Genomic DNA, 57,671 nt, shown 5'->3' with positions numbered 1-57,671 from the left:
CCGGAAGCCATCGAGGATGCGAAAATAAACTCAGCCCTCAACGGTATTGATAATACATCCTTCTATGCCGGCGACATGAAAGACGTGCTTAATGAAGAATTTATCGCCCGTCACGGTCGCCCGGATGTCATCATCACTGACCCTCCCCGTGCCGGAATGCACAAGGATGTCGTGGACACGATACTAAAAGCCGCACCGGAACGCATCGTGTACGTGAGTTGCAATTCCGCCACGCAAGCCCGTGACTTGAACCTCATGGATAGCGATTACAAAGTCATGGGAGTGCAAGCTGTTGATATGTTTCCTCACACGCATCACGTGGAAAATATCGTTCTCTTGCAACGCAGGTAAGATAAAAAGAGAGTGTGTCACTTCACACACAGACACACTCTCTTTTCATTACTTCATTTATTCTTTCGGATTCAAATACCAATCAGAATTTTCTTTACCGTTGGTTTTTACCCAATTCAAGAAACCGGGATACTTGATATTTATCAAGGCTGATTCTTCAGGAATCACAAAAGAATCCATATCCTCATCATTTTCAAAAACGAGATTTATAGCAAACGGCATTTGTTGCCCGTTCTTATCGTAAGTAATATAATAAAGATTTGCATCCGGTTCCGATCTGTCATGCCCATATCCTAAATTTTCTGTATTCAATTTTTCAGTAGGACGCATATTAGTCAGGTGCACCTCTATATCTTCCCTAGTCGTTGTGATAAAAGGATTATAAGGAGGCAAAATAAAATCTTCTTTAGATATTTTACGCCCCATGTACTTGGTCACAACAGTAAATGTTTCCTTCTCCAGATTATTTGCATATCCCGATACCTTATTAGCCAAACGAATCGTAGCCTTATCCAACTCGGGATCGACATAAGCACCTCCATTTCCACCCAAAGAAGATAAAATAGTCACCTCAACCTCACTACGCCTTACATCCAATTGATAAGCAAAACTATTATCATAAGCCGCACCCGACCACAATATGGTATAAACATCTTTCGTCTCAACCACTTCATTTTTTTGATTATAACCCACAGATGAAACATATTTCACCACGACATCATTCATGTCAAAATCACCTTGGTAAGGCCAAACATCCTCAAAAGATAATATTCCACGATAGGTCACACTAGCCGCAATGTCATTATCATCCGGCTCTTCTGGCTTCACCTCGGGAATATCCGGGGTGATCGCCTCTATTGGATCCGATTTCACGTAAAATACGACATCATTATAATCGTAATCATTCGTCCAATCTTCAAAACCAAACAATACATTATCACCACTTTTAAATAAGGCTACATGCTCTTTCTTATCGCTATTTAGTACTTTTGTGGAATAAAAATGTTTTTTTGACACATTGATTCCCCCCTTTTCATTTATTCCTGACTCGTAGCCATTATTGTATATAACCCAACCAATAGAAGTATTCTCGGGGAACTCATCTCCTAAATCTTTTCCGTCTTTCCAATAATGCAACCGAATTCCCTCACCTCTTTCCAATGCTCCATTATTTCCTTTGGGATAATGATCATGATTTTTCAGAACTTTTGAATTGGGAAATGCAATTACAATATCCTTTATATCCACAACTTTCTTGGGAGGATTTGCCGTCTCGTAACAATAATAAGCTAAAGTACTGTTTGCAGACGTATTTTCATCCACCAAACAAAGATCTATATGCGCCTTTTCAGTCACATGAATGTCCCCATTCTTGATTAAATCAGGCTTAACACCTCCACCTTCAGGCACGGCTCTATTAATCACTTTCAAAATATCGCTTGAAATCGTAACACCTTTTTCGCTATTCAAATAATCCGGACGCCCGTAAAGCTCATAGGTTTCACCATTCAACAGGTACGTCCCTTTCGTATTTTTCCAATACCCTAAACGTTCTAACCCACCGGTCTTATTGTAAACCGCATCTTTATAACCTTCATCTCCCGCACGGGCAATTAAAGATCTAGCACCAGACACTTCATCGGGATACCTTGCTTCAGATAACACTCCATTCGTAATCTCAGCAACCAATACACGGGGAACTCCCGCATAAGGACTGTAAATATACAAGTATTTTGCCGTAGCAGGAACCACAATTTTATGACTATATCTACCATTTTCATCCGTGAATCCAACGTCTACAGGTTCGATATCTCTCTTTACCACCTGTCCGTCAGCATCCAACTGCTCCGGGTCCCGCGTGTAAACCTCAAAATAAACGTTATAATTCTCCGGGACATCATACTTCACATTTAACGTGTAAGATACCCGCGTAGAGAAATCAAATACATTGTCATAATCAGGCTCGTCCGGATCATAAACTTCCTTTTTCTCACAACCTGTCATCGCCAGTAAAATTACCACCCCAGCGGCAATTACAAGCATTTTCGATTTTTCACATACACCTATATTCATTGTGTTTTTAATGTAGTATCCCCTAAAATTTTGCACAAAGGTATACAAAAAAAAACAACCAATCATCAACTATTTAGCTAAATTTTAATCAAATTCAAATATTCAAAACGAGGATAACAACCATTCACGAAAAACAAAAGAAAAAAAGAGGAAGAAATGGTGCTTACGGTCCCCCACTCGATTGCACCAGAACTTCTACCGCAATGGACGTGTCCGGTGTTAATCGGGTGTCATTCGGGAGTATTACTGGTGTTGTAGCCCGTTCTCTCCCTCTTCTCTTCCCATATTCTTCCTCTTCTCTACATCAAAGCTCTAAAATAATTAACACACAATCTAAGGAACACTGTTTCTGTAAAAATCAACCCATCAACAAAATTCTAAATTTATGCCTTTTACTCGGTATTGAAAACTGCCGACCCGTGGTTGCGTTTTATCTTTATCACGGGAGTGACGAAGTTCACGCAGATGGGGATATTCAGCAATCTCAACCAACTTGCAGATATCAGCCTCACGCGACCTTATGCCACGCTCTGCGGGTTGACACTTGCCGAGATAGAGGAGAACTTCGCACCGGAAATAGACCGACTGGTGGAGTACCACGGGGGTACCCGCAACAAAATGGTCGGGGAATTGGCACGCCGTTACGATGGATATCATTTCAGCGGTGGCAACGTGCCAGATGTCTTCAACCCGTTCAGCCTATTGAGCGTGATGGCCTTCATGGACTTCCAGAACTACTGGTTCGCCACCGGTACGCCAACATTTCTGGCACGCATGCTACAGCAGACGGATTTCGACTTACGGGAACTGGACGGCATCGAGATAACCGCCTCATCGCTCACAGACGACCGGGTATACCTCATCCCCTACTCCGCCGATAATCGAAAAACCGTAAAAGTGGGCGTGGAATTCAACGCCGAAGAACGCAATATCGGGAAATGGATTCATTAATTTCTCCCTTATCCTCGCTAGCTATTCTCTCTCTTTTCATCGGTGAAAATAGCACGAAGCGCATCGATGCCAAGCCACATTGCATTCAAATCACGGAAACAGACTATTGCATTCCAAAGAATCCATTGAAAAAAGATGAATTCGTCAATATTAAACGTGAAAACAACCAATATATAATATTAAACCTGCCCGGGAGGTTGCCTCTCGGGACGGGTTATACATGTTTATTTATTATTTTTCACGAGTTTAGATTTGTGCAAGCCTTTTACCTTTCCTAAAAAGCGGAAACGGGAGTGTAAATCCTCCCTGTAGGCAGGACTCACGGGAAAATCCTGTTTGCCGATATAGATCGTGTTCCCGACCAACCGATCCACGAGGTCAAGGCAAACGGCGTAACTCCGGTGAACCCGAACGAAATCTTCCGGGGGAAGCATCGCCAACACGTCCTTCAACGGGTGAACCACGAGCATTTTAGTACCATTCTTGAAATGAAGGTAACAATAATCACGATCCGCTTGCAACCAAGCGATATTGGAACACAAGACAATCCGGTACGCGTCATTGTACCACACGAAAAATCGATCGTTACGATAACGATCACTTACCACGACGGCAATATCTGCCGGGAGGTTGTTTTCTATCTCGACGTTAGTTTGTTTTTCTGTCATAATATTTAAATATTATGTCCCGAGAAATAAACCTCCCAACAGATTACTATTTGTATTAAAAAAGCGGCACCACAAGTAGTACCGCTTTATCTCGAACTACATCGAGGTGATTTATAGAAAAGCACGCATCGAGTTAATTTACTTGTCCCCGAATAATCTCCACGATTCGTTCGTTATTGACAACAATCATCCTGCGTTTATCACCAGTAACTCCCGACTCCAAACGATAAGTACACATCGGCACGTTGCCCCGCATCATTGTAGATAAGTACCACATATCCCTTCGTTTCGTCAATCTCTCCCAATGTTTTCCAACATTCCCCCTCCCTTCTTGGATATAATTCTATTGATTCAATGTATTTTTCAATCTCATTATTTCTCATTCCTTAACATCTCAACCACATAAATTATCTCATCCATCAAAGCGCTGGGACTTCCAGCATAGCCTTCCGAACGATAACGAATTCGCCCATTCTTGAGTATCGCTTTTTGAGGGATCCCCGAAGTCCCTGCAAACATTGATTTATATACAGCATTTCTACTATTCTTTTTGCCTGTTTGATCAACATCATAAAGAACTTCCATATTTTCAAAATTACTTCTCTTCCATAAAGCATTGATTTTATCTTTCTTGGGTAAATCTTGTGTCATAATGAAATAAAATTTCACATTACTATCCTCCTTATAATGATTAACAGCCATTTGCATTCCATCCAATGCTGCAATACAAGGTCCGCACCATAATGCCCAAAAATCAATAACTACAATATCATTCCCGAAATCTTTAGAATTCACAATACCTCCATTATGAGATTCCAAAACAAAAGGTTCGTAAGGTTCATTCACCATTTTTGCCCTAAGTTTCTCCTTTATCTTTTCCACTTCTTCTTCAGATTTTAATGACGTAAGCCACTCTTCAAAAGTAGTTGCGGGCTTCTTTCTCAAACTGCCATAATAAGCCTCTAGTTTTTTGTATATATGTGGTGTCATCTTGGATGCTTTTGCACATTCTATCATAGCCGAGGCTGCCCTCTTTTTTTGACCCAATTTTTCAAGACTTTCTATATACGCCTCATTCCCATGAGGATAAGAACGATACCTTTCTTTTTCATCGAGTAATTCCATTACATTTACAACATCTTTATATCGCCCTGCTTTTCCTGCAATTTGGGCGTACACGGCAATATTGTATCTTAAATTTAAGCGAGCAAAAATTCCCGCTTGCATAGGAGTATATTTATTATCCTGCATATATGAATACGAATTATCATTTACTTTGAGCAGCATTTGATCTATGAATTTTTTAGTGATATCAACGTAAGTTTTAGCAGGTGTAGGCAATTTCCGAATAGAATACTCTGCCGTTTTATGAAACAAATTACAAAGCATCACCATATTCATTTCCGGCAAGACTTCCGCTAATTTCTCGTACTCTCCATTTTTGTAATAATCCGCACCCATACACGAATAAAGGTTACGATAAACAAACCCTTGAGGGTAAGGATTTTTATACCATTCCGTAACTGGGAAATCTTTCCTAAATTTATCAAAGGCGTTAGCACGTTCTTCCCCTTGTAAAGAATTTATCGCTAGCCCTTGCACACGACAAGCTGTTTTACCGAATGGGAAACGATTTAAAATCAAACGATCTATACTATCCGCTTTTATTTTATCTTTCAAATCTTTCCGATACACATCACTTATCAAAATATATTCATCTTCGGATACTTGAGGCTGCCCTTGTACCGCCTCGATAAAACGTTTCACATTATCAAGATAATGCTCACCTTGAATTCGCTTCATAATCGCCCTAAGTACTCCTATATAATGTTTCCCGTACGCCCCATAATTAGAAGTTTCTTTCTGAAGCCTAAAATAAATTGCCTCATCCGAGATTTCCTTATAACTTCCATTAAAATAACTCGGTATACCAAAACCAAGCGACGGCATACGGGTTATTCCCCAAGCTAAATGCGTACCCGGCATGAAGTTTCCCGCATGCTTCCGAACAGAATAGAAAAAACCTTGATCATCATTATTATCTGTTGTATCCGGTTTTATCGTTAAAGTAGATTGAAACTTGAAAGCTACAAAACCACAATTTTCAGGAAGCGTGTACGTACCTTTCCAAATATCTCCCTCTCGTTTTAATACAACATCACCAATTGTCCACTTGTAACAATCATACGTATAAACGATTCCCACGATATCATGCTTCCCTTCCAAGGGACCACCTTTAGGATTATACGCCAAGTTTATCACACAACCTGCTACCGGTTTTTGCGGTTCGACTTCCAAACGGGAATCTTTTTGTTGCCCGAACGCAGTTGCGATTACCAGTAAATACACAATTGAAATACAAACAATTCTTTTCATTACATCCATATTTTAATTACATAATTTTTTCTTTCATTTCGCTATTACTCGTAAGTTGTATTACCTATCTTTCGGATATCTATATTGTATTTCTCCTTATAATAATTAATTAACACATTCCATTTGTTCTGAATTAATTTATACTCGGAGTTATTTAAATAGATTTCCATTTGTTCATCACTCCGGGAGAATAAATGATACAAAAAGGATTTTAGATCATTTGTTACTGCATACTTCCAAGAAGAAGGATACACGTACCATTCTTCCGCATAATTATCCCCATAATAACGACTAGGGAGAAAACCTCTTTTTCTATATGTATCCAGAGTCTTTTCTGTTAAAGGTAATTCTGGAGCTGTATTATAATCTGTTCCATCGTAAAATTCTTCAGGGATATCCAATATACCTTCTGCGATATAATAATCCCACATGGCAGTTATCAATTCCAGTTTTCTCGCCCTTTTAGTCTCGGCATTCATGGTAGTCAAATTCGCATTCATTCCTGATATCGCAACAGAATTACCATTTAACATGTAATTGTAGAGTATAAGACGTGTCATCTGAGGGGTGGAGCGATCCAAATAAATAGAATCTGCTAAAAACACGCGATAAGGTAATCCTCCTTTCTTCAAAAATTCAGGAGGAAAAAATTGCAACCAAATGGCGTCAATATAATTCAACATGGCGTCAACGTATTGTACGTCTCCCATGCTAATAACATATTTTTGAACAGCACCCGTTCCCGCTGCTTGTTTCCATAACGCATCTTTTTGTGTATAGTTATAAAGCACGTATGAATCATATGTCTCATATATCTCTTGAATACGGGCATTGGCTTCTACCGATGCATTACCCTGCGGTAACTTGTAATCCTCTATAATTTCAATAGGAATTCCTACTTCCTTGTCTTCATTACAAGAAAAAATATTCATCGAAATCAATCCTAAAATAAAATATATAGTTTTTTTCATGATTTTTACTTTTTATATTATAGTATTTCCTTGTCTATCTCCATTTTCTCTTGATGAATTTTGCAAAAGCCCAGAATTTTGCAGAAGTAAACTATTAGGCAAAGGAATCGTATAGAGAGGATCTTTTGCTTTCAACACGAAATTGTAAAGAGTACCTCCTTTTTCAAATTTATACGAATGTTTAATTTCCGGCATTCCTTGACGGCGTAAATCAAACCAACGATGTCCTTCAAAACAAAGTTCCTTTCTACGTTCCAATCGAATTTGTTCAAGAAGCTCTTTCTCGCCATAATTCTCGTCCGTGTATCCGATAATACGCTTTTTTCTGAAATTGTTTAATTCTGCCAAAGCAGATTCATTATCTCCCAGCAAAGCGTATGCTTCCATCCTATTCAAAACAGCTTCCGCAAAACGGATTGATTGTCCGAAATTATTTCCCCCGTATGGTTTAGTCATTAACACATTATTAGTAGGTATATCATTATAATCCTTTTGGGATTTGAAATTATTAGCTAAGAAACGTTGGTCATTTATTTCATCCCATAATTCCCTGAATTCGGGAGCTGTACCAGGCTGATAAGCGTAAGCACTGGAAACGGCAGATGGACCAAAAAGCCATTCTACTTCTGGATTATCATACGTGATGGGATAATACAGGTTACCACTGGCAATATAATCCAGCGCATTTACCATATCCAATAAAATAGCTCCTTGTTCAATCGCTTTATCCACTTCCGCAATACATTCCTCGTAACGTTCCATGTAAAGATACACCCGCGAAAGAAGAATGTGAATCGCTGGTTGATTTACGCGATAATTTTTACGAATAACCGGAAGGGGATCCATCAATCGAGCAGCCTCTTCTAAGCCTTTCGCTATAACTTCTTCATAAATATAAGCTACGGTTTCCCGTTTCAAATGCTCTTCTGTCAAGTCTGCGGTCAGGCGAACCGGGACTCCTAAAGCTTCCTTGTTATGATTGTACGGTTCCCCGTAAATATTCACCAGTTGAAAATAAAGCAATGAACGTACAGCTAAAGCTTCCGCCTTTACCCGCTCCTTTTCGTTATCTGGACCGACAGCATCATCAATATAATCAAGAACCGCATTACAACCTAATATTTTCGCATAAAATGCCCCGTATGTAGTAGAACTTGGAGAAACATTTATTTCATTTCCATAGCCATCATAATCCGAAGCATAAGGTTGCCACGAATAATACGGGAAGTTTAAAATTGCCGAATTACTACCCGCATATTGGTCACTCTCTCTTCCCACGTATGTTAGGAATAGTGCACAATCATCATCCATTAGCGAGGTAAAAGAAAAACTTGGTGAATTCACATCTGGATATCCCGTACCTAACAAGAGTTCCGAGAAGTCTGCCGTTGTTTTCGGAATTACCTCGCTTTGAGATTCTTCTTTCAGAAAATTACTGCAAGCTCCAGTCCCTAGCCATGCAACAATTAATAATAAAATAATTATTTTATTTCTCATAATTTCGTTATTACAAGTATTATTAAAAACTAAAACTCAAAGAACAAGATGCCGTCCGACGGGCAGGCCAATTCGCCGTTTCCGGATCTCGTCCATCCCATTTCTCATCAAAAGCAATAAAAAATGGATTAGAAAGACTTAAAGAAAAAGAAGATTGCCTAATGCCTATTTTCTTCAACCAACCAGAAGGAAGATAGTAATGTAGAGAAATCATTCGACACCGAATAAAGTCTGTTTTCGCCACTCGTAAATCCGATTGATTATACATATCATATGGATTCAATTTTTCTCCCGTGGGTAAAGTCGTACTCATCGAGTTCGGGTTTCCCGCTGGAATTGATGGGATATTGGTGATATTTTCGTCTCCCGGTTTACGCCAACGCTTGAATAGATAACGAGGAGCATTTCGCTCTGGAGCCGGAGCACCGGAGGCGGCAAAAAAAGTTGGAAGAAAAGTTTTTGCCCCGAATGACATAGCGAAATTAGCCCGCAAACACCACTTCCTGTAGCGCAAAGAAGTACTAATTCCACCTGTGATATCCGGCTCTCGGCATCCCACTTTAACTAGATAGTCCAAATCATTTTCCGTATCCTCTACATCCATATACTTAAACAAGGGACGTCCATTTTCAGCATCTAACCCTTCGAATGCGTAAGCATAAAATGTTTGATATTTTTCATTTTCCACGATAGCATTACCTTGAATATAATCAAGTCGCGTATTTACTCGTTCATTTTCTCTAATAGAATTTTTCACTTTACTAGTGTTGAAGGAAAGTGACCATGAAAAATCTTTTGTCTTAACCGGTGTCACGCTCACGTATAATTCATATCCTTTGTTTTTCATTTTCGTGCCATCTACATAAGCATTCTCCACCCCATTCTCTATAACCACATTGCGTGAAGCTAAAACGCGACTTATCTTATTATAAAAACTTAATCCCGCACTCACACGTCCTTGAAAAAATGAAAAATCAATACCCAAATTCCAGTCTTCCGTTTTCTCCCAACCCAAGTTAGGATAAGGTAAAGATTTCAATTTTAACGTGTACTGTTGAAAATAGGAATCCAAACCTCCGTCTGAGGCTATCATATAGGGAGATACAGCTTGAACTGCATTACCTCTCCAACCATAAGAAAACGAAACATCAAACATATCATACCACGAGGAAGCCCATGCCATAAAAGGTTCATTACCAATACGCCACTTCATTCCTAATGACCAACTTGGATTAAATTTCTTATTCTCATCCTGCCCAAATCGATTAGAGGCATCCAGCCGCGCATTAAAATTCAAAACGTAACGTTGCTGGTAACTATACACTAGTGTAAGATATTCACTTAAGGTGTTGGACGTTGTTGTTGTCACGGTACTTCCGGCACGCATATTCTCGTGCAAATCATTAGTATTCTCTCTCAACCCATCTACAGCTGTAACACTTTTGGGCACCGTCGCAAACTTTTCTCCCCGGTAATAGAGGTAACCATATCGCATATTCGCACTTCCCTCCATATTTGTTGAATTAACCTCAAACCCAATGTTCGCTATTAATTTATGTTGTACCCCGAATACTTTATCATACACAAGACTTGTCCTAAAAGAATAATTATTATTTTGCCCATGTTCTTGTCGCAACAATCCCCCAAACGGCAAGATACTGGCATGCTGCTCAACTGAATTGGGCAATACTTCTCCAACCTCATAACCGCGAATATTGGCAATATAATAAGAATATTCCGTCGCCCATGACTTTACTTTATTAGAAGCCAACGAGTAAGAACCTCCAACTTGCCATTCTAAATCTTTCAACAAATTCAATCGAATATTTAACGCAGCCTGCAAATTAATCCCATCTGTTTCAGTCCCAGTATTATCCATTTCATTGATGATATTGTAGTTGTATGCGTATTTATCAAGTATAGACCAACTTGTACTTCCTGATTTTTCATGATAATACAATCCACCATTTTCATCTCGTACAGGTATAGCACGTGTCGTATTCATCGCATAATCATAAGGACTAACCCCAAAAGCAAAATTTTCCGTCGTGCGATAACCACCATTCAATTGAAAATCTAGACTAAATCGATCCTCCTGTCTAAAAGTGGTATTAGAACTTACAGTGAAACCCGACATATTATTTCCCTTCGCTTCTCCTAAAGTACGATTCACCCCCATGGAAAAACGACTCGATAATTTTTTCCCGTTACTAGAAATACTCACGTTATGATTATGACTAAAATTGTTTTTAAACAAAATATCAAACCAATCCGTATTCATATTTTCCATCTTGCGAAATTCCTGTTCAAATTGTTCTCGAGAGATTTCTTTTCCTTGCAATTTTTGGATTAGACCAGCATAAGCAATTGGCAAAACATCCAATCTATAACTTTCCCTGTCTTCCCACAGCTCCTGGGAAAATTGCATATATTCCTGTGAATTCATCATATCGTACATACGATACGATGGTTTCTGCCCAACACTGATACTACCATTGTAAGAAATACTAAAACCTTCACCTTTTGCTTTTTTAGTCGTAATCACAATTACCCCATTAGCAGCTTGGGTACCGTAAATAGCCGTAGCAGAGGCATCTTTCAACACGGTAATTGTTTCAATATCATGAGGGTTCAACCAAGATATTGCATTACCCACGGTTTCTTGCAAACTCTCCATTTCTGATGAAAGAGGGCTTGCATCATCGGGAAGCGGAAGAGGATTCGCTTGTATCACGCCATCCACTACCCAAAGCGGTTCTTGATTACCCAATAAAGTCGAAGTCCCCCGGATACGAATTTTCGGGGTTCCTCCCACTTTACCAGTCTTGTTAATAACTGACATTCCCGGCACCCATCCTTGCAACATCTGGTCAATTGTGGACTCTCCGGCTACCTGTATTTCTTCCGCCCGCAATTGCGTTACTGCCCCCACGTAACGACTGCGATCAATCGTTGCGTATCCCGTCACCACAACCTCTTCAATAGTTTTTACATCCTCCCGCATGATCACCCGCAAAGTATCCTTTGCCGTTTCTTCTGAAAAACTTATAATTTGATTTTGAAACCCTACAAAAGAAAATTCCAGTTGCCCTTTTGTTACTAGTAATTCTAACGAGAATCGGCCGTTAACATCCGTTGCTGTCCCCACAGAAGTTCCTACCAACTTCACTGTCACGCCCGACAAAGGCTGCTTTTTTGTATCGTACACAAAACCTTTCACACGAACAGACTTTTTGGCACTCGTATTATCTTTCCGCGGAACAATTAAAATTATTTCCCCTTGTGCAATAGCAACCAAACGAGTTCCTTGCAACACGGCTTCCACGGCTTTAATAATCTGAACGTCCTTTAGCTCCAAGGATACTTGTCGAACTTCCTTTTCAAGTTCTTCCCGCTTGTAACTGACCGAATTTCCACTCAAACGATTGATTTCTTTAATCGCATCAAGAACAGTTACCTTGTCCAATTTCAACGAGATTAATTTACCATTCTGCTGCCCGAATACCAAGGGCGAGGTAAGCATCATCCAGACCAGAAGACAGATTCCTATCACAGATAATCGCCTACACGAAGCAGAAAACATCTTCGGATGTTTCATTTCACGATTTTTTTGCATAGATTTGTAAAACATTAAATTAATAATTTCTTGGTTTTCCAAGAGGTTGAATGACCGGGGCATCTTCCACATGCCACCGGTTATTTTTTAGTATATATACACTGTCGTTCCTTTAATCTCGAAACGGGGACCTCCCAACAATGTCAATGTACTTAACACGCTTCCCAAATCCTCGTTACGATTAATTTTCCCGGTAAAGGTATGTTTCACGTTCCGGTCGCCCCGCCACTCGTAAGTCACGTTGTACCAACGTGCCAACATACGCATCACACTCTCCAAATCATCATCATCCAACATGATAATGCCATCCCGCCAAAGCGATTGTATATCCATGCTTACCTTTTTCACCGAAATATCATCAGCCCCCACTTCCCAATTAGCTTGCATCCCCGGTGCCAATACTTCCTTCAATGAAGTTTGTTCCACGGACACCTCAACCCGCCCGGTAAACAAAGTAGTCTGTATTGTAGGCTCATCGGTATAAGCCATGATATTAAACGAAGTCCCAAGAACACGGGTCCGCATCTCTCCCGCCTGCACGACAAACGGGTGCAACGAGTCGGGAGTCACTTCAAAAAAAGCCTCTCCCTTCAAATCGACCATCCGATTTTTCCCTGTAAATTTCACAGGATAACGTAACTCCGAATCGGAGTTCAAAAATACTTCCGTCCCGTCACTCAACACCAACGAATAAATACCTCCGCGAGGCACCACTATCGTGTTGTACTCCATGACAGTATCCTGCATCTCTTTCTTCATCTCGTACGCCACTTGTCCCGTCCGGATATTAATACTCGTACCAGATGTGGCAACCGAAGTATCCCTATCTCGCAAGGCAATCTTCTGCCCATCGTTCAGAATCAACAATGCCTGTGTCTTTCCCGGCTCTATGACCGCCATCCGTACAACTGTTTCGTCCTTGCCCGCCCGTTGCAACCCGAACCACAAACCAAGCCCCAGTAACAAGACCATTCCCGCTGCATATGCCAACCAAGTCCTCCTCCCGATAGATTTTCTCTCCCTCGTAAGCCGCTCCAAACGCCGCCATTGTTCTTTCCGGTCGGACAAACGCACGATATTCTGAAATTCCTCGTTCTTCTTCCCGCCCGACACTTGTCTGAACAATTCCTCGTGTTCCTCGGATTCCTCCAACCACTCCCGCAACCGCCTTCCCTCTTCCTCGTCCAACATCCCGCCTCCCAACAGCTTCTTCACCACGACATTCGCAATACTTATTTCTTTTTCTATATCACTCATAGTATATCATTTTTCCGTAAACTACACCCTATAATTGCGTAACTCGGAAAAGCGGGTGAATAGAAATGTGATTTTTTTATTTTTTTTACAAAATCACCCCACGGACAAGAAAAGCAACAACGCCCTCAAATGTTTCAACCTCTCTCTCAACGTCTGGTATCCAACTTTTTTCAAAGTCTTCACCGTGTTAGGAGAAACACACATCTCTTCGGCTATTTTTTCGACAGTCATATCCTGCATACTTAACTCGATAACCCGTCGTGTTTGAGCGGGAAGTTCATGAACGGCTTGTTGCACCTGTCCACAGATTTCGGCAGTAATTAAAACATAATCCCCGGTAACGCTCTCCTCCCATTCGATACTTTCAAGAATACGTTTCCGATTGGTTGTATCACGCAGAAACGCCAATATTTTGTTTTTGATAACCGTGTATAAATAGGTCTTTACCGCTAACAAATTATCAAAATTATTCCGCTTACTCCAATACAAAACAAAAGCCTCCTGAATGATATCTTCGGACTGTTCTTTATCGTGCAACATCTTGTACACGTAATAAAACATCCGCTGATATAATCCCTCGTGAAGCTCTCCAAATGCCACACGATCGCCCTTGGAGATTCGTTTTATATGTGAGTCATCAAGCACAACTTTATAGACTTTCGTCCGATTATATCTTTATCTTTAATTTTTGTCCCGGTTTCAGGTTCTTCACCATCTTCTCGGAAAGCCCGTTCCATTTCATGATATCCCGGTTGGAAACACCCGGGTATTTTTTAGCTATACTCCACAAATTATCTCCCCGTCGAATCGTGTAATAAAAGAACTCTCCTTCAGCCAACGATTGGGTTTCCACTTCCGAGTTAGCGGCAACCCCCGCGTACCGGGTATTAACCTTTGACTGATAATGTGCCACTTTATCTTTAGGCACGTAAACCGTCAATTTCTGTCCTATATTAATACGGTCTTTTGTCATCCCGTTCCAATACTTCAAATCGGACAACCGTACGTTGAATCTCTCGGCAATCTTCCCGATAACATCCCCACTCTTCACAGTGTATATCAGTTTGGCTTTATTACTCGGGGCTGCATGAGCGTGAGCGTATTTCTTGAAACGGCTCTTCGGGTCGGCAGTACGGTCACTGTCATTAAAATAAGAATTACGGTTATAAGCAAAAATCGTATCCTGTTTGTCGATAAAATTCGCCACGTGATTATAAGGCATTCGCAAACTATAACTTTTCCCGAATCCGGCAGGTACAATATCCGAACGGTATTGTGGATTCAAATCCCGAATCTGCTCCACGGAAACATCCATCAACTTTGCCATTTGCTCAAAATGCAAGGCGTCGGAAATCATTATCGTGTCACACATGGTCGGCAACTCGTTCTCCAGAGGGAATATATTATGCTCCTTGTGATAATTAAACGTGTACATCGCCGCTATAAAAGCCGGCACGTATCCGCGAGTTTCCCTAGGCAAGTGGAAATAAATATCCCAATAATTCTTCTTGCTACCGGAACGGCGGATAGCCTTATTCACGTTGCCCGGTCCGCAATTGTAAGCGGCAATTACCAGAATCCAGTCCTCGTATATCTTGTACAAATCTTTCAAAAAACAAACAGCCGCCTCGGTCGACTTCACCGGGTCCCGACGCTCGTCAATAAAAGAATTGATTTCCAACTTGTACATCTTTCCAGTCCCGTACATGAATTGCCATAGTCCGCAAGCCCCTGCCCTTGAAAAAGCCCTCGGGTTCAAGGCACTCTCTATCACGGGCAAATATTTCAATTCTTGAGGTAACCCCTCCCGATCCAAAACTTCCTCGAAAATAGGAAAATAATAAGAACTCAAACCTAACATGGCACCCACTTGAGCCCTACGCCTCACGGTATAAAGTTCTATATAATTACGCACGATATCATTATATGACAACTTAATCGCGGAATTCAAAGCATCCAACCGGTTCAAGTAAACCGAATCGGGAACAGCCGGACCGCTCTCGTACCCCATAAGATAAACGGAATCCACGTAATTACCTTCCTCCAACCGTGTCACATACCATTTACCATACAAATCATCCAATCGCTCGATAAACGCTCCCGGGATAGAATCCACGAGTAAAACAGGAGCCGATAATTTCAATCGTGACGGCGGTTCAAGACGCACTTTCAATGAATCGCGATCACTTTCACCAAATACCGTGTTACAACATAAAATAGCACATACCCACAAAAATAAACAACGCATGTTTTTTCCTTTAAAAATTAAATGTTAGTGTTAATCCCACGGTACCCCCGCTGACAGGCGAGAATCCGGTAGAAGGTCGGACATTAAAAGATATATCATCATTTACCTCGAAATCATAGAAATGCGCGAATACCGTCGCATCAATAATCTGAATCAGATATATACCTCCCGAAACGATATATAGCAAATCCCGATTTCGTTTATAATTATCTTTCTTCGTTTTCAACTGTTCCTGCAAACGCTTCCGCTGACTGGAATTAAATGCCTCTGCCGTGCTACCGGGCCTCATTAATTTATCCCAACTGGCGTTCGCCGGATAGGGTGTTTCAGGATCTTTCTCCAGAGCATTCAAGTAATCCGTGTAATCCACGAAAGCATTCCGGTACTTTTTAAAATACTTCATGTTCCACGACAAACCGTAAACAGTAGCTCCAATACCCCCGTACAAGATTGGCACTTTCCACCACTGACCGTTATACACCTGAGCCGAACCCGGGAGTATCATTGCCATAATGGTTGCCTTCTTGGGAGAATGTGGCTTCTTATCTTCCTTCAACGAGGATTTTAAAATCTCCGTTCCCTCGAATGATAAAGAATCCGTCTGAACAATCGTATCTCGCGAAGTTGCAGGAAACTCCACGCGATAATACTCCGACGCTTTTATTCCCGTACCAATCAGCAAAACCGGGATGATCAAAACTATGTTCTTTAAAATCCTTCTCACTACAAATTCTATTTCTTATCCATCTTATCCAGTAACTCCACGATACGTTCCAGTTCGCTGTCGGACTTAAAAGATATAACTATTTTTCCCCGCCCTTTCTCGTTACGTTTCAAATCCACCTTCGTGTCAAAATAACGTGCCAAATGAGATTGCAACGCCATATAGTCGCCTATCGGTTCACGCTTCCGTTCAACCTTTTTCTCTTTCGCTTCCTCCGGTTGCATCAGTTCCCGAACAATCTCTTCCACCTTCCGGACGGAAAAATCATATTTCAGGATTTGCTCGAAAATCATATTTTGCGTTTCCGGGTCCTCGATATTAATAATGGCACGGGCATGTCCCATGCTGATCTTCCGGTCTTTAATAGCCAACTGTATCGGGGCAGGAAGTCTCAACAAACGCAAGTAATTGGAAATTGTAGTTCTCTTTTTACCCACGCGCTCGCTCAAGGCGTCTTGTGTCAAATTGCACTCGTCAATCAAACGCTGGTATGAAATAGCTATCTCGATAGCATTCAAATCCTCGCGTTGGATATTCTCTATCAACGCCAATTCCAACATCGACTCCTCTTCCACTTTCCGGATATACGCGGGGATAGTTTCCAACCCCGCTAATTTGGAAGCCCGGAAACGACGTTCTCCGGCAACAATTTCATATTTCCCTTCCTCGACCTCTCTCACGGTGATCGGTTGCACGATGCCGATAGCTTTTATAGAAGCGGCAAGCTCCTGTAAAGCCTCTTCATCAAAAATAGTTCTCGGCTGGTTCGGGTTCGGACGGATATCACTCAGTCTCAACTCTTCCTGTAAAGCAGAAGAACCGCCCCTCGGTTTAGCCTCCTCGGCAGCATCCTGCAACAACGCACCCAATCCCTTACCTAATGCACTCTTTTTCGCCATAACCTTTATAATTTTAGATTTATGATTTATGATTTTAGATTCATTCATTATCTCGCATTTTCAATCATAAATCGCAAATCATAAATCATCAATCTCTTAGTTTTTTTTATTCTTTTCCAGTAACTCGTTTGCCAAACTCAGGTAATTTACCGACCCGCGACATTCTGCATCGTACAGGATGACAGGCTGCCCGTAACTCGGGGCCTCGGCAAGCTTCACGTTCTGTTGAATCAAGGTCTCGAACACCATATCTTCAAAATGCTTTCTTACCTCTGCCACCACTTGATTGGACAAACGCACGCGACCGTCATACATGGTCAGCACGAATCCCTCGATTTCCAAAGCCGTGTTCAAACGTTTCTGGATAATCTTGATCGTGTTCAACAATTTACCCAACCCTTCCAACGCGAAATATTGACATTGCACCGGAATCATCACGGAATTAGCCGCCGCTAAAGAATTGACAGTCAACAATCCCAAAGAAGGAGAACAGTCTATTAATATATAATCATACTGATCTTTTATCCCGGCAAGCATCTTCGCCATAACGCTCTCTTTCTCGTCGAAATTCAGCATCTCCAATTCGGCACCGACCAAATCAATATTTGACGGTAATAAAAATAAATTCTCGATATCTGTTTTTAGAACGGCTTCCTTCGGGTCCAACCCGTCAACCAGACACTCGTAAATGGTCGCCTTCAGTTCTTTCAAATCATACCCAACACCCGTTGTCGCGTTTCCTTGAGGGTCTGCATCTACCAACAAAACTTTCTGTTCCAAGACAGCCAAACTAGCTGCCAGATTCACAGACGTCGTTGTCTTTCCCACCCCTCCTTTTTGATTCGCGATAGCTATTATTTTGGACATAAAATTCACTTTTTACGATTATGTGGTAAAAATACAATTAAAAAGAATACACACCCCTTTTTTCGTCAATTTTTTAATAACAACGGGCGCTTTTTTACTAACATTAATTACCTTTACACCGAGAATTAAAGACGAAGAGGGAAAATGAGAAATACCACGGAAGAAATTATAAATGAAATAAATAAATACCGGGATGAAGAGAAAGCAGCTTTCCTGCCTCGTTTCTTCAAAACGGGAAAAGGGCAATACGGGGAAGGCGATCAATTTATCGGGGTTGTCGTGCCCAACGTCCGCATCGTGGCGAAAAAGTACATGGACACAGATCACGATACACTCCGGGAACTACTGGCATCCCCCGTGCACGAGTATCGTTTGGCGGCTCTCCTGATATTGACTTATTATTACGCGAAACATAAAGACGATGCATCCAGAAAAGCGTGCGTCGACTTCTATTTAAGCCAAGTCGATGCCATCAACAACTGGGACCTCGTTGATTTGAGTTGTTACAAAATATTGGGACACTGGCTGCACAACAAAGACAAACAGCTCCTGTACGATTGGGCGCACACCGACCACCTCTGGAAACAACGCATTGCCATGATATCATGCATGCACTTCGTGAAACACGGTGAATTCAAAGACGCACTGGCTATCGCCGACATTCTCCAACACCATTCTCACGATCTCATTCACAAGGCGGTCGGGTGGATATTACGGGAAACAGGCAAGGAAAACGAACAACTATTGACGGATTACCTTATTCCCCGCTACAAGAGGATGCCCCGCACCATGTTGCGCTACGCCATCGAACGTTTTGAAGAACCCAAGCGCAAAGCCTTTCTCCTAGGGGAATACAAATGACAATCTCATTTTCAATCTTAAATCTAAAATCATTAAATCTAAAATTAATTCATGGTTAGTTTTTTACAAGTTGATAGTCTGAGTAAACGTTTCGGAGAACATCTATTATTTGAAAATATAACGTTTAGTATTGCCCAAAATCAAAAAGTTGCCCTAATCGCTAAAAACGGTATGGGTAAATCCACCTTGTTACGCATCATCTTCGGTCAGGAAACCCCGGACACGGGTACGGTTATTTTTAGGAATGATGTTTCACTCGGATTCTTGGAGCAAGATCCCGAATTAAATCCCGAGAATTATGTTTTCGAGGAAGTTTTCAACACGGAAAATACCACGCTAAAACTGATCAAAGCATACGAACAAGCTGTAAAAGATAACGACACATCAATACTGGAAGAATTAATTCCACAAATGGATGCTTTACAGGCATGGGATTATGACTCCCAGATCAAACAAATATTATCGGAATTAAAAGTTGACAAATACACCCAACGCATCAAGGAACTTTCCGGCGGACAAAAGAAAAGAGTCGGTCTGGCAAAAGTACTGATAAGCAACCCGGACTTCTTGATTCTGGACGAGCCCACCAACCATCTGGACGTGGAGATGACCGAATGGTTGGAAGACTATCTGGATAAGACCAAAGCCACCCTTCTCATGGTAACGCACGACCGTTATTTTCTGGATAGAGTGTGTGACAAAATTGTCGAGATTGATGATTTCGGTATCTTCTCGTATGACGGCAACTACTCGTACTACCTCGAAAAAAGAGAAGAACGCATTGAAGCCCGCAACGCGTCAATCGACAAAGCCAAGAACCTTCTGCGCACCGAACAGGAATGGATGCGCCGTATGCCGCAAGCAAGAAGCCACAAGGCAAAATACAGAATCGACAATTTCTATAAAATCAAAGAAGTCGCCTCGCAGAACATCTCCGAACAACAATTGGAACTGGACATCAAGGGGCAACGGCTAGGCAAGAAAATTCTGGAACTGGAACACGTCAATAAAAGCTACGGGAACCTAAGCGTACTGAAAGATTTCACGTACAAATTCGTGCGGGGTGAAAAAATCGGTATTATCGGTAGAAACGGCGTCGGGAAATCCACGTTCCTCGACATCATAACCCGCCAGATAGAACCGGACAGCGGAACCATCGAGATCGGGGAAACCGTGGTCTACGGGTATTACAAACAAGCGGGTATTACCTTTAAAGAAGACGATCGCCCTATTGACATCGTCAAAAACATATCCGAGAAAATTGACCTCGGCAACGGACGTATCATGTCAGCCTCCCAATTCCTCGAATATTTCCTGTTCCCGGACAAACTGCAATATTCACTCGTTGCCAAGCTCAGCGGGGGTGAACGCAGGCGGTTATACCTTTTGACCGTGCTTATGAGTAACCCGAACTTCTTGATTCTGGACGAGCCTACCAACGACCTCGACATCATGACCTTGAACGTGTTGGAAGAATATTTGCAATCATTCCAAGGCTGCCTGATCATCGTGTCGCACGACCGATTCTTTACCGACAAAGTGGTTGACCGGGTATTCGCTTTCGAGGGTGACGGTGTCGTGAAAGACTTCCCCGGGAATTATACCCAATATAAAAACAAAAAAGAAGAAGAAGAACTCCTTCGCAAACAAGCCGAAAAGAAAATCCCCGCCGCCCCCAAGCCCGTTCGGGAAAAAGAAAAAGTACGTAAACTGACCTTCAAGGAAAGGCAAGAAATGCAACAACTGGAAACCGATATGGAAAACTTGAACGCCGAGAAATCCAAACTGGAAGATGCTTTAAATTCCGGTACGCTAGGTGCGGATGAACTGGTCAAATCCTCCCAACGCATCGCCGAAATTATTGATATTCTTGACGAAAAAGAAATGCGCTGGCTGGAATTGAGCGAAATTGAATCGTAAATGTTTTCCCAATAGCTAAAAAAGGCTGTTCATTTTATTTTGAACAGCCTTTTTGTTTCCATGATTAAAACTATTTACTAACTTGCTTAACAGCCTCCGCCATAGATATCAAACTTTCATAGTGTACTCTATCATCGCGATTAGCAGCCCCCACTTTACTCTTCAATAAAGTAACTACCCGCTTCAACATCGCTTGATTGTAACCGAAAGTTTCATCAATCACACCTATTTCCACCTCTTCCTGGAAAGGACTGGCAGCCTGCCCGAACTGAACAGGTAACAATTGCCTAGCTACAGTTCCCAATCCACTCTCTTGTTCCATTTCCTGTAAATGACGATACATCTCATCCATGAAACTTTTGGAGAATAAATTGTATGCCATCATCTCCTCTAAAGAAGGATGTAAACTTTTAATTGCCCGCGTATTCTTAATATAGTCAGTGCAGGTAACACCCATTCTATTAAAAATATTCTTCTGCAACAATTTTTCCTCTTGATTCAATTTCTTTCCTTGTATAGTCGGAGCGAAAACACCGGCATACAAATCATCGTAATAATCGCCAATCGTGTAAAGATTCTTATCTTGTGAAACATGAGAAGAGAGAAGAACCATCGCCCTTTTGCTTTCAATCACCTTGCTCACGGCAGCAATAATCTTTGCAGACGGGTACACGGCTAACTTTGTTTTATTAATCAATTCCGGACGATCGATCCACGAGCTGTTTCTCAACTCTTTCAACACCCATGCCAACGCTTCTTTTTGTTTTGCGCGTGCTACCGATTTCACGGCTTCACCGGCTGTTCCGTCTTTCACTTGCGACAAGTAAATACCACCTACCTGATACAACGCGTTCAACAAGTAACGCATGTATTGCTCTTGAATTCCAGAATAAAGTTGCATCCGGTGAGAGAAATCCGGGTCATCTGAAATCCACTCGTTCAAGTGGTTCAAGATATACTTCAAGTTCTTTATCCCGTAGGTTCCTGCCTTTACGGGATCATCACCTAAATCTTCCTCCAACGCACTCGGGTCTATACGGAAAGCCAACTGTTGACGCCCGTAACGATAGCGAGGATCTCCGGCTTTCTCGTCAATCCATTTCTCGGCGATTTTAGATTCCTCCCACATATCCTTGGCTTCCGGAACAGGAGAATACAACCATTTAATCACGTAATAATCATACACGCCAAGATCAGGAGGAGTCAACTTCACCCCTTTATCTCCCGGTTGCGCTACATAATTGAAACGAGCGTAGTCCATGATAGAAGGAGTAGTCCCGTATTTTTGAGTGAAAGAAACGGAACGCAAAGAATCCACCGGAACGGAAGCCGAAGCAGACATGTTATGCAACATACCTAAGGTATGACCTATCTCGTGCGTGATAACATACGTGAGCGATTCATCAAAAACATCTTTCGGCATCTTAACGGCACGCACACGAGGATCTACTTGTGCCGTCTGAACGAAACGCCAGTTATTAATCAACTGAACAACATTATTATAAACAATCACCGAAGCGTTAATAATCTCCCCGGTAGTCGGGTCCACCCAAGACGGTCCCATGGCATTTGCCTCCGCGTTAGGACAATAACGGATACAAGAATATTTCAAGTTATCGGGATCAAAATTCGGGTCATCCTTCGGGAAATCCTTTGCCACCATCACGTTCTTGAAGCCGATTTTCTCGAAAGCTTTATTCCAATTCAAAACAGCCGCTTTAATCGGACCTCTCCACTCGTCCGGGAATGCGTCATCCACGTACCACACGATCGGTTTCACGGGTTCTACAAGCTCTCCGCGCTTCCACGCTTCCATGTCTTTCGGTTCTACCCTCCAGCGATTAGCCAAAACATAAGTATCGAAACCGTCTTTTTCTTGGGATATCTTCCGGATAGGGAACTGCATTCTTGCGCTCGCCGAATTCAACGAGTAAAAAATTCCAACACGGGAATCCTGCACACGAGGGCGCATTTTAGAATCCGGCAACAAAAGAAAAGTAATCACGGAACGAGTCGACACCTGTCCTAAAGGTATAGATCCGAACAACGTCATATATTGAGCCTCCACAGGCTGAGCCACTTCCAACGATGCGTTATCTTCAAACGCTTTCACGCCTTCAAAAGTAAATTTACTTGAAACAGGGGAAGAAGTGAGCAATCCGCCGCTAACTTTTGGGGCAAGAGCCTTGTTATCTTTTATAAATGACGTCACTTCAATCACCACGGCAGAACTATCCGCATTATACGAGTGAACGGTGAACGATTTTGCCGGAATATCGATATAACTTTTCTCCATGGCTTTCTTCACCCACTCTTTATTCTCTCCCATCGTGGCGGCCAAATTAGGTTTGTTGAACACGATAGACGAATCTTTCTTAACCACGCGATAAAGCACAGGAGCACTGTATTTATACCCCACGTTAAGCAACAAAGGTTCAGAAGTGGCAGATAAAGTTCCTCCCACTAATATATCACGCCCCATGTACTTCAACGGGTATTCCAAATAAACCTTCTGGCCTACTTTATGAATGGTCAAGAAATCCCCCTTCGCAGTAACGATCCCCGGAGTTTGAACCAACTTCTCGTATTTGCTTTTTTTCTTTTTAACAGGCTCTTTCACCTCTTCAGTTGTCACTTTTTTCTTCTTCTTTTTGAACAATCCCCCCGCATAACTCTCTCCTGCAACGGGAACAAGCAAGGTCAACAACAATAAAAATGAAGACAATCTTCTCATTTTTAATAATTTTAAATTAAACATTATGATTACATAAAATACAAACTTCCATACTTCAAGACGCTATAAACAATCATCGCTTCTATTCAGATTCAGCATTCAACAACTCTTGCACTTTCTTACGCAACACATTTCGATGCAATTCTTTAGCCGCGAACTTACCCTCTCTGTCCAGAACCACCAGATAAGGTATCCCCTCAATTCCCAAATCTGTACGGATACCATCTTTTTTATAACCGCACGGATTCCGGTAACTCTTCCACGGGAGCTGTTCTTCCCGACAGGCTTTCAACCATTTCTCTCTAGAATCATCCATGGAAATACTCACGACACGTAACCCCATATGAGCGAAATCTTTATACAATCGCCGCAAACTTTTCATCTCACTCCGGCAAGGTCCACACCACGATGCCCAACAATCAATAACCGTAATATATCCTTTCAAAGAATCCAGCCGAATAGTATCACCCGCTTCATTCTCCAAAAGATAATCCGGGAAATCTTGACCGATTGCACTCACGAAAACTCTTTCCAATTTATCTTTTAAAGCTTTCCCGATACTCGACTGCTGTATTTCCGGCGATAGCAAATTATACATCTCTTTTCCCCACTCGTAATGCGACTTCATTTCTTCGCAGGCTAAATAAGCGGCATACACGTTATCGGAATACTTTTTCACCAAATCACGAGCAATAGAAAAACGTAAATCATCAAACCACAACCTTTCAGACATCAAACTATCAAACAACACTTGATCATTTCTCGTTGAAGCCTGAAAAATACTTAACCCGGAAGCATTCTCATCCACCACTTTCGTATAAAGTTCATCAAATGTTTCTCCACACTTTTTCCTTATCTCGTTAGCGTACGACCCTTTTAAACTATCTGCGCATATCCCTCGTCGTGAGGAAACCGTAATACTCATTTCCTCCCCGTCTAAATACAAATCTGCTTGCCGTTCGTTAAACTTCAATCTATATAACCCGGGTTCTTCAAATATTCCCTTGAAAATATACTCCCCGTTTTTCAATTCCCCCGAACATAGCAACTTAAGATTCTCTCCGGTAGAATACAAAGCAATTTGTCCTGTATCCTGATCCTGCACATTTACTTTCAACCTGAAAGACATTCCGGATGGAGACGAACAACAAACGATACCCCACAAGAACACGAATAAAATCAGTACTCTCATTTTCATTCTAACTTCTCCTCCTAGTTATTCTTCTCAACCAGCTCATCCCGAACTGATTCCATCAACTTTTTCAGATATTCATACTTATCCAATATAATAGGACAATCACTATATTCCGCCTGAAAAACATCCCAATCATCCTTCAAAACTTCCATAACAAAATCAAGAAGATCCGCATTTTCCGTCGGACATCTATAGTATTTTACAAAACCTTGAAACATAACATATTTCTCACCCTCTTCATCAACACTCAAGAATCCATAATACTTCTTATCTTTCCATGGAAACAAAGAAGAAGAAGACTGTTGAACATCCTGCAAATGCATATCAGTAACCTTACCGTCTTCACCAACAACACTCGAGAGTCCATAAAAATACTCTAACTCTTTCGAATAATTATTCACTAAAGCATGCGCCCATTCAGAGCCCCTAATCCTCAAACCAAACGCTTCTTTATCTTCCCGTGTCATTTCTTTCAATTCTGCTACACGAGAAACAACCGCTCCCGACATTCCATAATAAAGATCGATTTGATCGCTACTAAATATCAAGTCTTCAACAAGCAAAAAACATCTAGGCTTCATACCCTTTTGCTGAAAAGGAATAACATACTCTTCCAAGAATTTTACCCCTTCCAGAATATCCTGACGCTGCTCCGAAAGCGTGTACTTCATACTTGTCACGTTCTGCTCTATAGAATATCCTAACATCAACGTTTTATAATAAATAATCGAATCCCCGTTTGCGTCTAATCCTCGATACTCCCTCCCGATCGTATCATTATAATAAACAGGCACTTTATATTTACTATAAATTTCATAAATCAAATGATCCAATTCATCATTGGGATTATCCTTTATCACGTACCAATCCACATCCACGTTTGACGGAGATAACGTACCGTTCTCATCATCATGACAACTTGCCAAAGCAAACAATGACAACAACAATATTCCAATTAAATTTTTCATCATCAATCACTTTTTCGATTACTATTCATATTCCACATACACGGGAGCGGGCCGCTCATTATTAACCATATTTCCATCCGTGAATTGCAATTCATAAGTAGGGATTGGCAAAACCCACCCGCCGTCAGGATAAGCCGGTAACTCGTAATACCCACACGCCACTCCCGTACTTTGAACACGTACCTCATGCCTTATTGACTTTACATCCGGGTATTTAGGACTCACGGAATACCGGCGCAAATCAAACCAACGATGTCCCTCGAAGCACAATTCCAAACGACGTTCATTCCGAATAAAATCCACTAAATCTTTCCCCGTTTTGGTTTCAATATCCGGCACGCCTTCCGCGCAATAACGAGTAGCAAGAAAAGAATTCATAACGTTTTTAGCGCCCTCCTCCTTGTCCTGCATCGCTAATGCCTCTGCCTTATTCAAATAAATCTCCGCATACCGAATCAAGTTACAATCAGACACTCCTCCATTTGACCATTTCTTAAATTTAGAAGGATAATTTCCATAAGAATAAATCGTAATCCCCAATTTATATCGTTGGTCATTTGCTTGATTATAAAAAGCAGCCTTCAGATCTTCAGATATCGCGTAAGTAGTCTTCGTTTTATACCCCACCATCGCGTTAAGACGATATTCTCCTTGAGAAAAAATCGTTTCCGTAGACTTCGAAGAAAGTATACTGGTACCCGACTTCAATGTATTCAAATCCTGCAAACGATAAGTAGCCTGCATAATCGTATCGCATTGACTATCGCACTTTTCCCATTCACCCATGTAAAGATACACCCGGCTCAACAAAGCCCTTGCCGCCGTTTCATTAGCTCGATAAACCGAAGCTTGAACAATGCCTTTCAAATCCGAAATAGCTTTCAATAAATCCTCCACGATCAAGTTATAAACATCTGCCACCGGATCCCGGACAAAATCCTTATCTTCCACTTCCGACCTCACTTTAATCGGAACTCCTAAATCCGTGGCAGCAGTTCCCGCAGCATAAGGTTTTGCATATAAATTAACCAGCCAAAAATAGTACGTGGCTCTCAGGAACAAAGCTTCACCTTTAACTCTATGGTAATCCGCCCCCGCATCCCGAAACGCTTCCACCTCATCCAATATCACGTTCAAAGAAGCTATATGCTCGTACAAACCACTCCACACGTAATCATGCTTGACGGTTCCGTTCTCATCCGTACTCGGCAACTTCAACCACTCGTAATACCCGATATAAACCGGGGACCCCAATTTGTCCCAGTAATTGGGTTTTGATGACAACTGCACATCATCATCCATCAAATGAATCCACGAAGCTATCGTCGTTTCCCCCTCGTCATCACTATCACTGGTTTCCCGAGAAATCATGTACCCGTCCCCCACCAGCAGTTCGCTTAAATCCGAGATCGAATTCACGTATAATAAATCTCTAGGATACTCTTCCAAAAAATCCCCACAAGACACCAACAACACGCTCCACAGAATACCGAATATATTTATTATCTTTTTCATACGCTATGATTTAGAATGTTACATTTAAATTCATTGAAAAAGTCGGACAAAGCGACATATTAATCGACGGAGCAGACCCCGATTGAACAGCAGGATCCTGTCCTTTCAACTTTTTATCACAAATCATAAACAAGTTCGTGCAAGAAAAACCGATATACGCCGACTTCATATACATTTTCCTCGCGAAAGCCTCCGGTACATTATAACGTAATGACAAAGATTGCATCTTGAGATAATCACCGCTGACCACCCGTATATTGGAATTATCCCACATATTCCAAAGATTCTTACCGAAATTATAAGGTTTTTCCACGCACCACATTCCCATCGTCTGTCCAAACCTTTCACCGGAAACAATACCCGGAATCGTTGTATTACGTTCATCACCGGGATATCTCCAACGATTCATAAACTCTTTCCTCGCATTCGCTGCCGGCTGGGGAGCTATCGTTCCGTAAGTACTTTCCAAATCCGGATACATCTTTAACAGGCGGACTTTAGAACCCAAACTATAAGCCAGATTAAACGATAAAGTAAATCGGCGATAGGTAAAACTATTGTTCAACCCTCCCTGAATAACAGGTACGCGTGTTCCGGAATGCTCTAATACCGTGGTAAACACCTCATCACGCTCCATCGAATCATACAAAGCCTCTCTATCCAATACAACGTTTCCCTCGTCATCATAATCATACCGATCTACATCGTAAAACATCGGACACCCGTCCGCGGGATCCAATCCTTTAAACTTATACGAATAGAAAGTATTCAAGGGACGTCCCACGATCTGGGCTGTACCGTTCAAATAATTCGCGTAAGTATACCGGTCATGCATAGATTTATCTTTCACCTTTCGCCCCTTCGTCAACTGATTCAACACCTGTCCCAATTGAGGATCGAAAATCCACCGGAAACCGTTAGGATTCTCCGCCGAGAACGTGTTCACGGGAATAACTCGCAACGAAAACTCGAATCCTTTATTTTCCAATGTACCCTTATTCAACACGTAATCTTCCCGCCCGTTTACACGTGAAATTGTTTTCGTCAAGAACGTGTCATTCGTCTTTTTATAATAATAACTAACGCTGGCGGAAAACCTTCCTTTGAACAAATCAAAATCCAACTGGACATTAGTTGAAGCCGTTTTCTCCCATTTCAACATGGGATTCGGAAAACGATAAACATAAGAAGCGTACTCACCCAAAGTAGAATTCATGTCCCCCTTGCGTATAACCAACTTCGAACTTTCGGACTCTAACATATTTCCTTGATAGCCAAAAGAAGCGCGTAAAGATAAGCTCCCCAGCCAATTTACCTCCTTGAACAAATCATCCTTAATATTCCAACGTCCGGATACCGACCATATAGGAGTAATTTTATCATTCGCCTTCGTTCCAAATTTATTAGAAGTATCAAAACGCATATTCGCGTTAAACATATACAAACTCTTGTAATCATATGACAATGAAGCGTAGCCGGAAATCAAATTCGTTTTGGAATCAGAAAATACCCCTCTTGCCTCGCTGGATTGAGTCCATTTACGAAACGCCTGATAATAAACCAAATCAATTTCCGCGACCAACAATCCTCGCTCCGGGATATACCCCCGGTACGTTTTACTAGAACCCGTGTAATGGCTTGAAGAAGCCTCCGCACCTAAAGTTGCCACAATCTGATGGTTACTCTCCGTATCCAAATACTTGTTGAAATCCAACTGGGCACGCAAAGTCCAAGCCTCGTTATCGGTATTCTCTTTTCTCAATTCACCTCCCACCGGACACTCGTTCACCCGGTCCTCATCCTTATCGGGATCTTTAAGTAAACTATCTGTACGTCTTAACTTCCTCACGTAAAAAGATTCTTGCCCATACCAAGTATCCACGTCCGTTGAAGAAGTTGAATACGCGAAAGTCAAACCCAATTTCAACGGTTCAATCATACGCCAATCAACCGTCGCATTCACGCTCATACTTTTGGTATTCGAATCATACGAACTATTATTCATTTCATTAATAATGCTATACGGGCACCAATCAATAGAACTTCCCGCGCTATTACCTCTCCGTTTATAATACCACAAACTTCCATCTTCATTAAAAGCGGGAAGAGCCCGGCTCGTGTTGTAAGCATACCCCAACACATTTACCTCGGAAGGAGTATAAGAGCGATCGGACACATTTCCATTCATACCAAAACGCAAAGTCACGTTATTCAAATTAGCCGTCAAATTCACGCTTGTCGTGTAATTTTTCATTCCTTCCCCTTTCGTCGTTCCTTGGCTATCATTATAACCCAAAGAAGCGTAATATTTTAATGAGGACGAGCCCCCGGAAATACCCAAGGTATGCCTGTGGGACCAAGAATTCTGCAACAGCAAATCCAACCAATCCGTGTTCATCGACTCGTATCTGCCGACCTCCTTTTGGAACTGATTGAAATCAATCCGGTCATTCCAGTAATCACGCAAAGCCCCCTCGTATCCTACCCACGAATCAATCGTATTATATGTAATTCCTTTCTCTACCAACTCCCTAGACAAAGCGATTCTCTCCCTCGAATTCATCATATTCACGCTTTTATCCCCGTAATGCGGACGACGCGTAAAAGTTCCCGCTACCGAATAATTAATCGCCGGGGGACCTTCCTTTCCCTTTTTAGTCGTGATCACGATAACACCGTTTGCCGCACGAGCACCGTAAATAGCGGTAGCCGAAGCATCCTTCAAAACATCTATCTGCTCGATATCTTCCGGGTTCAATCCGGAAATCGCGTTGCCCAACAGATTCACGAAATCCAAGTCATTAATCTGCGAGGGATCAATATCCACCGGATCCTGTTGAATAATTCCATCCACCACCCAAACAGGTTCCTGATTCCCTAAAATAGTAGAAGTTCCCCGGATTCTCAAACGTGGAACAGCACCCACTTGTCCCGAATTCTGCATAAAAATCATTCCCGGCACATGTCCTTCCAACATCTGGTCGATACTATTCAATCCCGGCACGATAATATCCTCCGCCTTGATCGAAGTCACGGCACTTGTCAGTTTTCGCTTGTCAATCGTCTGATACCCCGTACTCACGACAACCACCTCATCCAAGGCTACCTCCGATTCCTTCATCACCACGTTAATCGTGTCCTTACCCGTGTAAGCGACTTCACGATTCTCCATTCCCACGAAAGAAAACAACAAGGTAAACTTTTCCATCGCCGGCAAATTCAAGACATACCGTCCCTCCACGTTCGTCACCGTTCCAAGTGTCAAACCCTTCACCAACACTGTCACACCCGGAAGAGGAAGTTTCTTCTCGTCCGTTACCCTACCCACGATACGGATACTTTTCTTTTGTTCATCATCCGCACCTTTCACCTCACGCTTCACCACGATAATATTCCCCCTGAAATTGTAGACCAAATCCGTCCCTTCAAAAATTCGCTTCAACACGCTCTCCACTGTTTCACTCTCCACCTTGATTGATAACCTCCCCAATTGATTTGTCTGCTCCGTGTTAAACAGGAAATGTAAATCCGTCTGTCGTTGAATCTCATCAAACAACATTTTCACCGTTACATTTTTCATGTCCAAACTCACTCTCTCCTGCTGGGCAAAACTACTTGCCGAAAGAGAAAATGTAAATCCAATCATTAAAACGAGAAACACTCTCATCATTTTCCAAAATTTGTGTCCACATCCCCGTAAGAATGGCGGACAATTTCCATTTTTTTGCATACATTTGTAGTTGAATAATTAACAATTATCAATAAGCTTCACGCCAATAAAGCTCAATGATGATTAAAACACACGGGAGGTGCTTCCAACGCCTTCCGTTTTTTATTATCGTGAAATCACTATTGTACGCCCCTTCACCGAAAACAACACACCGGTAGACTCGGTTATAACATCAAAAATATTTTGTATCTCTTTATACCTTCCCAGATACCCGGAAAAATGCAATTGCTTCACGGATTCCGTCTGATAGAATACTTCCACGTCATACCACAAAGAAAGAGTAGTCATGATATTCTCCAAAGTCTCATCCTCGAAAGCGAAAACACCTTTCACCCAAGCCAAATACTGCCGGGGATCCACCTGTCGAATCGCCATCGAACCGTCTTTCGGGTCGAAACAAGCAAGCTCTCCCGGCTTCAAAACACATTCATTCCCGGAACGGATAGCCTTTATCCCGACTTTTCCACTTTCCAAAACCGTTTGAATCCCTTCCGGTCGCCGTGTATTCACGTTAAACGAAGTCCCGTACACTTGCACCTGCACCTCGTCCGTCATCACGTAAAACGGACGGGTAGAATCCGTTGCCACCTCAAAGTAAGCCTCCCCGGAAAGAAAAACCCGACGTTCATTCTCGTCAAATATCACCGGGTATCTCAAATCCGTGGCTGAATTCAACGTAACCTGAGTCCCGTCGGATAAAGTTAAATGAAACTCCCCGCCCTTGGGAATTTGCAAGGTATTATAGTTCAACTCAATTTTTTTCCCGTTCCCGCCGTCCTCGTACACCAAGCCACCCTCCGTCCTGCGTACCCTTCTCCCCTCTTCCAACCTTATCTCGCGTACTTCGCTCTTGCCCAAAGACACTTTCACACCATCGGAAAGAATCAACGTTGCCTTATTCATCCCGGGACAAATCACCCCGCCAATCTGTTGTGGAGCCAAAGTAACATCTTTACCCGCCAGCCAAACCGCCAACCCGATCGCAACCGGTATAACTACCGCCGCCACGTACTTCAATACACGTGTAAACAACTTTGGTTTTCTCACTTGAGTCCGATTCAAGAAACAACTCCACCCTTTTTCCATATCAATATCACGAAATTCCGGAAATTCCGAAGCAAAACGATTATCCCGCAACATCTCCTTGAAAAAACACCGATTTTCTTCCCGTTCCTCCACCCACGATTCCAGCACGGTCTTCTCCTCATCCGAAATCGAACCTGCCAAGTAAAGACGAATCAATCGAACAATATTTTCGTTATATACATTCATTGCGTATCTCTTTTTACACTATACGACAAGAGTACACAAAAGAGGTAAAAGAAAAATTATTTTTTTTACCGGAAAAACATCAAGCGCTTGATTTCAAGCAAGAAAAAAAAAAAAATTAAATCAACTTAAATAACAGAACCCAGAAAAACACATTCCCTAAACGCTCCTTCAAAAAACACACAGCGTTTCTTTTATGCGCTTTCACGGTTTGAACAGACAATGACAACAACTCGGCAATCTCGTCATTCTTTTTGCCTTTTAAATGCAACTCGAACACCTCCCGACAACGTTCAGGCAACTCACTAACAGCTATATACAACTCCCGGTAAATTTCCTCCCTCATCAAGCCGAACTCACCATCTTCCCCCTCTTGTTGATTCTCCATCATGTAAACGACATACCGCTCCTCCACTGCCTTGTGTTTCAAATAATCCAAACACTTGTTATTCACTAAATCATATAAATACGCCCGAAATCCACGATAGGAATTAAACACCTTACTCCCCTCCCATATAGCGATAAAAACCTCCTGCACGATATCTTCGGCAACCTCCCTCTGTTGTACCCGACGCATCGCGTACAACACCATGTAACTGTAGAATCGTTTAAACAACTCCCGGTAAGCCGAAACTTGCTTCACATTAATTTGCCGAATAAATTCACCGTCAACATTACACATACTAATTATCCTGAATCAGTCCGTACAAAAATAATACATAATTCTATCTTTTTGAAAGGAAACATAAAAAATAGTATCCTCTCAATCATTACCAAAAGTATAACACCCGTAATTCTTATTTCTTTTTCTTCTCCAAATCATCCTCCGGCTCCGTTCCCAACGCTTCGGATTCCTCCTTGATTTCGTCCATGTAATTTGCCAGATTATCCCGTGCATCGTCATCATCATTTTCCAAAATCTCACCCAAAGCGTCAACATACGCTTCCTGTAACTTCTCATCCTCCTCCGGGGTCAAATGTCTTTTTACATCTATCTCTTCTTTCCCGGAAGCACCTTTCTTATTTTCATTCTTTTCCATAATGCTTTATCTTTAATCTATATAGCATTGAAACGAAAGGAAAAGAAAAAAGTTCGGCACCCAAATCTCCCCCCCATACACGAGCTTTGAGTGAGTTTTAGGCGGGTTTTAGGCGGCATCGCCTGATATTCGCCTACTGTTCGCCCACACTTAGCCCACGTTTTAACAAGAATTAAGCACACCGAGTGCACACCGATTACTCTTTACCCGGGTGATTCAACGGGTAAAAGATAATGTATTTTCACCCCATAACATAGTTTAAAGTTAGCACGGGGGATGATATTCCCTTGCTCATCCCCGTGCAGCACGGTTAATCACGCGGGCATTGCTTCATTGACAAACCTATCCGTTTCCGGGCTTTATCCACTTGCGTGATTTTCACCGTCACGTGCTGATTCAACGAGAGCACATCCGCCGGGTTAGAAATATATTTATCCGCGATCTCCGAGATATGCACCAACCCGTCCTGCTTCACGCCTATATCCACGAATGCCCCGAAATTCGTCAGGTTCGTCACGATACCCGGAACCACCATTCCCAATTCCAAATCGTCAATCGTGTGAATATTCTCGGCAAAGCTGAATACTTTCGCCACGGAACGAGGGTCACGCCCCGGCTTTTTCAATTCATCTATGATATCCTTCAAGGTAGGCAACCCGATCCTGTCGTCCACGTAACGGGACAAGTCTATTTTATTGCAAGCCTCCTCGTTACCGATCAACGAGGTCAACGGCAACCCTAAATCTTTCGCCATACGTTCCACCACCGCGTAAGACTCCGGATGCACGGACGAGTTATCCAACGGGTTCGCCGCCCCCTCTATCCGCAAGAACCCGGCACATTGCTCGAAAGCCTTCTCACCCATTCGCTTCACCTTCTTCAACTCGTTACGACTCTTGAACGCACCGTTTTCCTTGATATAGGCTACCACGTTTTCGGCCAATGTCGGCCCCAAGCCCGAAACGTACGTCAACAGATATTTGCTTGCCGTGTTGACATTTACCCCAACACGGTTCACGCAGGACTCCACCACCCGGTCAAGACTCCCCTTCAATTTCGTCTGATCGACATCATGCTGGTATTGTCCCACCCCGATAGACTTGGGGTCGATCTTTACCAACTCGGCAAGCGGGTCCATTAACCGACGCCCGATAGACACGGCACCCCGTACCGTCACATCATATTGCGGAAATTCATCCCGGGCAATCTTCGAGGCGGAATAAATAGACGCCCCGCTCTCGCTGACCACGAAGACTTGTATCTCCCGATCATAACGCAGATTTTGTATGAAACGCTCCGTTTCCCGTCCCGCCGTTCCGTTCCCGATCGCGATAGCCTCTATCCGGTAAGAATTTACCAAATTCACGATCTTGTTGGCGGCTTGTCTCACCTCGTTCTGGGGCGGATGCGGGAATATCGTTTCGTTATGCACCAGATTACCTGTTTCATCCAGACAGACCACCTTGCACCCCGTGCGGAACCCGGGATCAATACCCAACACCCGTTTGTTGCCCAACGGCGGTGCCAAAAGCAATTGCCGCAGATTCTCGGCAAACACTTTTATAGCCTCCTCGTCCGCCTTTTGCTTACCCGACTGCAAATATTCCGTTTCTATCGACGACAGCAATAAACGCTTGTAACCGTCTTTCACTGCCATCGCCACCTGTTCGGCACTATCATTACGAGCTTTCACGAAAATCCGCTCCAACGACTCCAAGGCCTCGTCTTCCGGTATCCCGATGCTTACCTTTAACACGCCTTCCGCCTCACCCCGGCGTATAGCCAGCATACGATGCGAGGGTACACGCCGCAACGGTTCGGAATAATCGAAATAATCGGCAAACTTTTCGCCCTCCTCCTCTTTGCCCTTCACCACTTTCGCTTCCACGACCGCAACCCGGTCAAAAAAACGGCGAATAGTGTTGCGGGCTCGCTCGTTCTCGCTCACCCGTTCGGCAATAATATCTCTCGCTCCCTGCAAAGCATCCTCCTCGCTCGCCACGTCGCCTTTCACGAAACGGGCTGCTTTCGTCCACACGTCCCCGTGTTCCTGACGTGTCAAAATATCCGCCAACGGCTCCAAGCCCTTCGCTTTCGCCTTCGACGCACGGGTCTGCTTTTTCGGCTTATAAGGCAAATAAATATCTTCCAATACCCGAAGTTCAGTACAATTCTCGATTTGCCCTTTCAGTTCCGGGGTTAATTTATCTTGTTGTTCGACACTTTCCAATACCGTTTTCTTCCGTTTTTCCAGTTCTTTGAACTGCTCGTACATCTCCCGCACCTGTCCGACCTGTACCTCATCCATACTTCCGGTCATCTCTTTCCGGTACCGGGATATAAAAGGAATCGTGGCTCCTTCGTCCAATAATCCTAACAAATTTCTTACAAATCTACTCTCGAAACCACTCTTCCGGGTCACGAAAGCTATCGGATCCATGTAATACTCCATACGTCATTTATTTTAGACGGCTAATATACGCACACTTTATTTTAATCACTATCTTTATCCGCGAAATTTATAATTTACGATTCACGATTCACGATTAAAAAAGCGTTGATTGGCGGGAAGGAATCATGTAATCTGAAATCATAAATCAAAAATTAAAATGGAAAGATGATAGAGATCAAAAATATAGTCAAAAGTTACGGGGAACTAAAAGTACTGAAAGGTATCAATCTCTCGATAAAAGAAAAAGAGATTGTCACGATTGTCGGGGCAAGCGGTGCCGGTAAAAGTACATTGTTGCATATTCTAGGTACACTTGACAGCCCGGACGAGGGAGAAATCCTTTACGATTCCGTCAACGTGGCTCGCCTCGCCCCGAACAAACTATCCGTGTTCCGCAACAGTAACATCGGGTTCGTGTTCCAATTTCACCATTTATTACCGGAATTCACCGCTCTTGAAAATGTATGTATCCCGGCATGGATAAAGGGAACAGGCAAAAAGGAAGCCGAGAAACAAGCACTGGAATTACTGAAAATGCTTGGACTGGGTGACCGTACAACACACAAGCCCAATCAACTGTCCGGCGGGGAACAACAACGGGTGTCCGTGGCACGTGCCCTCGTCAACCATCCCCGCGTGATACTTGCCGACGAACCCTCGGGTAATCTCGATACCCGCACGAAAAGCGAGTTGCACCAACTCTTTTTTACCTTGCGTGAAGAACTCGGGCAAACCTTCGTCATCGTCACGCATGACACGGAACTCGCGACCATGTCGGACAGGCAAATAAAATTAAATGACGGTATGATTTGAGATTTCGCTCAATGTTCTTACATTTGCATCTTAATGAACAAAATATTTATTTATTAATTAAACCTTTCAATGAAATATACTGAAGAGTTAGACAAAGTGAGTTACTGTTTAGGACTAAGTTTCGCTAGCAACCTCCTTTCATCAGGTGTCAACACCATCAATCCGGAAGCCCTTCTCGACGCGCTGAAAACAGTTTATGCCGGTCAAATGCCGGAAATCAAACCGGAAGAAGCAAATAACATCTTACAAGAATTCTTTACCAAGTTACAAGACGACAGAGGTAAAGCCGCTAAAGAAGCCGGAGAAAAATTCTTGAACGACAATAAAGGACAAAGTGGTGTAATCACCCTGCCTAGCGGGTTACAATACAAGGTAATCTCCGAGGGTAAAGGAGCTACCCCGAAAGCAAGCGATACCGTGAAATGTCATTACGAGGGACGCCTGATTAACGGTGCCGTGTTCGACTCTTCATATCGCCGCGGAGAGCCTGCCGAATTTCCCGTGAACGGGGTGATTCCCGGTTGGGTAGAGGCATTGCAACTGATGCCCGTGGGTTCAAAATGGCAATTATTCATTCCCTCCGATTTGGCTTACGGTGCTCATGGAGCCGGACAGGCTATCGGACCGAACGAAACGTTGATTTTTGATATAGAATTATTAGATATAGTATAATTTAATTCACGAAAAACTATGAACGCAAAAAATTTATTTTTTACTTTGGCAATAGCCACTTTAGGCTTATCCAGCTGCTGCAATTCCAATACCCAAACCAGTGTTTCCATGAAAACCGAAAAAGACACGGCTAGTTTCTACATGGGATGTTTCTACGGGAGAAACATGGTACAAAGCGGAATGGAAGATTTGGACATGAAGGCCGTTATCGCCGGAATGAACGCAATTCTTCAAAAGAAAGATGCTCCCAATGACATGGAAATTCGCATGTACTTGAATAAATACGCTCAAAAAGCGATGATGGCTAAAGCGGAAAAAACATTGAAAGAGGGACAAAAATTCTTGGAAGAAAACGCTAAAAAAAGTGGTGTAAAAACTACCGAAAGCGGTTTGCAATACAAGATCGAGAAAGAAGGTACAGGACCCATGCCTGCTGATACCAGCGTGGTGAAAGTACATTATAAAGGAACCTTACTTGACGGAACCCAATTCGATTCCTCGTATGACAGAGGCGAACCCGCTGAATTCCCCTTGAACCGCGTGATCAAAGGTTGGACGGAAGCATTGCAATTGATGCCCGTGGGATCAAAATGGACACTTTACATCCCGTCAAACTTGGCTTACGGACCTCAAGGCACCAGAAGCGGTATTGGACCGAATGAAACGTTGATTTTCGAGGTTGAACTACTTGAGATCGTAGACCCGAACGCACAAAAATAATTTATCTATTTGATATATAAACAGCTAACAAGCCCAAGAAACCTTGGGCTTGTTCTTAATCAAAATAAAAATGAATTACGAAGTTACCGGTAAACTAATTTACAAAGAAGCCACCCAAAAGATCAGCGATCGTTTCCAGAAGAGAGAATTCGTGATAGAAGTTGAAAACGAGAAAAATCCGCAATGGAACGACTTCGTGAAAGTTCAACTAATCCAAGACAGATGCGATTTACTGGAAAACATCCAGTTGGAAGAAAATATTAAAGTGTATTTCAACTTGCGCGGAAGAAAATGGGAAAACAACGGACAAGTTTCCTATTTCACAAACCTCGAAGGTTGGAGAATAGAAAAAATACAGGAACAAGCAGCAGCAGGAGCTCCGGTTCCCGAATACCGGGTAGAGGACATCCCTCCCATGCCGGAAGCGGACGATCTGCCGTTCTAAGAAAAAAGCTAACCGAATTGGTTAGCTTTTTTCTTTATTATTTGCCAAGAATCTGTCCAAATCCCAATAACAAGGTAAGTAATAACGTGGTAATAGAAAGAAATTTCAACTGTGAATCCAACTCACGCCCCTCCCCCCTGTACACGTTTTTCAAATGAATGCCTAGCAAGGGTAAGACAATAACAAAAAGGTAAGCCGTCCACCCGGCAGGATGCAGGAAAGTGTAAATAAACAAACAGATCACAGCCGCGAGAATCAAGACGTAGTGATATATTTTAGCTCTTTTCACTCCAAGTATCACGGGTAAAGTACGTTTCCCACAAGCTGAATCATTCTCGATATCCCGGATATTATTCATATTCAACACTCCGGCAGATAGTAAACCGATAGCCGAAGCGGGAAACACGTATATCCACGGCAAGACTCCTGCCATGGCAAAATAACTTCCCATCACGCTGACCAACCCGAAAAAGATAAACACGAAAAGATCACCTAGTCCCCTGTAACCGTACGCGTTATCTCCAACGGTATATTTAATTGCCGCCACGATAGAAGCACCTCCGGCGACAAACAAACTGATACTCTTCCAATTCAGTAAATCCCGAAATGCCTCGTGAATCAATAAACTCCCGGTAATCACGGCTATTCCCCCGACAACGATCATTGCCCGAATCATCTCTCTCCCGCTTAAAGCTCCGCTTTGCGCACTTCGGATAGGTCCCAGACGATGCTCGTTATCAGTCCCCTTGCTCAAGTCCCCGACTTCATTTGCTAAATTTGACAGTATTTGCAAAGCGGTAGCAGTCAACATCACCCACGCGAAAGTACTTGTCTTAAAGTACCCGTCACTCGCCGCCAACAACGATCCTAACAGCACCCCGGACAAGGACAGCGGCAATGTTCTCAACCGAAAACTTGTAATATACGCCCGAACCTTAAACATGATTTTAGATTCCACAAAAAACACTTTTAATCGTAAATCATAAATCGTAATTCATAAATTATTTTAGTTTCAGTTCCTTCTCCCCGATCATCACTTTATGTTGCTTGAACAATCCCCCGACGGCTTTCTTGTAATTTTTCTTGCTACAACCGAAAAGTTGATAAATCTCCGCCGGATCGCTTTTATCGGACACTTGAAGTACTCCGCCATTCTCTTCCAGTTTCTTCAAGATTATCGCTGACAAACGATCGACCTGCTCGTGCCCGTCATTTTTCTGCAATATACAGTCGATCTTACCGTCTTCCCGAACTTGCTTGATATATCCCGTCACGTGTTGTCCGATAGACAAGGGTTGGAATATCTCGTTCCGGTAAATAACAGCTTCATGGCTTCCGTTCACGATCACGTTATATCCTAAATCCGTTCGGCGGGCAATGATCAACTGCACTTCCTCGCCGGGTTTATAATCTGCCGGAGTTTTATCCAGAAACCGATTCAATCGCGTCGAAGCCACGATACGATCCGTCGTCTTATCCACGTACACGTAGACCAGATACTCTCTTCCCATTTGCATTTCTTCCCGTTGTTCACGGAACGGCACCAGTAAATCCTTGCGTAATCCCCAGTCGAGAAAAGCACCCACACGGCTGGTTCCCACAACTTTCATCAAGGCAAAATCCCCCACGACGGCTTTAGGTTCCGTCATCGTGGCAATCACCCGATCTTCCGAATCAAAGTAAATAAATACCTTCAACTCGTCCCCCTCCTTGCACTCGGCGGGGGCTGTTTCTTTCGGTAATAAAATCTCGCCCCAGTAATCTCCACCATCCAGATAAACCCCGAAATCAACCGTCTTCACGACTCGCAATATATTATATTCTCCTAACTTTATCATATTCTGTAATTTTGCTGCAAAGATAAGGAGAATATCGCTAAATAAATATTATTTCTGCATTTTATACACGGTCGGCGACACTCCCGCCTGCTTTTTAAAATACTTCCCGAAAAACGATTGATCCGAAAAGTTCAAGTAATAAGCGATCTGTTGGACACTCATATCCGAATATTTAAGCAAAGCCTTAGCCTCCAACACCACGTACTCGTCAATCCAGTCAGCAGCCGAACGACCGCTGACTTTCTTGATCAACGTCGTCAAGTACTTGGGGGTCAAGTTCAATTTGGAGGCGTAGAAACCGACGGAACGCTCGGACTTGTAATGCTGCATAAGCAAAGAGATAAACATCTTGAAATATTCCTCCCCGTGATTCAGACTCATCCGGTTGGCGGACAATTGAGCCAAGAAAAAATCTATAAAGATATTCAATATTTTATAAGCGAGCGAATGAATAAGTGCCTTCACCATATCGTGATAATAAGGCTTGGCGGATGAATGAACGATCTCCAAGGCAGCCTTATCCAGCAAATCTTTTATAAACGTACTTTCGTCTTGAGGTAGATCTATTAAAACCATTTCCTGCATGTACGGGTAGTATGGAAGAATCCGTTTCACGTCGATGTTCAGGTTTTTCAAAAACTCCTCCTCGAGAATAATAACTTGCAACTGGCAGGCTGTATATGATTTCAATTGAATGATAGCGCCGGAATGACAGAAGAACAAGGTATTCTTTTTGATCTCGCAGGAATTCAAATTACACGTCAATGATATTTCCCCCTCCGAACAAATGACCAGAATAAAGGCATTGATTTTACACGGGTATTTGAACAGCTCGATTTCCTTCCCCGGGTCGCAGGAAATAATAAAACACTCCCGGTTATACACGGCTCCCACTTGACTCAAATCATTCATCGCGAACAATTTCTCCAAAGAGAAACTGCCAAAACGCTCTTGTTCCATCATTCAATTCTTTTTCTGACAAAAATAACAGATTTATTCAAAGAACCGGAACAAACCCGACAAAAATACCACGGCAAACGCATCAAAACGCTTTTTGCCCGGTTCATAAAGTTGAGCTTTTCAGCTCTTAAAGTTTATAAAGTTCATAAAGTAGCGGGCGTCCTTCGGACAAGGTTTACCGGCAGCCATGCTGCCGTGGACAAAGCGCCCGCTAGGGTCCATAAACCTTATGAACTTTATAGACTTTATAAACTTTTGACTAAAAGGGCGAAAAGCGTTTTGACGCATTCGCACCGACAAAAAGACAAATAGACCAATCAAGACATAAAAACGACCTTTATAATGCGAAAGTAAAAGAAGATTTTTGTACCGGAAATTAAACGAAAAAATCATGAAACAACTCATCAGACAAACCTCACGATGCTACCTGCTTGTCATTATCATCGTTTTCACGGGCTGTTCAACACGAAAAGCCCCTACAAGTGTAACCCCTAAAAAAGTAACGACAGAAATCGTTACCCGTTCCGAAAATATCGTGCAACGCTCTTACGTGGGCGTGATAGAAGAGGAAGCCGGTGCCGCTATCAGTTTCGGGATAGCCGGAAAAATAGAAAAGATACATGTACGGGAAGGAGAACCCGTGCGCAAAGGGCAACTTCTGGCACAACTGGACGACGCTTCCGCCCGCGATCTTCTGGATGCAGCTTCCGCCACGCTGGAGCAAGCCAAAGACGCACATTTCCGTTTAAAACAAATGTACGACGGGGAGAGCCTTCCGGAAATAAAGATGGTAGAGATAAACACCAAACTGCAACAGGCTCTATCGACGTACAACATCGCCCGCAAGAACTATGACGATTGCATGATTTACGCACCTTTTGACGGGGTAGTCGGGAAAAAAAACTTATCAGCGGGAGAAACCGCAATCCCCGGACAACCTGTCTTGACGCTGGTGCAAATCAACCAAGTGAAAGCCAAATTTACCGTGCCCGAAATGGAAATATCGAACTTGACTCCCGCCTGCCATTCCTGTATACGGGTGGCAGCATTAAATAACCGGATATACGAGGGCGGCAACTTGGAAAAAGGAGTCGTGGCTAATCCCGTGACACGCACTTATGATGCCCGTGTCGTACTCGCGAATCCGGACAAAGAACTATTACCGGGCATGGTATGCTCCGTCACCGTGACGCCGGGTAGCGATACCCGAATAACACTCCCGTTGACAGCCGTGCAACGGGATGCCCGAGGACAACTGTTCGTGTGGAAAGTCGCAGCCGACAGCACTGCCTTCCGCGCACCGGTGACAACCGCGGCAACCGCAGGCAACCGTATAGCGATCACCAAAGGGCTGACACCGGGAGAACGCGTGATTACCGAGGGATATCAAAAAATAAGTGAAGGCAATAAAATCATATTCTAATGAAAAAGAAATTTAATTTTGTTCATTGGACCATGGTGAATTACCGGATCTCCATGCTGATCGTTATCCTCATGTTTATTTTCGGAATCCTCGGGATCAACCGGATGCCTAAACAGGAATTTCCGGAATTTACCGTCCGGCAGGGCGTCGTGGTAGGGGTATACCCGGGTGCATCCGTCAATGAGGTGGAAGAACAATTGACCAAACCGCTGGAACGTTTTCTATTCACTTACAAAGAAGTAAAACGGGCTAAAACGATCTCCACGTCCCAACACGGGATGTGCTACATCATGGTAGAACTGAACGACAACGTGAATAACAAAGACGAAGTCTGGTCTAAAATCAAACACGGACTCTCCCTGTTCAAGTCGCAATTGCCCTCGGGAGTAGTGGCTGTCATTGCCAACGACGATTTCGGGGATACTTCCGCCCTGCTAATCGCTGTCGAATCCGACAAACGCTCTTACCGGGAATTACAGACCTATACCGATGAACTGGGTGACCGGCTACGGCAGGTAGAATCCGTTTCAAATATCCGTTCATACGGTGCCATAAAAGAACAGATCACCATTTACACGGATCAGGAACGTATGGCAGTGTACGGTATCAACGAAAAGTTATTATCGGGCATCCTGTTTTCGCAAGGCTTCACGACAAGCGGCGGTTCTATTGAAAACGAGGAAATAAATATACCTTTGCACATCTCTCCCGCCTTGTGTAGCGAAGAAGAGATAGCAAACCAGATTATCTATTCTGACCCGCGCAACAACGTGGTACGGATAAAAGATATTGCCCGTGTCACGCGGGAATACGATATGTCGGAAAGTTACATCAAAAACAACGGACATCCCTGTGTCATTCTATCCCTCGAAATGCGCGGCGGGTATGATATCGTGGAATACGGCAGAAACGTGGACAAAGTACTTGATGATTACCGGGAACACGTGCTGCCCGCCGACGTGTCCATCAGCCGTATCGCCGATCAGGCAAAAGTGGTCGGGGACTCCGTTTCCTCGTTCCTGCACGAGTTGATCATTGCCATGATTATCATTATTCTCGTGATGATGATTTTATTTCCATTCCGTTCCGCGCTCGTCGCCGCAATTACAATACCCTTTGCAACTTTTATTTCCGTGGGAATCATGTATTTGTGCGGCATACCACTCAACACGGTGACTCTCGCCGCACTTATCGTGGTGCTGGGAATGATTGTTGACGACTCCATTGTCATCATCGACGGTTATCTGGACTACCTCAATAAAGGATATTCACGCTGGTACGCCGCTATCACGAGTGCCAACCGGTATTTCCTGCCGATGCTGTTAGCCACGGCATGTATCTGTGCTATATTCTTCCCCATATTATTCACGCTGACCGGTCAGATAGGGGACTTTGTCACCTATTTCCCTTGGACAATCACGATTAATCTTATGGTTTCACTCGTGCTTGCCGTGACGACCATTCCGTTATTAAACACGTGGATTATCCGAAAAAGATACATCAAAACCGACAAGAAAAGACTCACGGATCATGTACAGAGACTTTATGAACGTATTCTGGGATGGACATTCCGTCACCCGTGGTTGACTATCGGTTCGGGAATCGCCTCTGTCCTTGTTGCAATAATGATCATTCCCCTACTGCAATATCGTATGTTTCCCGTTGCCGATCGGGATCAGTTTGCCGTGGAGATCTATCTGGCTGAAGGTACTCCTTTGTCCCGCACGGAACAGGTGGCAGACTCGGTCTACGCTCTATTGAAAGAAGACGGGCGGGTTACTTCCATCACCTCTTTTATCGGTTGCTCCTCCCCGCGTTTCCAAACGTCATATGCGCCGCAGATGCCAGCAAAAAACTACGCTCAATTCATCGTGAACACGACTTCCATTGAAGATACCGAAGATATTTTGGATAAATACACGAACCGGTATGCCGATCTATTCCCCGATGCCCACGTGAAATTCAAACAACTGGATTTCCAACTGGTTCCGGAACTGGAATTCCGGTTCCAAGGGGAGAATATCGACTCTCTACATCGTGCTGCCGACCTGTTGATGTCCCGCATGCGCCTTATGCCGGAATTGGCTCGCGTCTACACGAACTACGACGTACCCCGTCCGGTAATGGAAATCACGCTCGATCCGGTTGCCGCGTCACAACTCGGGCTTACTCGTACCGCAATGGCTCTCAACTTGTCGATAGCAACCACCGGTATTCCCGTCGGTTCCGTTTGGGAAGGAGATTACGCCCTCCCGGTCATCATGAAAAATGCCCGCAAAGACAGCTTGACGGCACAAAACATCAAGGATCTTTATCTCCCGGCAACGACCTCCCCAACCTCCGTTCCCGTGCGGCAAATCGCAGATGTAAAACCCGCGTGGCACGAGAGTAAAATCGTCCACCGCAACGGGATGCGCTGTCTTTCCGTGATAGCCGATTTACGCAGGGGAGAAAACACACTGGAGACCCTGTCCAAAATAAACAAGATGATTGACGGGGAATTGCAGGGGCAATTCCCGGCAGGCCTGTCCCCGGAAGTTGGCGGGGAATACGAATACGACATGGAAACACTCCCGCCCATCATGTCCGGTCTGGGGATAGCGATGGTCATTATATTCTTCTTTATTCTAACCAGCTTCAGGAAATTCGGGATTACCGCCGTTGCCATGCTCGCCATGTCGTTATGCCTGTTCGGCGCCATGATAGGACTATGGATTGCCGGGAAGACGATTAGTATCACTTCTGTGTTCGGTTTCATCACCCTGCTGGGAATGATCGTGCGAAATGTCATACTCATGTACCAGCACGCGGACGACCGCCGCGTAAATCACCGGGAAACAGCACGGGAAGCCGCTTACGACGCGGGCAAACGCCGTATGGTTCCCATTTTCTTGACAACGGCAACGACAGCCGTGGGAGTTATCCCGATGATCTTCAGCAACAGTACGTTCTGGACGCCTGTCGGTGTCACGATCTTTGCCGGGGGTATCGGTTCGCTGCTGCTGGTAATCACAATTCTCCCCGTGGTATATTGGAAACTCTATTCAAAAAACGATAAACGATTGAAATCATGAAACATATTTACCTTTTCCTGTTTTGTATGGTATTCCTGCCTTTCATCACACGTGGGCAGGTGTACACGCTGGAAGAATGTCTGGCGGCAGCCCTAGAAAAGAACAATAGCATCAAAAACAGCTTGTTGGAAGTTGAAATGGCTCGCCAAACCCGTAAAGAGGCTTTCACCTTTTACTTCCCGCAAGTATCGGCCTCGGGTATGGTATTTCAAGGCAGCGAGAAATTATTACAAGCCGATCTCGATCTGTTCGGTTTGGCGGAAATTCCCCTGTCTTTCATAAAAAAAGGGGCATTCGCGACAGCCACTGCCGTACAACCCGTTTTTGCCGGATTACAGATCATCAACGGCAACAAGCTGGCAAAACTGGGCGAAGAAGTCCGTGTTTTGCAACATCGCTTGACCGAAAATGAAGTGAAACAAAAAACCACCGAATACTACTGGCTGATTGCCACGTTAAACAATCATCATTCCACGCTTGACGTGGTAGACAAATTGCTGGCGGAGATTTACCGTCAAGTAGAATTGGCCGTAAAAACCGGACTTACTACCCGTAATGATTTGTTACGGGTTGAACTCCGGCAACAGGAAATAGCCAGCCAACGCCTAAAAGTTGAAAATGGGCTGCGTGTCACCAAAATGGTATTGGCACAATATATCGGGGCTGATTTCACGTCATTTGATATCGCCACGAGTGAATTTACCCAACCTGAATCACCCCTTAATTATTATATCACCCCCCAAGATGCCGTACAACAAAGGATCGAATACCTGTTGGCACAGAAGAACGTGGATGCCCAAGGGTATCAAGTCCGGATGGAACGAAGCAAACATCTTCCGAAGGTAGGCGTCGGCGTGGGACACATCTATTACAACATCATGAAAAAAGACGTGAACACGGAACTCGCTTTCGCCAGCGTATCCGTCCCGATCTCTTCATGGTGGGGCGGCTCGCACGTGATAAAAAAAGCCCGCATAAAAAAAGAACAGGCAGAGAATGATCGTAAAAACGCGGAAGAATTACTCGCCGTAGAGATCGAACAATTGTGGAGCGAACTCACGGAATCCTACGCACAAATCGAACTGGCACGCAAATCCATCGCATCCTCGACCGAGAACCTGCGATTGAACAAACAACATTTCAATGCCGGAGCATCCTCGTTAAGTGACTTACTAACCGCAGAAACACTGTACACGGAAAGTTGCAACAACTACACGTCCGCCTGTGCCGACTACCAAACAAAGCTATCCAACTACTTGACACATACCAGACCATGAAATTTGCCTTCAGCAAAGTTGCAGGTTGCATTTACCTGCGGCAAGTTGCAAGTTACTTTTCTAGATTCCAGCACCTCCTCTGTTTATAGAGGAGGTGGTGTCACCCTCATCCTTATTTAAATGCTTTCTCCGATAATCCCGGACCATTCAGTTTCAACTTGTCAAAATATTCCGGTACCGGGCGTCCCATTAACTTATCGACATACATCTTGGCAAGATATTGCGACAGCATGAACCCATGTCCTCTCATTCCAACGAACAATCCCAATTCGGGATCAATGATATAATGGGGTTCCGTGTAATAACCGGACCACGTGGCTTGTATACTCACACCCGCCAACTTAGGCATCCAGTCCACGAAGAACTCACTGATAATCTCTATAAACTCCTTCGTGTTTAAGATCAGATTCTTGTCCGTCCGCAAGGCATCCACCCGCGGGGAAGCACATCCGATAATTTGTCCCGTGTGTACCAATTGTTGCCCGTACACGGCAGAGAATCCCTTGTACTCCTGACGGTCAATCAACATATCCAAACTATCGCCGTTCTTGCCCAACATCGGCAGACGGCGGGTAATAAACGCTTGGTGGCGCACAGGATACAATCCGGCGTGCATACCCAATCCCTCGCATATCTTCCCCGCTCCCGCACCCAAGGCGTTCACGAATACATCCGTGCGAAATTCCACGTATTTCTTATCATGCGTCAGCACCAGAATACAGTATGTCGATCCCTCTTTCATCACTTCGAGCACCTTGCAATCCTCCGCTACACGACCTCCGGCGTGGATACCCATGTTGCGAATCAAATCGACCACCTTACCCGGCGTCGCCTGCCAACAATCATTCGTGATCAAAGCCCCGAGATAACGTTTGGATTTCGTGTCAAAATAAGGAGAAATTTCTTTCTGGAAATTCTTCGGTTCGACCATATAGGCATCCGACCAAGCACGGCTGGCATCCAAAGCGTTGAAGGTAGCCTCGTCATGTGCCAGATTAATATATCGTGTTGTCTTGTAGTCAATATTGGAAAGTCCTTGCAACTCCTTAAATATCGCGTGATTATGCTCTGCAATTTCTGCCAGCTCCGGCAACGAGAATGCCGTCCGGCCTCCGCCGATGTTTCTCCACGAGGACCCCCTGTCCGCGTTCACGAGCACGGGATTCAACCCCGCCTCTGCCATATAACGGAACAAAGCGCTACCCGCAATCCCCCCTCCGGCAATCAAAGCACCCACTTCAACTTTCTTGAAATCGGAACGATTGGCAACCCGGTATTCTTCCCCTCGCTTCGGCGGGTATAATTCACCAAGGTTCAATTGATTCGACAACGGGGCTCTCGGTGTGGCATCTCCCACGACTTCGATTCCTTTTGCCCGCAAAGCCGTTTTCAAACGAGGGATACAACGTTTGCCGCGGCACGGTCCCATCCCCAAACGAGTCGTGTGCTTGATCTCGTCGATAGAAATAAAGGTACGATCGCCCACGATCTGCATTACGTCGTCCAACGTCACATCGTCACAATGGCAAATAAAAGTAGCACCCTTCTCGTCTTTCAGCAAAGGCTCCAATTCCAGACATTCCGGGTAATTCTCTTTCACCACGAAACCTCTTACTTTCACCAGCTCTTCACCGTGAATATCCAACGCTTTCACCCGCGCGATATTCGTCTTGTTCGGTTTATGCAACACTTTCTCGACGATACCTTCTCCCAACTTCTCCCCGTAATTGTTCACGAGATAAACCGTTTCTTTTTCTTTTACCTCGTACTCGATCGGCAGGAACAAACTGTCTTTCCGCAAGTCGTAACCGAATATGGCCAAACCCGGACACTGGTAAACACATTCCATACAACCGATACACTTATCGTAATCCACGTGCGGAACCGTTGAAGTAGAACTCTTCGTGATTGCCCCGTGCGGACACGCGAATGAACAAGGATTACAAGCAAAACCGTACAGGCAATCCATTTGCACGAAACCTCTCTTCTTCATACGCTCCGCGTCCGGCAGACGGGGAGCCTCCAGTATCCGGACCGGATGTTGTTGCGAGTCGATATATTCTTTGGACAAGACCAAATAATCATCATAACTCACCCGGGTACCCATATCCAACATGATCTCCGCGGCAGCCTGTTTCCCGCGTAACACGGCACTCGTTCCCTCGCCGATACGCACGGCATCCCCCGCCGCATAACAACGTTCGCCAAACACGGCACGCCCTTTCGTCAACAATTGATTGTCAGGAATCAATCCCGTGCATATATTAATCACATCAATACCTTCCAGTATCTTTTCCGTACCCGGTACCGCTTTAAAATTCTCGCACTCGGCAATAACCGCACCCTTGATTCCGGTATGTTCTTCATTCGGAATAGCCTTCAACAACATGTGCGAAGTCATGATCGGGATAGCCAAACGACGTACCCGGTTCGCCTGCACAGGGAATCCACCCTCTTTCGGCATCGCCTCAATGATCGCCTTCACGTGGGCACCCGCCTGCATCAACTGGTAAGAAGTCAGATACCCGATATTACCGGCTCCCACGGTCAACACGTTCTTACCCAACAACGTCAATTCATTGTTCATCATTTTCTGAACCACCGCTGCCGTGTACACACCCGGAAGGTCGTCATTCTCGAAAGCGGGCATAAACGGAACCGCACCCGTGGCAACCACCAGATAGTCGGCATCCACGAAAAAGACGGTATCCGTGTCCAGATTCTTCACGGCAATCCGCTTTCCCTCCAGCACATCCCATACCGTGGAATTCAAATATATACCCTCCATACTCTCCCCCGCCAAAGTTTTGGCTATATCGAAACCGCGCATGCCGCCAAACCGCTTCTCTTTTTCGAAAAAGAAAAACTGGTGCGTCTGCATATTAAACTGTCCCCCGATCTTGTCGTTATTATCGATCACGATGTTATCCACACCGTATTTATTGAACTCTTCCCGCACGGCTAAGCCCGCCGGACCGGCACCAACGATAACGACCGTGGTGCGAAGTATTTTCCGGGTATCCTGCCCGTGCGCGTCACAACGTTCGGGCATTTCCCCCTGTGCAAGCTCCCTCACCTCTTTCACCCCGTCCACCTTCGTCACGCAAATACGCCGCACCTTGCCGTCTACCAGCATTTCACAAGCACCGCATTTACCGATACCACAAGCTAACGAACGTCCGCGCCCGTCAATGCTATGGCTATGCACGGGATAACCCGCTTGATGCAACGCAGCCGCGATAGTATAACCACTTTCTCCCTCTATTTTTTTCCCGTTAAAAGTGAAAACCACTTTATCCCGCTTCGGTACATCCAGAATTGGATGCGAATTAATTTTCGACATAAGTATATTATTAGTTAGGTTATTAGATTCTTCTGCAATATAGAATATCGAACAAAAAAAAAAGCTGACTTTTGTCAGCTTTTCCAATTTATTGTTTTTTTAACATCTAATTCTTCTCTCGTGCGAACGTAAATTTACCCTCGATACCCTGTCCATCCTTGCTCAGACCGACAATTGTATCGTCATCCACGAGTACTCCGAACCAACTGTCCAACTCGTAATCGATCTCGTGTTCGGAATGAATAATATCAAATTCCTCGGCATCCAGCTTTACCTTATGCCCCTCCAACGACCCGATCAAAAACTCTTGAAGCATATACGCTTCATCATCATTCAATTTGTCCGTAAAAATAATCCTACCGGACAGCTCATCTCCTTCCTGTTTCAAGAATAATTCTCCCTCGGCCACACCGTAACCGTAATCCTCCTTGTATTTCCACTTACCCGTTAAATCCACCTTATTAATTTTAGATTTTAAATTTTAGATTCCAGCCACACGAAGCCGATACTCATTCAAAGATTTCATGATTTCCGATTCCAGATTAAATGCTCCCCACCGAACCATGCTTTTTTTTAATCGTAAATCGTAATTCATAAATCGTGAATTAATTAATTTCTAACCGCTTCTTGTCTTTTCGCTTCATTCCAATACACGTCCATTTCCTCCAATGTCATATCATTCAGCTTCTTTCCGGCAGCATTTGCCTGTTCTTCCACGTAAGAGAAACGACGAATAAACTTCCGGTTCGCTTTTTCCAAAGCATCTTCGGGATTAATCCCGTACAAACGTCCGGCATTAATCATCGCGAACAAGAAATCCCCGAATTCCTCCTCCATGTGTTCTTGGTCAGCCTTCGCGACCTCTACTTCCAACTCCCCGAGTTCCTCCCGTACTTTAAGCCACACGTCTTCTTTTTGATGCCAATCGAACCCCACGCCTCTCACCTTATCTTGTATTCGATAAGCCTTCACCAATGCCGGAAGTGCATCCGGTACTCCTTCCAACACCTTATGATGCCGTCCTTTTTCTTTCAATTTCAACTGTTCCCAATTGCGGGTAACATCATCCGCGTTCTCCACTTTCACCTCGCCATAGATATGAGGGTGCCGGTAACGCAACTTCTCACAAATTTCCTCCAACACCCCGGTAATGTCAAACTCACCCCTCTCCTCCCCTATCAAAGCATAAAAAGCAATATGCATGATTAAATCCCCCAACTCCTTTTTCACCTCCTGCATATCCCCTTTCACGATCGCGTCACCTAACTCATACACTTCCTCCACGGTCAGCGTCCGCAACGACTCCAACGTCTGTTTATGATCCCAAGGACATTTCTCCCGCAAGGTATACATGATATCCAGTAACTCGGCGAAAGCCTCTTTTTGCTTGCTAAAATCCTTCTCCATGACTAACTCTACGTTAATGAAAAAATTTCAATTCTCAACTTTCAATTTTCAATAGTTTTCCCTACTTTGCACCTGCAAAAATAAGCTATTTATTTTAAGTTTCATGATAGAGAAAAGAATTAGTATTGGAAACATTGATCCTATTGACTTTTACGGCATTAACAACGCAAAATTCATCACGTTAAAAGAATTTTTCCCGAAATTGAAGATCACCGCCCGCGGAGATGAAATCATTATTCAAGGCGAAGAGAATGATATTGACGTGCTCGTTGCCAAAATTAATGCCCTTCTGGAACATTATAATAAATACAATATGCTCACGATAGCAAACCTCAAAAGGATCATCCTCGAGGACAATATCGTGGAAGATCCCGAAGATCCGGCGTCGATTATCGTCTTCGGGAATAACGGGAAAACCATACGGGCCAGAACCCCCAACCAACATAAATTAGTCGATCTGGCGAAAATGAACGATTTACTTTTCGCCACGGGACCCGCCGGATCGGGAAAAACCTACACGGCAATAGCCCTAGCGGTCAAAGCCCTGCGAAACAAAGAGGTAAAACGCATCATACTCAGCCGTCCTGCCGTGGAAGCGGGGGAAAGTCTGGGATTCTTACCGGGTGACATGAAAGAGAAAGTAGACCCGTACCTGCAACCCTTGTACGATGCCCTTTCCGACATGATTCCTCCCAAGAAACTAACGGAATATCTGGAAACGGAAATTATCCAAATCGCCCCGTTGGCATACATGAGAGGACGCACCTTGAACGATGCGTTCGTCATCCTCGACGAGGCACAGAACACGACCAAAAATCAATTGAAAATGTTCCTTACCCGCATGGGTATTAACGCGAAGTTCGTTATCACCGGCGACATGAGCCAGATAGACTTACCCAAACGCGATGATTCGGGACTCATACATGCGTTCAAATTACTGCAAGGCATCAGAGGGATCGCCTTCGTTGAGTTTGATAATAATGATATCGTGCGGCATCGGCTGGTAAAGGATATTGTCAACGCGTATAATAACGAAGAAAAAACTAAATAACGGATCTTAAAGCAAATAACATGGAAGCGATTGTAAAAACAAATTTCAAATTTCCGAAACAGAAAGATGAATACGTCGGTAAAGTACGCGACGTGTATAACATCAACGACGAATACCTCGTTATGCTGGTATCCGACAGAATTTCCGCTTTCGACGTGGTACTCCCGAAAGGAATACCTTACAAGGGACAAATCTTAAATCAAATTGCTGCAAAATTTCTGGACGCAACGGCTGACATCGTGCCGAACTGGAAAATTGCAACCCCCGATCCGATGGTAACCGTCGGTCACAAATGTGAACCTTTCAAGGTGGAAATGGTTATCCGCGGTTATTTGGCAGGAAGTGCATGGAGAGAATACAAAGCAGGAAACAGAACGCTTTGCGGGCTGCCTTTACCCGAGGGTATGGTAGAGAACCAGAAGTTTCCCACCCCGCTTGTCACTCCTACCACGAAAGCTATGGAAGGACACGACGAGAATATTTCAAAAGAAGAAATCATCGCTTCCGGCTTAGTTAGTAAAGAAGACTACGAGGCCATCGAAAAATACACGATTGCCCTTTTCCAAAGAGGTACGGAAATTGCCGCAAAAATGGGATTGATACTGGTTGATACCAAATACGAATTCGGTAAAAAAGACGGAAAGATTTACTTGATCGACGAAATACATACGCCCGACTCTTCCCGTTATTTCTATGCTGACGGCTACGAGGAACGCCTTGCCAAAGGTGAAAAACAACGCCAGTTATCCAAAGAATTTGTACGCGAATGGTTAATGGATAACGGTTTCCAAGGGAAAGCAGGACAGCAAGTACCCGAAATGACACCTGAGGTTGTAAACAACATTACCGAACGTTACATAGAATTGTACGAGCATATCACCGGAACAAAATTCGAGAAGGCAGAGAACAACAACGTTCTTGCGCGTATCGAAAAGAACGTGAACGACTGCTTGGCAACACTGCTAAAATAATAAATAAAACCCGCCTTTCGGCGGGCTTTATTTATTTTATCTCTTCTGCCAATTTCATTGCCTTGTACCCGTTCAACATCCCTCCGCTAATACTCATATCGCTGAATTTTATCGACTGTTTGCCGAACTTGCAAACTTGATCACTAGGCGTCACCGTTTTCATTAGCACCTCTTTCACCTGTGCCGCGGTCAGACGAGGGTAATACATCCGGATAAGAGCCGCCACTCCCACACATACCGGGGATGCCATACTTGTTCCCGACTCTTGACTATATTTTCCATAAGGAACTTGACTATATATACTATGTCCGGGTGCGAACAAATCAACAGTCTTTTTCCCGTAATTGGAAAAACTCACGAACTTATTATTTGCATCCTCCGCCCTTAAGTTAGAGCCATGCGCACCGACACATATATAACAAGCCTGTGTTTCCGGCTTTGAGGGACGCAAGGGGTAAACATTCACTTGATCCGTATTCCTGCCATTATTCCCGGCAGCACGAACAATCAAAACATCATGGGCGGCGGCATAATCCATAGCCTCTTCTATCCACTTCTGTGTTTTACCGAGAGCCGTGTATTTCCCGAAACTCATGTTTATCACCTTAGCCCCGTTATCCACGGCATACCGTATAGCTAAAGCAATATCCTTATCCTCCTCGTCGCCTCCCGGCGGTACGACTTGCAACAACATAATCCGTACCCCTTGGGCAATACCGTACACTCCCGATTCGGGTTCCGTTACCCCACCGATAGTAGAAGCGACATGAGTACCATGCTTACTGCTCAAAGCGAGAGGAAAATAAGGATTACCGTACTTCCGGTCATTAATATTATACGGATCGTCCCCGATCTCTTTACGAATATCAAAAGCTATCGTGAATAACTCCTCGGCATTCTTTATGTTATGCAAGAGTTGTTTCTCTTTAGAAAGAATCTTTTCTACCGTATCCGGTTCTGTCCGAGGTAACTTTCCGGCTCTAAACAATTCAAACCTTTCTTCCTCCGTCAACACCGGCTCCGCCGCCTTTTTAGCCAAATGCTCCTTATAAGCCTGTTTAAACCAAGCTTGTTTCTTTATCTGTTTAATCTCCTTCAACTCCTCTTGAGCCTCGATACTCTTTCGTTCGTACTCGACCTCTCTGATTCCGTAGGTTTTATGCAACGTCACGAATAAATCCCTCTCTTCCGGGGACATCTTTTTCATATTCCCTCTATAAGTCTTCAGCAACCAGCTATATGTCCGCAATTCTTCGGGCACACCGCGTGATAAGGATTTTCCATCCCGCGTACCCATAAAATTCCAACCGTGGATATCATCCGCGTACCCGTTACGATCGTCATCTTTCCCGTTTCCGGGAATCTCCCCGGGATTACGCCATAACACGGGAGCCAACATTTGGGCTGTCGTGTCAAAACCCGAATCTATCACCGCGACAATCAAAGGTACAGGCTTCTTACCCGATAACAACTCTTTGTAAATACGGTGTACCCCCGTACCGAACATACTGTCTTGCTCTACATCCCGCAAAAACCAATCTAAAGGATATTTCTCCCGCTGTGCCATACTTATTTCCGGCAGTACGAAGAGAAGTAAGAACACCAACATTTTCATTTTCTTCATCATTCCGTTTTAAAAAATTATCTTGATATTCCCCAATACCTCTTTTATCTCCTTTTCAATCTTTCAACTGTTCCAATAATCCCTCCACGGCATCTTCCAGTAAATCCAATACCAATTCAAACCCCGCAGCCCCACCATAATAAGGATCCGGTACACTATCCCGGTAAGAGAAACGCCGACAGAAATCCGTCATTTTATAAATCTTTCCTCTCTCTTCTTCCGTAGTTGCCATACGTCGCAAATCCCGCACGTTCTGGTCATCCATTCCGATAATCATATCAAAATTCTCAAAATCCGCATCAGGATAAAACTTTCGGGATAAACTAGTCAACTCGTATCCCCGGCGGATAGCATGTGCCTGCATCCGTTCATCTGCCGGATCACCCGAATGATAACCGCTAATCCCGGCCGAATCAATATAAAATTGATCCTCCTGTCCCCGTTTCGCCACGTAATGCTTCATAATCGCCTCCGCACTGGGAGAGCGACATATATTTCCCAAGCAAATAAATAATATTTTTTTCTTCATAGTAAAATAGTCCGTAAAGTCTATAAGGTCCGTAAAGTCACAAGTGTCCTTCGGACAATATTTATCGGTAACATAAGCTGCCGTAAACAAAGCGCCCGCAGTGTCCATTGACTTATGGACGTTATAACTTTATGAACCTTACAGACTCAATTAAATAGAGAATCCACGAATTCTTCCCGGTTGAACACCTGCAAATCGTCTATCTTTTCTCCAATACCTATATATTTCACCGGAATCTTGAATTGATCCGAAATACCTATCACCACTCCACCTTTTGCAGTACCGTCCAATTTGGTAATCGCTAAAGCGTTCACCTCCGTTGCCAGAGTAAACTGCTTCGCCTGCTCGTAGGCATTTTGTCCGGTAGAACCATCAAGAACAAGTAATATTTCATGAGGTGCATCAGGAATAACCTTCTGCATCACTTTCTTGATCTTGGTCAATTCGTTCATCAAATTAATTTTATTATGGAGTCTTCCGGCCGTATCAATCAACACGACATCAGCATTCTCTGCCTTGGCCTTACTTAACGTATCAAATGCCACAGATGCAGGGTCTGCACCCATTCCCTGTTTCACGATAGGCACTCCTACTCGTTCCGCCCAAATCACCAGTTGATCGACCGCCGCGGCTCTAAAAGTATCTGCAGCTCCCAACACAACCGATTTTCCGGCTTCTTTAAACTTATGAGCCAACTTTCCTATTGTCGTCGTTTTCCCGACGCCATTCACACCAACTACCATGATCACGTATGGTCCGTGTCCCTCGGGTAAACTCAAAGAATCATAATCTGTCGAATTATTTTCTTTCAATAAATCGACTATTTCTTCTTTCAACACCCGATTCAACTCATCCGTGCCGATATACTTGTCGCGCTGTACTCTTTTTTCTATTCTCTCTATTACACGAAGAGTAGTATCCACCCCCACGTCAGAGGAAATTAACACCTCTTCCAAATTATCCAGTACTTCGTCATCAACCTTTGATTTTCCGACAATTACCCTGGATAGCTTCTTGAATACACTTTCTTTCGTTTTCTCTAACCCTTTATCAAGGCTCTCTTTCTTGTTCTTATTAAATAAACCGAATAATGCCATTTTCACATAAATTGATTCAGAGCACTAAGGTAGAAAAATAAATTGAGAATGTAGAATTTACAATTGAAAATTGAAAAAATCGAAAATGGAATACCATTTACATCATAAAAAAAGAGCGACTCGTTTGAATCGCTCTTCTCTAAATCTGGCATCGACCTACTCTCCCACCTCTCGGCAGTACCATCGGCGCTAACGGGCTTAACTTCTCTGTTCGGGATGGGAAGAGGTGGATCACCGTCGCTATA

44 protein-coding genes and 1 rRNA gene (1 of these 45 running past the window's edge) are annotated in these 57,671 nt (G+C 43.7%); 13 read left to right on the top strand and 32 right to left on the bottom strand.

The genetic code is table 11. The features are described from left to right. Positions 1-351, top strand: the final stretch of a protein-coding gene (gene rlmD, locus H8S64_RS20585; RefSeq protein ID WP_186978536.1) for a 23S rRNA (uracil(1939)-C(5))-methyltransferase RlmD. It extends 1,053 nt beyond the left edge of the window; 351 of the gene's 1,404 nt are visible here — the last part of the coding sequence; its start codon lies off the left edge, out of view; the stop codon is at positions 349-351. A 57-nt stretch (positions 352-408) separates the two neighbouring features. Here the strand turns inward: rlmD and H8S64_RS20580 are convergent, their stop codons facing one another. Next, positions 409-2,394 carry an LruC domain-containing protein gene (locus tag H8S64_RS20580; RefSeq protein WP_186978535.1) on the bottom strand — a complete coding sequence of 662 codons (1,986 nt, stop codon included), beginning with the start codon at positions 2,392-2,394 and terminating at the stop codon, positions 409-411. Between the two features lie 411 nt (positions 2,395-2,805). Here H8S64_RS20580 and H8S64_RS20575 point away from each other — a divergent pair, with 411 nt between their 5' ends. Next, entirely contained in the window at positions 2,806-3,375 is a 570-nt protein-coding gene (locus tag H8S64_RS20575; protein WP_186978576.1) for an AAA family ATPase, read from the top strand. Between the two features lie 224 nt (positions 3,376-3,599). On the opposite strand, the gene H8S64_RS20570 is transcribed toward H8S64_RS20575, so the two are convergent. The 12 genes from H8S64_RS20570 to H8S64_RS20515 form a co-directional block, all read right to left on the bottom strand. After that, entirely contained in the window at positions 3,600-4,043 is a 444-nt protein-coding gene (locus H8S64_RS20570; protein ID WP_186978534.1) for a LytR/AlgR family response regulator transcription factor, read from the bottom strand. Positions 4,044-4,176: 133 nt separating this feature from the next. Next, positions 4,177-4,320, bottom strand: coding sequence for a hypothetical protein (locus tag H8S64_RS20565; protein WP_176554903.1), 144 nt, complete (start codon positions 4,318-4,320; stop codon positions 4,177-4,179). Positions 4,321-4,415: 95 nt separating this feature from the next. Then, entirely contained in the window at positions 4,416-6,419 is a 2,004-nt protein-coding gene (locus tag H8S64_RS20560; protein WP_186978533.1) for a TlpA family protein disulfide reductase, read from the bottom strand. 44 nt (positions 6,420-6,463) lie between these two features. After that, positions 6,464-7,390, bottom strand: coding sequence for a hypothetical protein (locus H8S64_RS20555; RefSeq protein WP_186978532.1), 927 nt, complete (start codon positions 7,388-7,390; stop codon positions 6,464-6,466). Positions 7,391-7,402: 12 nt separating this feature from the next. Beyond that, on the bottom strand, positions 7,403-8,887 hold the full coding sequence (locus tag H8S64_RS20550) for a RagB/SusD family nutrient uptake outer membrane protein (RefSeq protein ID WP_186978531.1): 1,485 nt from the start codon (positions 8,885-8,887) through the stop codon (positions 7,403-7,405). A gap of 22 nt (positions 8,888-8,909) precedes the next feature. Then, on the bottom strand, positions 8,910-12,485 hold the full coding sequence (locus H8S64_RS20545) for a SusC/RagA family TonB-linked outer membrane protein (protein WP_255469647.1): 3,576 nt from the start codon (positions 12,483-12,485) through the stop codon (positions 8,910-8,912). Positions 12,486-12,590: 105 nt separating this feature from the next. Next, positions 12,591-13,760: a FecR family protein gene (locus H8S64_RS20540; protein ID WP_186978530.1), complete on the bottom strand. Its 1,170-nt coding sequence runs from the start codon at positions 13,758-13,760 to the stop codon at positions 12,591-12,593. Between the two features lie 93 nt (positions 13,761-13,853). Beyond that, positions 13,854-14,405 carry an RNA polymerase sigma factor gene (locus tag H8S64_RS20535; RefSeq protein WP_186978529.1) on the bottom strand — a complete coding sequence of 184 codons (552 nt, stop codon included), beginning with the start codon at positions 14,403-14,405 and terminating at the stop codon, positions 13,854-13,856. A 22-nt stretch (positions 14,406-14,427) separates the two neighbouring features. Continuing rightward, positions 14,428-16,008 carry a lytic transglycosylase domain-containing protein gene (locus H8S64_RS20530; protein WP_186978528.1) on the bottom strand — a complete coding sequence of 527 codons (1,581 nt, stop codon included), beginning with the start codon at positions 16,006-16,008 and terminating at the stop codon, positions 14,428-14,430. A gap of 10 nt (positions 16,009-16,018) precedes the next feature. Continuing rightward, positions 16,019-16,732 carry a DUF5683 domain-containing protein gene (locus H8S64_RS20525; protein ID WP_303181174.1) on the bottom strand — a complete coding sequence of 238 codons (714 nt, stop codon included), beginning with the start codon at positions 16,730-16,732 and terminating at the stop codon, positions 16,019-16,021. Between the two features lie 8 nt (positions 16,733-16,740). After that, entirely contained in the window at positions 16,741-17,631 is an 891-nt protein-coding gene (locus H8S64_RS20520; protein WP_186978527.1) for a ParB/RepB/Spo0J family partition protein, read from the bottom strand. A 96-nt stretch (positions 17,632-17,727) separates the two neighbouring features. Beyond that, positions 17,728-18,498: a ParA family protein gene (locus H8S64_RS20515; protein WP_186978526.1), complete on the bottom strand. Its 771-nt coding sequence runs from the start codon at positions 18,496-18,498 to the stop codon at positions 17,728-17,730. 144 nt (positions 18,499-18,642) lie between these two features. Here H8S64_RS20515 and H8S64_RS20510 point away from each other — a divergent pair, with 144 nt between their 5' ends. Both H8S64_RS20510 and H8S64_RS20505 read left to right on the top strand, forming a co-directional pair. Then, positions 18,643-19,359 carry a DNA alkylation repair protein gene (locus tag H8S64_RS20510; protein ID WP_186978525.1) on the top strand — a complete coding sequence of 239 codons (717 nt, stop codon included), beginning with the start codon at positions 18,643-18,645 and terminating at the stop codon, positions 19,357-19,359. A gap of 51 nt (positions 19,360-19,410) precedes the next feature. Beyond that, entirely contained in the window at positions 19,411-21,279 is a 1,869-nt protein-coding gene (locus tag H8S64_RS20505) for an ABC-F family ATP-binding cassette domain-containing protein (protein ID WP_186978524.1), read from the top strand. A 70-nt stretch (positions 21,280-21,349) separates the two neighbouring features. Here H8S64_RS20505 and H8S64_RS20500 read toward each other — a convergent pair whose 3' ends face one another. The 9 genes from H8S64_RS20500 to H8S64_RS20460 form a co-directional block, all read right to left on the bottom strand. After that, positions 21,350-24,013, bottom strand: a complete 2,664-nt coding sequence (locus tag H8S64_RS20500) for a zinc-dependent metalloprotease (protein WP_227217737.1) — start codon at positions 24,011-24,013, stop codon at positions 21,350-21,352. Positions 24,014-24,095: 82 nt separating this feature from the next. Then, positions 24,096-25,205, bottom strand: a complete 1,110-nt coding sequence (locus H8S64_RS20495; protein WP_186978522.1) for a TlpA disulfide reductase family protein — start codon at positions 25,203-25,205, stop codon at positions 24,096-24,098. 20 nt (positions 25,206-25,225) lie between these two features. Continuing rightward, positions 25,226-26,176 (bottom strand): hypothetical protein, encoded by a 951-nt coding sequence (locus tag H8S64_RS20490; RefSeq protein ID WP_186978521.1) that lies wholly within the window; start codon positions 26,174-26,176, stop codon positions 25,226-25,228. A gap of 21 nt (positions 26,177-26,197) precedes the next feature. Continuing rightward, positions 26,198-27,691: a RagB/SusD family nutrient uptake outer membrane protein gene (locus tag H8S64_RS20485; RefSeq protein WP_186978520.1), complete on the bottom strand. Its 1,494-nt coding sequence runs from the start codon at positions 27,689-27,691 to the stop codon at positions 26,198-26,200. Between the two features lie 10 nt (positions 27,692-27,701). Beyond that, a complete protein-coding gene (locus tag H8S64_RS20480; protein ID WP_255469646.1) occupies positions 27,702-31,361 on the bottom strand; it encodes a SusC/RagA family TonB-linked outer membrane protein in 3,660 nt (1,219 codons plus the stop codon). A 165-nt stretch (positions 31,362-31,526) separates the two neighbouring features. Next, positions 31,527-32,693 carry a FecR family protein gene (locus H8S64_RS20475; protein WP_186978519.1) on the bottom strand — a complete coding sequence of 389 codons (1,167 nt, stop codon included), beginning with the start codon at positions 32,691-32,693 and terminating at the stop codon, positions 31,527-31,529. Between the two features lie 115 nt (positions 32,694-32,808). Further along, positions 32,809-33,372 carry an RNA polymerase sigma-70 factor gene (locus tag H8S64_RS20470; protein ID WP_099291908.1) on the bottom strand — a complete coding sequence of 188 codons (564 nt, stop codon included), beginning with the start codon at positions 33,370-33,372 and terminating at the stop codon, positions 32,809-32,811. Positions 33,373-33,487: 115 nt separating this feature from the next. Further along, positions 33,488-33,730: a hypothetical protein gene (locus tag H8S64_RS20465; RefSeq protein ID WP_186978518.1), complete on the bottom strand. Its 243-nt coding sequence runs from the start codon at positions 33,728-33,730 to the stop codon at positions 33,488-33,490. Positions 33,731-34,040: 310 nt separating this feature from the next. Next, positions 34,041-36,170, bottom strand: coding sequence for a Tex family protein (locus H8S64_RS20460; RefSeq protein WP_436231472.1), 2,130 nt, complete (start codon positions 36,168-36,170; stop codon positions 34,041-34,043). Positions 36,171-36,347: 177 nt separating this feature from the next. Here H8S64_RS20460 and H8S64_RS20455 point away from each other — a divergent pair, with 177 nt between their 5' ends. From H8S64_RS20455 to H8S64_RS20440, 4 genes are all read left to right on the top strand, one after another. Further along, positions 36,348-36,995 carry an ABC transporter ATP-binding protein gene (locus H8S64_RS20455; protein WP_186978516.1) on the top strand — a complete coding sequence of 216 codons (648 nt, stop codon included), beginning with the start codon at positions 36,348-36,350 and terminating at the stop codon, positions 36,993-36,995. 69 nt (positions 36,996-37,064) lie between these two features. Next, the gene (gene bamJ / locus H8S64_RS20450; protein ID WP_099291904.1) at positions 37,065-37,667 is read left to right on the top strand and encodes a BamJ family beta-barrel-assembly machinery protein; all 603 of its coding nucleotides are present in this window, start codon (positions 37,065-37,067) and stop codon (positions 37,665-37,667) included. An 18-nt stretch (positions 37,668-37,685) separates the two neighbouring features. Further along, complete coding sequence (gene bamJ, locus H8S64_RS20445) at positions 37,686-38,387, top strand: BamJ family beta-barrel-assembly machinery protein (RefSeq protein ID WP_301332223.1); 702 nt, start codon at positions 37,686-37,688, stop codon at positions 38,385-38,387. 70 nt (positions 38,388-38,457) lie between these two features. Next, positions 38,458-38,832: a DUF3127 domain-containing protein gene (locus tag H8S64_RS20440; protein WP_099291902.1), complete on the top strand. Its 375-nt coding sequence runs from the start codon at positions 38,458-38,460 to the stop codon at positions 38,830-38,832. A 37-nt stretch (positions 38,833-38,869) separates the two neighbouring features. Here H8S64_RS20440 and menA read toward each other — a convergent pair whose 3' ends face one another. Genes menA through H8S64_RS20425 form a run of 3 tightly spaced genes read right to left on the bottom strand, consistent with a single transcriptional unit; the run spans position 38,870 to position 41,633 of the window. After that, the gene (gene menA / locus H8S64_RS20435; protein WP_366483029.1) at positions 38,870-39,790 is read right to left on the bottom strand and encodes a 1,4-dihydroxy-2-naphthoate octaprenyltransferase; all 921 of its coding nucleotides are present in this window, start codon (positions 39,788-39,790) and stop codon (positions 38,870-38,872) included. A 43-nt stretch (positions 39,791-39,833) separates the two neighbouring features. Next, positions 39,834-40,670 (bottom strand): CvfB family protein, encoded by an 837-nt coding sequence (locus H8S64_RS20430; protein ID WP_099291900.1) that lies wholly within the window; start codon positions 40,668-40,670, stop codon positions 39,834-39,836. Positions 40,671-40,718: 48 nt separating this feature from the next. Next, positions 40,719-41,633, bottom strand: a complete 915-nt coding sequence (locus H8S64_RS20425; RefSeq protein ID WP_099291899.1) for a helix-turn-helix domain-containing protein — start codon at positions 41,631-41,633, stop codon at positions 40,719-40,721. Between the two features lie 388 nt (positions 41,634-42,021). Here H8S64_RS20425 and H8S64_RS20420 point away from each other — a divergent pair, with 388 nt between their 5' ends. From H8S64_RS20420 to H8S64_RS20410, 3 genes are read left to right on the top strand one after another with little or no spacing between them, the layout of a single operon-like run. Then, the gene (locus H8S64_RS20420) at positions 42,022-43,053 is read left to right on the top strand and encodes an efflux RND transporter periplasmic adaptor subunit (protein ID WP_186978514.1); all 1,032 of its coding nucleotides are present in this window, start codon (positions 42,022-42,024) and stop codon (positions 43,051-43,053) included. Then, positions 43,053-46,127 carry an efflux RND transporter permease subunit gene (locus H8S64_RS20415; RefSeq protein WP_186978513.1) on the top strand — a complete coding sequence of 1,025 codons (3,075 nt, stop codon included), beginning with the start codon at positions 43,053-43,055 and terminating at the stop codon, positions 46,125-46,127. The genes H8S64_RS20420 and H8S64_RS20415 overlap by 1 nt, the downstream gene beginning before the upstream one ends. After that, a complete protein-coding gene (locus H8S64_RS20410) occupies positions 46,124-47,404 on the top strand; it encodes a TolC family protein (RefSeq protein WP_255469644.1) in 1,281 nt (426 codons plus the stop codon). Before H8S64_RS20415 ends, H8S64_RS20410 begins: the two co-directional genes overlap by 4 nt. A 112-nt stretch (positions 47,405-47,516) precedes the next feature. Here the strand turns inward: H8S64_RS20410 and H8S64_RS20405 are convergent, their stop codons facing one another. The 3 genes from H8S64_RS20405 to mazG all read right to left on the bottom strand — a co-directional run bounded on the left by H8S64_RS20405 (position 47,517) and on the right by mazG (position 52,154). After that, a complete protein-coding gene (locus H8S64_RS20405) occupies positions 47,517-50,747 on the bottom strand; it encodes an FAD-dependent oxidoreductase (RefSeq protein WP_186978512.1) in 3,231 nt (1,076 codons plus the stop codon). Between the two features lie 106 nt (positions 50,748-50,853). Beyond that, entirely contained in the window at positions 50,854-51,204 is a 351-nt protein-coding gene (locus tag H8S64_RS20400; protein WP_099291897.1) for a hypothetical protein, read from the bottom strand. Between the two features lie 152 nt (positions 51,205-51,356). Further along, on the bottom strand, positions 51,357-52,154 hold the full coding sequence (gene mazG, locus H8S64_RS20395; RefSeq protein ID WP_099291896.1) for a nucleoside triphosphate pyrophosphohydrolase: 798 nt from the start codon (positions 52,152-52,154) through the stop codon (positions 51,357-51,359). Between the two features lie 103 nt (positions 52,155-52,257). On the opposite strand from mazG, the gene H8S64_RS20390 reads away from it, so the two are divergent. Both H8S64_RS20390 and H8S64_RS20385 read left to right on the top strand, forming a co-directional pair. After that, entirely contained in the window at positions 52,258-53,205 is a 948-nt protein-coding gene (locus tag H8S64_RS20390; RefSeq protein ID WP_186978511.1) for a PhoH family protein, read from the top strand. A gap of 20 nt (positions 53,206-53,225) precedes the next feature. Next, on the top strand, positions 53,226-54,176 hold the full coding sequence (locus H8S64_RS20385) for a phosphoribosylaminoimidazolesuccinocarboxamide synthase (protein ID WP_099291894.1): 951 nt from the start codon (positions 53,226-53,228) through the stop codon (positions 54,174-54,176). Between the two features lie 31 nt (positions 54,177-54,207). Here the strand turns inward: H8S64_RS20385 and H8S64_RS20380 are convergent, their stop codons facing one another. The 4 genes from H8S64_RS20380 to rrf all read right to left on the bottom strand — a co-directional run. Further along, positions 54,208-55,800 (bottom strand): S8 family serine peptidase, encoded by a 1,593-nt coding sequence (locus H8S64_RS20380; RefSeq protein ID WP_186978510.1) that lies wholly within the window; start codon positions 55,798-55,800, stop codon positions 54,208-54,210. Between the two features lie 55 nt (positions 55,801-55,855). Continuing rightward, positions 55,856-56,329, bottom strand: coding sequence for a low molecular weight protein-tyrosine-phosphatase (locus tag H8S64_RS20375; protein ID WP_099294437.1), 474 nt, complete (start codon positions 56,327-56,329; stop codon positions 55,856-55,858). Between the two features lie 146 nt (positions 56,330-56,475). Next, positions 56,476-57,426 carry a signal recognition particle-docking protein FtsY gene (ftsY, locus tag H8S64_RS20370; RefSeq protein ID WP_099291892.1) on the bottom strand — a complete coding sequence of 317 codons (951 nt, stop codon included), beginning with the start codon at positions 57,424-57,426 and terminating at the stop codon, positions 56,476-56,478. Positions 57,427-57,569: 143 nt separating this feature from the next. Further along, positions 57,570-57,671: ribosomal RNA gene (gene rrf, locus H8S64_RS20365) — 5S ribosomal RNA — on the bottom strand; the annotation flags it as partial.

It is taken from the genome of Butyricimonas hominis, from assembly GCF_014287455.1.
Lineage (GTDB): Bacteria > Bacteroidota > Bacteroidia > Bacteroidales > Marinifilaceae > Butyricimonas > Butyricimonas muris.
This window is presented reverse-complemented; position numbering and strand designations above follow the sequence as displayed.

What these genes read in the sequence shown, in the direction of transcription:
- H8S64_RS20500 (WP_227217737.1), bottom strand. Translation starts at nt 24,013, where the DNA reads ATGAGAAGATTGTCTTCATTTTTATTGTTGTTGACCTTGCTTGTTCCC.
- H8S64_RS20470 (WP_099291908.1), bottom strand. Translation starts at nt 33,372, where the DNA reads ATGTGTAATGTTGACGGTGAATTTATTCGGCAAATTAATGTGAAGCAA.
- H8S64_RS20540 (WP_186978530.1), bottom strand. Translation starts at nt 13,760, where the DNA reads ATGAGTGATATAGAAAAAGAAATAAGTATTGCGAATGTCGTGGTGAAG.
- H8S64_RS20485 (WP_186978520.1), bottom strand. Translation starts at nt 27,691, where the DNA reads ATGAAAAAGATAATAAATATATTCGGTATTCTGTGGAGCGTGTTGTTG.
- H8S64_RS20440 (WP_099291902.1), top strand. Translation starts at nt 38,458, where the DNA reads ATGAATTACGAAGTTACCGGTAAACTAATTTACAAAGAAGCCACCCAA.
- H8S64_RS20420 (WP_186978514.1), top strand. Translation starts at nt 42,022, where the DNA reads ATGAAACAACTCATCAGACAAACCTCACGATGCTACCTGCTTGTCATT.
- H8S64_RS20425 (WP_099291899.1), bottom strand. Translation starts at nt 41,633, where the DNA reads ATGATGGAACAAGAGCGTTTTGGCAGTTTCTCTTTGGAGAAATTGTTC.
- H8S64_RS20515 (WP_186978526.1), bottom strand. Translation starts at nt 18,498, where the DNA reads ATGTCCAAAATAATAGCTATCGCGAATCAAAAAGGAGGGGTGGGAAAG.
- H8S64_RS20510 (WP_186978525.1), top strand. Translation starts at nt 18,643, where the DNA reads ATGAGAAATACCACGGAAGAAATTATAAATGAAATAAATAAATACCGG.
- H8S64_RS20475 (WP_186978519.1), bottom strand. Translation starts at nt 32,693, where the DNA reads ATGAATGTATATAACGAAAATATTGTTCGATTGATTCGTCTTTACTTG.
- H8S64_RS20480 (WP_255469646.1), bottom strand. Translation starts at nt 31,361, where the DNA reads ATGATGAGAGTGTTTCTCGTTTTAATGATTGGATTTACATTTTCTCTT.
- H8S64_RS20390 (WP_186978511.1), top strand. Translation starts at nt 52,258, where the DNA reads ATGATAGAGAAAAGAATTAGTATTGGAAACATTGATCCTATTGACTTT.
- H8S64_RS20555 (WP_186978532.1), bottom strand. Translation starts at nt 7,390, where the DNA reads ATGAAAAAAACTATATATTTTATTTTAGGATTGATTTCGATGAATATT.
- H8S64_RS20380 (WP_186978510.1), bottom strand. Translation starts at nt 55,800, where the DNA reads ATGAAGAAAATGAAAATGTTGGTGTTCTTACTTCTCTTCGTACTGCCG.
- H8S64_RS20460 (WP_436231472.1), bottom strand. Translation starts at nt 36,170, where the DNA reads ATGGATCCGATAGCTTTCGTGACCCGGAAGAGTGGTTTCGAGAGTAGA.
- H8S64_RS20580 (WP_186978535.1), bottom strand. Translation starts at nt 2,394, where the DNA reads ATGCTTGTAATTGCCGCTGGGGTGGTAATTTTACTGGCGATGACAGGT.
- H8S64_RS20405 (WP_186978512.1), bottom strand. Translation starts at nt 50,747, where the DNA reads ATGTCGAAAATTAATTCGCATCCAATTCTGGATGTACCGAAGCGGGAT.
- H8S64_RS20550 (WP_186978531.1), bottom strand. Translation starts at nt 8,887, where the DNA reads ATGAGAAATAAAATAATTATTTTATTATTAATTGTTGCATGGCTAGGG.
- H8S64_RS20375 (WP_099294437.1), bottom strand. Translation starts at nt 56,329, where the DNA reads ATGAAGAAAAAAATATTATTTATTTGCTTGGGAAATATATGTCGCTCT.
- ftsY (WP_099291892.1), bottom strand. Translation starts at nt 57,426, where the DNA reads ATGGCATTATTCGGTTTATTTAATAAGAACAAGAAAGAGAGCCTTGAT.
- H8S64_RS20495 (WP_186978522.1), bottom strand. Translation starts at nt 25,205, where the DNA reads ATGAGAGTACTGATTTTATTCGTGTTCTTGTGGGGTATCGTTTGTTGT.
- H8S64_RS20410 (WP_255469644.1), top strand. Translation starts at nt 46,124, where the DNA reads ATGAAACATATTTACCTTTTCCTGTTTTGTATGGTATTCCTGCCTTTC.
- H8S64_RS20505 (WP_186978524.1), top strand. Translation starts at nt 19,411, where the DNA reads ATGGTTAGTTTTTTACAAGTTGATAGTCTGAGTAAACGTTTCGGAGAA.
- H8S64_RS20570 (WP_186978534.1), bottom strand. Translation starts at nt 4,043, where the DNA reads ATGACAGAAAAACAAACTAACGTCGAGATAGAAAACAACCTCCCGGCA.
- mazG (WP_099291896.1), bottom strand. Translation starts at nt 52,154, where the DNA reads ATGGAGAAGGATTTTAGCAAGCAAAAAGAGGCTTTCGCCGAGTTACTG.
- H8S64_RS20415 (WP_186978513.1), top strand. Translation starts at nt 43,053, where the DNA reads ATGAAAAAGAAATTTAATTTTGTTCATTGGACCATGGTGAATTACCGG.
- H8S64_RS20490 (WP_186978521.1), bottom strand. Translation starts at nt 26,176, where the DNA reads ATGAAAAATTTAATTGGAATATTGTTGTTGTCATTGTTTGCTTTGGCA.
- bamJ (WP_099291904.1), top strand. Translation starts at nt 37,065, where the DNA reads ATGAAATATACTGAAGAGTTAGACAAAGTGAGTTACTGTTTAGGACTA.
- H8S64_RS20430 (WP_099291900.1), bottom strand. Translation starts at nt 40,670, where the DNA reads ATGATAAAGTTAGGAGAATATAATATATTGCGAGTCGTGAAGACGGTT.
- H8S64_RS20520 (WP_186978527.1), bottom strand. Translation starts at nt 17,631, where the DNA reads ATGGCGAAAAAGAGTGCATTAGGTAAGGGATTGGGTGCGTTGTTGCAG.
- bamJ (WP_301332223.1), top strand. Translation starts at nt 37,686, where the DNA reads ATGAACGCAAAAAATTTATTTTTTACTTTGGCAATAGCCACTTTAGGC.
- H8S64_RS20455 (WP_186978516.1), top strand. Translation starts at nt 36,348, where the DNA reads ATGATAGAGATCAAAAATATAGTCAAAAGTTACGGGGAACTAAAAGTA.
- H8S64_RS20545 (WP_255469647.1), bottom strand. Translation starts at nt 12,485, where the DNA reads ATGAAACATCCGAAGATGTTTTCTGCTTCGTGTAGGCGATTATCTGTG.
- H8S64_RS20565 (WP_176554903.1), bottom strand. Translation starts at nt 4,320, where the DNA reads ATGTGGTACTTATCTACAATGATGCGGGGCAACGTGCCGATGTGTACT.
- H8S64_RS20530 (WP_186978528.1), bottom strand. Translation starts at nt 16,008, where the DNA reads ATGCGTTGTTTATTTTTGTGGGTATGTGCTATTTTATGTTGTAACACG.
- H8S64_RS20465 (WP_186978518.1), bottom strand. Translation starts at nt 33,730, where the DNA reads ATGGAAAAGAATGAAAATAAGAAAGGTGCTTCCGGGAAAGAAGAGATA.
- H8S64_RS20560 (WP_186978533.1), bottom strand. Translation starts at nt 6,419, where the DNA reads ATGAAAAGAATTGTTTGTATTTCAATTGTGTATTTACTGGTAATCGCA.
- H8S64_RS20385 (WP_099291894.1), top strand. Translation starts at nt 53,226, where the DNA reads ATGGAAGCGATTGTAAAAACAAATTTCAAATTTCCGAAACAGAAAGAT.